The organism is Herbaspirillum aquaticum (assembly GCF_002213425.1).
GTDB lineage: Bacteria > Pseudomonadota > Gammaproteobacteria > Burkholderiales > Burkholderiaceae_D > Herbaspirillum > Herbaspirillum aquaticum.
The window spans coordinates 170,966-227,181 of record NZ_NJGV01000009.1 but is presented as its reverse complement, the minus strand read 5'-3'; the positions used below and the strand labels follow the sequence as shown (position 1 = coordinate 227,181).

Here is a 56,216-nt window from a genome sequence, read left to right as displayed (position 1 = left end):
TCCTGCATCTCGCGCAGCGCCCGTGCCAGCACCACCTTGGCCAGCGCCGTGCTGAGCCGGTTCTGCGCGGCCAGCGGCACGAAGATGTCCGGGCCGATCTCGGGCTCGTCGGCCGGGCGCCAGCGCGCCAGCGCTTCATAACCCTTCAGGCTCAAGTCGCGTACGCAAACGATGGGCTGGTACAGCAGCACGATCTCGTCATTGGCAATCCCCTCGCGCAGTTTTTCCAGCACGCCCTGGTTGCGGCGCAGGCGCAGGTACAGCAGGTAGGCCAGCGCACCCAGCAAGAAACTGCCCGCCATCAGCGCGAAGAAACTCAAGGGATGGGCCAGCGCAAACCAGTGCAGGTGTGCCGTGGCCTGCGCGCACAGCCCCATGTCGGGGCTGCATTCGGTGATGTCGATGGCCGGCAGCAGTTCGATGGCGCCCGAGGGGTTGTAGCGCAGGCCGGCGCGCTCGGCATAGGTGTGGGTGCCGCTGCCGTTGGTGATGCGCAGGGAGACATCCTGGTAGAAGCGATTGAGATCGAAGGTCGACGGCGAGGCAATGGCCAGGCTGTGATTGAGCGCGACCAGGTTGCTCTGGTAATGCGTCTGCAGGACTTCCTGGTGGCTCCACACGCTGAATCCTCCGCGCGGGCGGTAATGCGGTTCAGGCAGGCGGGTGACCCTGTCCAGCTTGCCCCACAGCGCCGTACAGCGCACCACGCCTTGCTCGATGCGGCCCAGGTCGGCGACATAGCTGTTGGCATAGGTGATGTTGCGCAGGATGGTGAGGTCACCCTCGGAGCACATCTCGAAGGGACTGGCTTCGGCCCGGCGCAGCGCATCGACGGTGGCGCGGCCGGCATCTTCCGCACGCTGCAGCGCCTGCATCGACGAGGCGTCGATATGACGAATCTCCGCCGCGTTCAGCGCAAGCTGTGCCAGGATGACTCCTCCAGCCATGCTGCTGCAGGCCCAGAGAAGAATTTTCCAGGAGGAAACGCGCCGGAAGACTTTGCGGTTCATTGCTCAGAAAGTAATTATTTCGCGCAAGCTTAATTTAAAACCGAGTCTCCTTATTCGGTTTTTTTCGTTGGCCATTGTTTTGCGTCGTGTTTTGCAGCGATTTCCCAGCGCGCGATAGAAGCACCCATCCCAAGTGATGCGCGCCATCCACGAATCTCGCCAGTCCTCGCTTCCCGGTGGATTGGCTCACGTCATGCGCCATCGCGCCGGACTCAGGAAGTCACCTTCACCGCGCGGCCGATGTAGAGGATGGGGCCGGTCGGGCGGCCTGTGGGCGAGCCGGTCCCCGGCTCCAGGGTGATCTCGAAGAGCTGGTCCGGCTGCAGCGGTGGCAGCTTGTCCAGCGGGACTTCCTGGGTCTTGCCGGGCTTGACGATGCCCAGCGACACCGGGCCGTTCCAGTTGGCACCCTTGGTCCAGAATTGCAGCGCCTTCTCCTGCGGCACGGTGGCCACGCCCAGCGGAATCAGGTTGAGGCGGCCGCTGCCACCGGTCTGTACCACCCAGCCGGGCGCCTTGTCCTGCGGCGCGACCAGCACCACCATGTAGGCCGGTGCACGGGCGGGTGGCTCGGCACGCAGCATGAGCACAGCCAGCAGCACCGAGCAGGCCAGCGCCGCGCCGGTACTCCAGCGCCAGAATTGCACGCTCTCCCACCATGCATGCCAGCCGCCACGCCGGCGTACCGGGGCCGGCATGGGCAGGCTGCGCTCGATGCGTTGCCACAGGCTGGCCGATGGCTGTACCGGCTCTGCCAGTGCGGTCAGGGGATGCAGCCTGGTTTCCCATTCATCGACGGCGGCACGCAGTGCGGCGTCCGTGGGCAGGCGCTGCTCCACCGCCTGGCGCTGTGCGTGCGGCAGCGTGCCCAGCACGTACTGGGCCGCCAGCCATTGCAGTTCATCGTGTGATGAATTCATCCGATACACTCCCGCAGCGCGGCCAGGCCGCGCTTGATCCATGCCTTCACCGATCCCAGCGGCGCTTGCAGGCGCTCGGCGATTTCGCCATGGGTGCAGCCGTCGACATAGGCGTAGACGATGCTGGCGCGCTTGGCATCGCTCAACTGGCCCAGGCACTCGTCCAGCCGGCCGAGGTCGGCTTGCCAGTCGGGCGCCTCGACGGCTGGGTCGGGGCGGTCGGCCAGTTCTTCCAGGTCGTCACCGGCGGAGACTTCGTGTTGCATGGCGCGGATGCGATTGAGGGCGGTATGGCGCACCACCGTATAGATCCATCCGCGTGCAGCACCGCGCGCCGGGTCGAAGCTGGCGGCGCGGTTCCAGAGGTTGAGGAAAGCGTCATGCAGGACGTCCTCGGCCAGCGCGCGATCACGCATGATGCGCAAGGCCACCCCCAGCAGATAGCGGCCCTCGTGTTCGTAAAGCGCCTGCAATGCACGGCGCTCGCCGCGCGCGCAGGCCAGCAGGGCGGCTTCATGATCGAAGGAGGCGGGGACGTCAGTCACTCGAAAGCAGGCTCCGGGCGCAGGTTGCCCGGCCGGAACGTCCGGCCGGGGTGACCTGGATTATAGCGAGGGATGCGCCGGCATCAGGAGGCTTTCCAGAAAATATAGTCGGCCTGGTAGCCCACCTTCTGCTTGGCACCCGCCGAACCCATGTCGCAGCGATCGGCCGGCGCCACGCCGCTCTTGGTGGCAACGCGCTGGATATAGGTGGTCTGCGTCATGGCGCCCATGCCGGTGGCCGGATTGGCCTTGACCAGCTGATGCGGGATGTTGCCGGTGCCAGCCGGTGCCACTGCCACCTGCGCACCGGTCACCTTGGAACCGTCGCTGCTCTCCCAGGTGGCCGGCGGGCCGTAGTAGCGGCCGACCTGCATGCCGCTGCGATCCTTGAGCACGGCATCGGGGCCGACGAAGGTCCATTCGAACTGGCCGGGCATGTCCTTCTTGGCGCGGCACTCGTAGAGGATCTCGCCCACGCCCACGGTCTGCAGTACCACCTTGTTGCCGGCCGGGACCTTGACGGCGTCCGGCAGGCTGTCCTGCGAATACATGGTCGACATGGGCGCGCAGGCCACCAGCGTGAGGGCCGCTGCCAGGGGCAGGGCGATACGGAGGGAACGGGAGGACAGGACGGCAGTTTGCATGATGGGCTCCTAGTTTCTTGAAATGGATGGTTGTCTCGTGCAGCCCGTGGCCGCATGCGCGACAACGGGGCTGACATGAGGTACTACCCGCGAGGAGCCGATCTGGATGCAGTGATTTGAAAATATTTTTTAAAAAAGATGGGCGGGAGAATTGGTGAGTATCTTTAACGGGAAATTCTACTTCTCCCGCCGCAGCGCGAACACCGCACCCGCCAGCACGATGAAGCCGCCGATGATGGCTTTCTGCCAGGTACTGGGCACGCCCGCCAGGATCAGCACGTTGTTGATCAGGGTCACCAGCAGCACGCCCAGGAGCGTACCCACCACGCTGCCATGGCCGCCCGTGATGCGCGCACCGCCCAGGACCACGGCGGCGATCACATCCAGCTCGCTGCCCACCAGGTCGAAGGGATTGGCCAGGCGCGTACTGGAGACGTGCACGATGCCCGCCAGTCCGGACAGGAAGCCGGCATAGCCGAACACGAACAGATGCACCGAACGCAATTTGTAGCCCAGGCGTTCGGCGATGGCCAGGCTGCCGCCCACGGCATAGACGGCGCGGCCCATCAGGGTCTTGTTGAGCAGCCACCAGGTCAGCGCACTGGCCAGTACCAGGACCAGCACCGTGGCAGGCAGCACGGCGTGCAGGCCGCTGGCCGTGTCATGCCGGGCCAGGGCCAGCTTGCCGAACTGGTCCATGGCATGCGGCACGTTCATGAAGAACACCGTCCCGACGAAGGTCAGCAGGATGCCGCGATAAAGATATTGCGTGCCGATGGTGACGATCAGCGAGGGTGCCTTGAGCCAGTCCACCAGCAGTCCGTTGAGCACACCCAGCGCGGTGCCGCCGGCCGCACCGGCCAGCAGGATGACGGCAATGTGCGTCTCGGGGAAATACGTCATCACCACCTTGGTGATGGAATACATGGTGAGCGCTGCGATGGCCGCGAAGGAGACGTCGATGCCGCCGGCGGCCAGCACGATCATCACGCCCAGCGCAAACAGGCCCAGGGTGGTGCAGGCGCGCACGATGTCGAACAGCACCGCCAGCTGGAAGAAGGCGGGATTGATGAGGGCCACCGTCACCACCACCAGCAGGATCAGGACGAAAGTAAACAGCGAAGGGTTTTTCTTGAGCAGCACGCCCAGGCTGGCTGCCGCACTGCGCGGGGGCAGGGCGGGGCTGGTGTCGGCGCTGGCGTTCTGGCGGGTCAAAGTGCTTGCATCCATGCTCGGTTCTCAATGTTCGTGGCTTTGTTCGGAGACCAGGTCGTGCGAGAGGTCGCTCTCGGACAAGCCCTCCACCTCGAAGCGGCGCACGATGCGTCCGCGCTTCATCAGCAGCAGGTTGTCGCAGTTCTGCAGCAGCTCGGGCAGGTCGTCGCTGATGAGGATGACGCCCATGCCCTGTTTTGCCAGGTCCTGGATGATGCGGTAGATGATGTCCTTGGAACCCACATCCACGCCCACCGTCGGCCCGTGCAGGATCAGCACGCGCGGATTGATGGCCAGCCAGCGGCCGATCAGCACGCGCTGCTGGTTGCCGCCGGAGAGCGACTGCACCGGACGATCCACGTCCGGAGTGGCGATCTGCAATTGCCTGACCGTGTCCACCGAGAAGCGCTGGCAGGCCGCCGCATCAAGTGCGCCGAACTTGCCGCGCATCTTGCGCAGGATGGTGGTGATGATGTTGTCGCGAATCGATTTGTCCAGGAACAGGCCTTCGCTGATGCGATCCTCGGGCACGTAGCCGATGCCGTGGGTGATGGCATCGCCGGGCGCGCGCAGCGATAGCGGCTGTCCGTCCAGCACAATCTGTCCGGCATGCGCCGGTTCCACCCCGGCCAGCGCCAGGGCCAGTTCATTGCGGCCCGAATCGAGCAGGCCGGTGATGCCCAGGATCTCGCCTTCATGCAGCGTGAAGCTGACGTCCTCGAAGGCAGCGCGGCGCGTGAGGGCCGTGACTTCCAGGCGGGTCTTCTGCAATTGGGCGTCGACGCGATAGCGTTCCTGGCTCAACTGCTTGCCCGTCATCAGCTGGCCCAGCTGGGCCTTGGTGAAGCCCTGGATCGGACCTTGCGCGACTTTTTCGCCATCGCGGAAAACGATGGCCTGGCCGCCGATGGCAAAGCATTCATCGAGCTTGTGGCTCACGAACAGCACCGCCACACCATTGGCGCGCAGGCCGTTGATGACCTTGACCAGCGCATCGACTTCTTTCTGGGTGAGCGAGGTGGTCGGTTCATCCATGATCACCATGCGCGCACTGGTGGCAATCGCGCGCGCGATGGCGATGAGCTGGCGGGTGGCGATGGGCAGCTCGTCCACGCGCGTATCGAGAAACTCCGCCGTGGCCGGCAGGTTGACCGCGCGCAGTGCGCGCGCCGCCGTGTCGTTGAGGGCGCGGCGATCGAACAGGCGTGCCAGCCGCCCCTGGTGGTGCACCAGCTGGGCGCTCAGGGCGACGTTTTCGGCCACGCTCATGTTGGGCAGCAGCGAGAGATCCTGATACACCGTCTCGATGCCCAACGACAGTGAGGCCAGTGGCGTGAGTCCGGCCACGCGTTCGCCCTGGATGAAGATCTCGCCTTCGCTGGGCGGCTGGGCCCCGGCGATGATCTTGATCATGGTGCTCTTGCCGCAGCCGTTCTCGCCCAGCAGGTGATAGATCTCGCCGGCATGGATGGTGAGATCGATGCCGCGCAGGGCGTGCACCCCGGCAAAGCGCTTGTGGATACCCTGCAGCCGCAGGAATTCCCGGGCTGGCGTTCCATGGGGGCTGGAAGTGTCTTGAGTGCTCATAGTCCAACGCGATGACGAAGGACATCCGCCGTGGCCGGGTTGATGACGCGGGCGCGCGGCGGATGTCCGGTGGGTCTGATCAGGCCGCGATCAGAACGCGTACTGCTTGTAGTTCTTCTTGTCCACTTCCACCCAGGCCTGGCCGGTGACGATCACGCCCACGCCCGGGCCCTTCTTGACGCTGACCTTGTTGTAGCCCGGAATGCCCAGGTCCATGCCGTCGGTGATCTTCTTGCCCTGCACCAGCATCATGGCCGCCTTGTTCATGGCCAGGCCGGCATCCTTCGGATCCCAGAAGGCGATACCGCCCACTGCGCCCGACTCCAGGAACTTGGCCGCTTCGCTGGGCAGGCCGGTGCCATAGACACAGACCTTGCCCTGCAGGCCGGCTTCTTCCACGGCGCGGCCGATACCCAGCACGTCCAGCGAGGACGAACCCTGGAAGCCCTTGATGTCGGGATGCTTGCGCAGGATTTCCTTGGCCTTGGCATAGGCCTTCTCGGCATCGTTGGCCGATTCGTTCTTGGCATCCACCAGGGTCATCTTGGGGTACTTCTTGGCGGCATTGGAGGCGCCGCCATCGGCCCATTGCACCTGCGACTGGCTGCCCAGCGAACCGACCAGCGACGACCACTTGCCGGTCTCGCCCATGCACGCTGCCAGGCGGTCATTGAGGCGGGCGCCATAAGCGGTGTTGTCGAAGGCTTCGATATCGACCAGGGTGTTCTTCTGGTTGTCGGCTTCATGGGTGACCACCTTGATGCCGCGATCGAGGGCGCGCTTCAAGACCGGCTCCAGGGTCGGCGGATCCATCGACACCACGGCGATGGCGTCGACCTTCTTGGCCACCAGGTCTTCCACCAGGCGTTGCTGCTGGGCGGCATCCGATTGGGCCGGGCCGATCTGGCGCGTGGTCACGCCGGGATTGGCGGCAGCGAATTCCTTGACGCCCACTTCCATGCGGTTGAACCAGCTGATGCCGGTGATCTTGACCACGGTGACGATATCGATGGGTTTGTTCTGCGCCTGCAGTGCGCTGGCAAAGCCGATGGCTGCCAGAGCCGAACCCAGTACGCAAGCCGATTTCTTGTTCATCATGTCTCCAGTTTCCCCACTATGTGGATGGATCTTGACAGGCGGGGTGCTGTTCAAGACTTGCGCAATTGCGCCTTTGAATTCGGGAAAAAATCACGCCAGCTGACCCGCGCCGAGGCCAGGAAGCACAGCAGCAGCAGGCCCCAGGCGCAGTCGCGGAAGAAGTTGGAAATCTCCAGCAGGTTGAAGGTCGAGGACAGCAACTGCAGCGCCAGCGCCGAGAAGAACAGGCAGACCATGCGGCCGTAGCCTCCCTGCGGACGGATGCCGGCCATCACCGCGATCAGGATGGCGATGAGCAGGTAGGAGTTGCCATAGTCCGCCTTCACGCTGGCAGTGCGGGCGGCGATGATGATGCCGGCCACCGCGGCCAGCACGCCGCTCAAGGTGTAGGTGGCAAAGCGCAGGCGGTTCTGCGAGATGCCCGCATAGCGTGCCGCGCGCGCGTTGGTGCCGAGCAGGTAGAGCTTGATGCCGAAGAGGCTGTAGCGCATCAGCCAGCCCACGCCCAGCAGCAGCGCGACGAAGATGATGAAGGGGATGGGCACGCCCAGCACCGATTCATTGCCGATGGCCGAGATCGGATCGACCACGCTGATGCGCAGGCTGGAGCCATTGGTCAGCACCACGGCCAGTCCGGTGAAGATCATCTGCGTGCCCAGCGTGCAGAGGATGGGCGTGAGGTTGCCGCGCGAGATCAGCCAGCCGTTGAGCGCACCGCCGACCAGGCCGGTGACCAGTGCCACCGCCACGAAGCCCAGCGTATAAGTCCACGGTGCCGCATCGGGCGCAGCGACCAGCAGCGGCATGGCAGCCGCAGCCACCACGCCGGACAGGTTGGCCAGGCCGATGCCGGAGAGATCGATGCCGCCATTGCCCGAGATCATCGCCAGCGCCACGCCGATCGCCAGCAGGCCCAGTTCAGGCAGCTGGCTGGCCATGGACTGGAAGTTGTAGACGTCCAGGAAGTCGCCGCGCGAGAACACGGTGGCCACCAGCAGGATGGCCAGGTTGATGACCAGCAGGAACAGCAGTTGCGGGTCGGAGATCTTCAGTTTCATGGTGGGGTTACCTCGCGGGGAATGTCATTGCGCCTGCGCCAGCGCACCGGCGTTGGCCTGCAGCAGCGCCAGCGCCTCCTGGCGGCTGGGCATGGACGGGGCGGTGCCGGCGCGGGTGACCGAAATGGCCGCCACCGCCGTGGCCAGCCGCGCGGCTTGTTCGGCGCTCATGCCCTCGGCCAGTCCGGCCGCGAAGGCGCCGTTGAAGGCGTCGCCGGCACCGGCGGTCTCCACGACGGTGCCCGCGCACAGGGCCGGCAAATGCAGCGATTGCGCGCGGCTGTGCAGCAGCGCACCCTGTGCGCCCAGCGTAATGAGGGCGCAGCCGACGCCGCGTTCCAGCAGCACGTCGGCAGCGCGGCGGGCATCGTCAACGGTATGGATTTCGATCCCGGTCAGCAGGGCCGCTTCGTGTTCATTGGGGGTGATGAAATCGCACAGGCCATAGATCTGCGGCGGGAAGTCCAGTGCCGGTGCCGGGTTGAAGACCGTGGTGGTGCCCGCCGCCCGGGCGATCTGCAAGCCGGTGAGGGCGGCTTCCGGAGGCTGCTCCAGCTGGGTCACGAAGACGCTGGCTGCTTCGATGGCCTGGTGTTCGCGTTCCACATCCTGGGTGGAAAGTTGCGAGGCGGCGCCCGGCACCACGATGATGGCGTTGTCACCGCTGGCGTCGTTGACGTAGATGAAGGCGGCACCCGTGGGCGCATCCTCGATCACGCGCACGTGGGGGGCGATGGTTTCCTGACGCCACAGCGAGAGCGCGAAGTCACCGAAGGAATCCTTGCCGATGGCCGAGATGAAGCGTACCGGCGCACCGACGCGCGCAGCGGCCACGGCCTGGTTGGAGCCCTTGCCGCCGGGACCCATGGCAAAGCCGGTGCCGGCGATGGTCTGGCCCAGGCCAGGCATGCCCGGTGCGCGGAAAGCGAGGTCGGCCACGTAGATGCCCAGCACGGCTACGCCGGTCTTGTGCGAGAGGGAAGTCATGCTCACGCCTCCGGTGGCAACACACCTTTTTTGAGCAGGAAGCAGCCGTAGAAGCGGCGCTCGCCGGTGGCGATCACGCAATACGCTTTCTTGGCCGCTTCATAGAAGGCGAAGCGCTCGATCGACCCGAGCGGGCGTTCGCGGCCTTCAGCCTGGTTCACTTCGTGTTGCAGTTCCTGCTGTACCGGCGGGATGGTGGCGGGTTCGCCCATGATCTCCATGCGGCGCACCGGTTGTTCCACCGCATTGTCCAGCGGCAGCACCGAGAGGATGGCGCGCGCAGCTTCGGTGGTGCCCACGCCGTCGATGCGCAGCACCTTGCCCAGTACCGTCTGGCGGGCCACCGAGTCGGCCGGGAAGTTGGCGTCGCACAAGACCAGTTCGTCACCGTGGCCCATCGCACGCAGGGCGTAGAGCACATCGGCGTTCAGTAAAGGATGCAGATTCTTAAGCATGTCGTCTCCTGTGGATTTTATAAGTATGCTTATAGGATAAATCTAAATCTTGTTGCTTGGGAGTCCTTGTTCAGCTTGATCGTTCGCCGTAAAAAACTAATATTTTCAATCTCAAGAATTTTCGATTTATTAGTCAGTATTCCGTCAGGACTTCGTCAGCCATTGTCAGCCATTGTCAGCCATTGTCAGTCATGTTCAGCCATGACCAGGAAAAGCGCGTTGCGCTCAAGCGCAGCATTTTCATTCGCCATAAGGAATCCAGATGTTCTTGACGTGCGTGGCCTGGCGCAGGTATTCGCCACCTTCGCCCTGCGCAGCATCGTGCCAGTCGGTGAGCTCGCCGTGATCCACGAAGCAGCGCTTGAGGTTGCCGACGGATAGCCGCTCGGCCGTCGCCGAGAACTCAGCCGGTCCGCGTACCCACAGGGCATCGACTTCGTCATGCTCGGCCAGTACGGTGAGCAGTTCGGCACTCTTGCCGGTGACGATGTTGATGACGCCGCCGGGCAGGTCCGAGGTGTCTAGCACCTGGTAGAGATCGGTCGCCACCAGCGCTGCCTGCTGGCCGGGGACGACCACTACGCGATTGCCCATGGCGACGAGCGGTGCCACCAGGCTGATGAAGGACAGCAGCGGTTGCTCTTCCGGACAGACCACGCCAACTACGCCAATGGCTTCCGGCATGGCCAGGGCCACGCCGCGCAGCGGCGGCTGGTGCACGGCACCGTCGTACTTGTCGGCCCAGGCGCCATAGCTGAAGAGGCGCTTGATCGCGGCATCCACTTCGGCCCGCGCGGCCTCGGCGGAGACGCCGGTGGTGAGGGCAATGCGGCGCGCGAATTCATCGGCGCGCGCTGACAGGTTTTCCGCGATGTAATACAGCCCCTGGGCGCGGCGATGGGCAGTCGCGTTGCTCCAGCCGCCTGCCTTGACTGCCGCGGCGACGGCGTTGCGGATATCCTTGCGGTTGCCCAGGCCCACATCTTCCAGCCGCTCGCCACTGGCCGCGTAGCAAGCCATGGACACTTCGCCATCCGGACGGACCTGCTTGCCGCCGATGTAGAGCTTTGCAGTGCGGTCGACCAGGCCGCCTTGCAGCGGAGAGTCCTTGTGTGCGCCGGCCGGCGTGGCCGATGCAGTATTGCGTTGCGCACGGTTCAGGCGATGGCGCGGCTTGAGGTATTCGTAGCAGCCTTCGCGTCCACCCTCGCGGCCATAGCCGGATTCGCGTACGCCGCCAAAGCCGACCGCCGCATCGAACTGGTTGGTGCTGTTGATCCACACCACGCCGGCCTTCAGCTGCGGGGCCACGCCCAGGGCCAGGCCGATGGTTTCGCTCCAGATGCTGGCGGCCAATCCGTAGCGGCTGTTGTTGGCCAGTTGCACGGCTTCGTCAGGGGTGCGGAAACTCATGGCGACCAGCACCGGGCCAAAGATTTCTTCGGTGGCCACGGTGGCAGCGGGATGTACGCCGGTCAGCAGCGTGGGCGGATAGAAGCAGCCGCCGGGCGGCGTATCGAGCGCCACCTGGTGGCACTGCGCACCTTCACGCACGCCCTGTTCGACCAGGCGCCGCACGCGCTCCAGCTGCACCGGGGAAACCAGCGCGCCCATGTCGCTGCACTTGTCCAGCGGTGCGCCGACCTTGAGCTTTTCCATGCGCTTTTTCAGCCGCGCGATGAAGAGATCGTGGATGCCCTCCTGTACCAGCAAGCGGCTGCCGGCGCAGCAGACCTGACCTTGGTTGAACCAGATCGCATCGACCACGCCTTCGATGGCGGCATCGATATCGGCATCATCGAAGACGATGAACGGCGACTTGCCGCCCAGCTCCAGGGTCAGCGACTTGCCGCTGCCGGCGGTTTGCGCCCGGATCAGGCGGCCCACTTCAGTGGAACCGGTGAAAGCGATTTTCTGGATGCCGGGATGCGCGACGATGGCCGCTCCCGTACTGCCGTCGCCGGTGACGATATTGAGCACGCCCGCTGGCAGGCCGGCCTGCTGTGCCAGTTCGGCAAAGAGCAGGGCGGTCAGCGAAGTGTCTTCGGCGGGCTTGAGGACGACCGTATTGCCCAGTGCCAGTGCCGGGGCGATCTTCCAGGCCAGCATCAGCAGCGGGAAATTCCACGGCACGATCTGGCCGACCACGCCCACCGGGACATGATCGGGGAATTCGCTTTCCTGCAGCTGCGCCCAGCCGGCGTAGTGATAGAAGTGGCGCGCTACCAGCGGGACATCCACGTCGCGCGACTCGCGCAGGGGCTTGCCGTTGTCCATGGTCTCCAGCACTGCCAGCAGGCGTGCGTGGCGTTGGACGGCGCGGGCCAGTGCATACAGGTGACGCGCACGGCCATGGCCGCCCAGCGCCTGCCAGCTGGCCAGCGCGGCCTGGGCGGCGTTGACGGCGGCATCCACGTCAGCTGCAGAGCCTTGCGTGAGATGCGCCAGCCGCTTGCCGCTGGCCGGATCGAGATCTTCCAGCTGGCCGCCGGGCTGGGTGAAACGTCCCGCGATGAAGTGGCCGAACGAGGCCTCGTGGCTGGCCAGCCAGGCGCGGGCATCCTTGTCACTCTCGGGGGCGGGGCCGTAATCCATGGTGTCGAAATAGGTGGAAATGCTCATTGTGCTTGTCCGTGCAGGGTGGCTTAGCCGATGGCATGCCGGTTGAAGGCGGAGTAACGGCCGGTGACGTGGTGTTCCAGCTGGCGCTCGATGTCGGCCAGCAGGCTGGAAGCCCCCACGCGGAACAGATCGGGTTGCAGCCAGTCGTCACCCAGTTCCTCCTTCATCAGCACCTGGTATTCGAGGACATCCTTGGCCGTGGCCACACCGCCTGCGGGCTTGTAGCCGACCTTGATGCCGGTCATCTCCTGGTACTGGCGGATCATGCGCAGCATCACCAGCGAGACCAGCGGCGTGGCGTTGACGCTTTCCTTGCCGGTGGAGGTCTTGATGAAATCCGCCCCGGCCATCATGCAGACCATCGACGCCTTGGCGACGTTGCGCAGGGTCTTCAGTTCGCCGGTGGCGAGGATGGCCTTGACGTGGGCTTCGCCACAGGCCTGGCGGAAGTCGCGCATCTCGCGATGGAGCGCCTCCCAGTTGCCGGTGAGCACGTGTTCGCGGGTGATGACGATGTCGATTTCGGCAGCACCGTCGCGCACCGAGGCTTCGATTTCCTTGAGCTTCAGTGCGTGCGGATTGAGACCTGCCGGAAATCCCGTCGATACCGCCGCCACCGGAATATTCTTTCCCTCCAGCGCTTCCACCGCCGTCTTCACGAAGCGGTGATAGACGCACACCGCACCCGTGGTCAGCCCGCGTGCCTGCATGCCCAGCGCTTCCAGCAGATCGGCGCGTACCGGATTGGCGGCCTTGGCGCACAGGCGGCGCACCCGTTGCGGGGTATCGTCGCCGGAGAGCGTGGTCAGATCGATGCAGGTGATGGCCTTGAGCAGCCAGGCAGCCTGCGCATCCTTCTTGACCGAGCGGCGGCCCTTCAAGGTGGTCACGCGCTTTTCAGCGGCGCTCAGGTTGATGCGCAAATGTTCGAAGGCGGCAGCGTCATAGGGCTGCACGCTGTTGCGCGGATGGCCGGCGCTCGCGCTATCCTCACGCACGATGTCGGCCTCGCCCTGCGCGCGGCGCAGGGAAGGGGTCTTGCTGGTCATGTTCATGGCTGCGTAACTTTTAGTTAATTACCGTTGGCTGGTGCCGACGGGCAGGTCTCTTCCATGTGCTGCTTGCGCTGGGTCAGGCTTGGCTCTTGCATGCATCGACGCCGTCCGCCGGCCTCGCTACAATGTGGCCCAACGCGCTAAATGTTTTGCAAATAACATTTAATGGCTGTAACGTTACATCCATAACTTTTAATGCGCAACCTTTTTTTATCTGCAACATTTCCCGATCAGGAAAACGCCTCATGGCTTCGATGACCCCGACTTCGCCCGGAAAGCCGGCCCCTCAACCCACGCTGGGCGAACGCGCACGTGCCCAGCGGCTCTCGCGCATGCAGGACATGATCCGTGAGCAGGGCCCGACGCCGCTGGCGCGCATTGCGGAGGTGCTGGGGGTGACGGTGATGACGGTGCGGCGCGACCTGGCCGCTGACGATTCGCCGCTGATCTGCCTTGGCGGCCACGTGCTGGAAAGCAGCCCCGGCGCTGGCGAGAACCGCTACTCGATCGACCGCGAAGCCGACCAGCACGCGCAGCGCAAGCGCCTGGCCTGCCAGCGCGCGGCGCAGCGGGTGCAGGAGGGGGACAGCATCTTCATCGACTGCGGCACCACCATGACGCATCTGGCGGAGGCCTTGCCGGTCGATATCGGCCTGAGCGTGATTTGTTATTCCCTGAACATTGCCAACATCGTCAGCCAGCGTCCCAATACGCAGGTGATCCTGCTGGGCGGGCTGTATCACCCGTCATCGGCCTCGTTTGCCTCCGAAGAGGGCGTGGCCTATCTGAGGCGGCTGGGCGTGAACAAGGCCTTCCTGTCGGCGGGCGGGGTGGACGCGCGGCGCGGCGTGAGCTGTTCCAACTTCCATGAAGTGCCGATCAAGCAGGCCGCCATCGCCAGCGCGGCGCAGTGCTACGTGGTGATCGACCAGAGCAAGCTGGGCCGGTTTCGTCCGGCCTTCTACAGCACGCTGGAAGTATTTTCGGGGATCGTGGTGGGGGGGACGCCGGAACAGGATCAGCTGGACCTGTTCTCGGACTTTCCCATCGAGGTGGTGGCAGGCTGAGAGCCGCCACCGGATTGATACGCAGGTCAGTTGCGGGTGGCGATGGAAGGATAGTCGCCGCAGCCTTCCGGCCAGGGCGTGAGGATTTCATAGCCCTTGGCGGTGACCACCACCATGTGTTCCCACTGGGCCGACAGCGAGCCGTCGGCAGTCAATACGGTCCAGCCGTCGTCGAGCTGGCGGGTGTGCCGCTTGCCGGCGTTCAACATCGGTTCGATGGTGAAGATCATGCCTTCCTTGAGCGGCAGGCCGCTGTTGCGCTGGCCGTAGTGCAGCACCTGCGGTTCATCGTGATAGATGGTGCCGATGCCGTGGCCGCAGTATTCGCGCACCACCGAGAAGCCGTCGCGCTGGGCCACGGTCTGGATGGCGTGGCCGACGTCGCCCAGGGTCGCACCCGGGCGCACCGCGCGGATGCCCGCGCACATGGCCTCATAGGTGGTGTTGACCAGCTTGCGCGCGGTGGCGTTGGGGGAGCCTACGAAGTACATGCGGCTGCAGTCGCCGTACCAGCCATCCTTGATGACGGCCACGTCGATGTTGATGATGTCGCCATCCTTGAGCACCTGGCCGCCGGGGATGCCGTGACAGATCACGTCGTTGACGGAACTGCAGATGGTCTTGGGGAAGCCGTGGTAGCCGATGTTGGCCGGGGTAGCCTGCTGCACCTTGACGATGTGGTCATGGCAGATGCGGTCCAGTTCGTCGGTGGTGACGCCGGCCTTGACGTGCTCGGCCACGACGTGCAGCACTTCGGCCGCCAGTTGCCCGGCCACGCGGGCCTGGGCGATTTCTGCGGCGTTGCGCAGCTTCACTTTTCTCATGCTTGTCTGTTCGGTGGGTGCCGCGCGGTGCGCGGCGGTCGTTCGGGCGACTATTTTAGCCGGGCTGGCAGACGGCTGCCGTATCGGTCCCCGGTAATGGCGATTTTTCGAGGAAGTACGCAGAGTTTTTTCCACAGCCGTGCTGGCGCGCACTTGTCAGTAAAATCGATGCCAACAGCCTGATTCATTCATGGCATCGATCAATCCAACGGCATCACCAACCCACACGGACCCCATGGAACTGAGGCAACTGCGCCAATTCATCGCACTGGCAGAAGAAAAAAGTTTTACCCGGGCGGCCACGCGCTGCCATGTGGTGCAGTCGGCGCTGTCCTCCTCGATCCGCTTGCTGGAAGAAGAGCTGGCGGCAGCGTTGTTCGTGCGCACCACGCGCCGGGTGGAGCTGACGGCGGCCGGCGAGGCTTTCCTGGAGAGCGCACGCCGTTCGCTGGCGGCGCTGGAGCAGGGCGCTACCGACGTGGCCGATGTCAATGCCATGCGGCGCGGCCGGCTTTCCATCGGCACGGTACAGAGCCTGCCGTCCTTCGTCGATCTGCCCGCGTTGCTGGCGCGTTTCCACCGTCGGCATCCGGCGGTGGAGGTGCGGCTGTGCCAGGGCGCGGCGGGCGAACTGAACGAGAAGATCGACGCCCGCCAGCTGGACCTGGCCATCCTCCCCATCGAAGAAAGCGGGGAGGGCTTGCAGCAACACATCATCGCCTGCGATGAGCTGGTACTGGCCTGCCATCCCAGCCATCGCCTGGGCAAGGCGCGTTCGGTGACATTGGAACAACTGGCCGGCGAGGGCTTCGTCGATTTCGAAACCGGGCTGGGCACGCGTGCCCTGGTCGATCGCGGCTTTGCCGAAGCAGGCCTGCGGCGTCGCGTGGCCTTCGAGGTCAGCGACCTGGTGACCTTGCTTGACCTGGTGGGCCACGGGCTGGGCGTGGCCCTGCTGCCGCGCGACCTGGTCCACGCGCGGCGCGGCAAGCTGGCCAGCGTCAAGCTGCGCGGGGTGGAGCTGTGCTGGGAGCTGGTGGTCACGCACAAGGCCGCCGCCCGCAATGGCATGCTGGTGCTGGATGCGGCACCGGCGGCGTTTCTGGAGTTGTTGATGGAGCAGGCGCGGGCGCAGGAATCGGCCTGAATCAGCGAGCGGGCAGGAGCGCCCGCTCGGCCTGTGCAACGATGTCATCAGCCGATGAACCGTCCCGCATTGAGCGGGCGATGCGCTGGCAGGTCTGCACCACTGCCGACGCCTGCAGCAGCGGCTTGAGCTTGTGCTGCAAGCGACTGGCCGACATGTGCCGGGCCGGCAGGACATCACCCGTTCCCAGCCGCTGTACCCGATAGCCGTTGTCAAACTGATCGTAGGCAAACGGTACCACCAGCTGCGGCACGCCTGCCCGCAAGGCAGCAGCAGTGGTGCCGATGCCGCCGTGATGGACGATGGCCGCCACCCCCGGCAACAGCGCATCGAAGCTCACGTAGGACTGCCACAGCACGCCCTCGGGCAAGACCGCCGGTACCTGTTCACGATGCCGTGTTACCAGCAGTGCGCGGTGGCCAAGAGCCTGCGCGGCCTCTACGGCGCTGGCGAAGAACTGCGCGGCATGCTGGTGGCCGGAGCCTGGCGTAAAGACGACGGGTGCCGGACCAGCGTCGAGAAACTGCCGCAGGGCCGGTGTCCAGTCCGATGGCGACGGCGCCGCAGGGGGCGGAAATTGTCCGCTCACGAAAGGCTGCGGCCAGTCCGGCTGGACCGCGCCGAACCAGTCCGGAAACAAGCCCAGCGATGCATCCGGTGCCTGCATCACGTGCGCAAAGAAATGCGCCACCGGCGCCAGTCCATGGTTGGCCCGTGCGGCATTGAGTGCCGGCAGGCTGGGCGGATCGATCATCCAGCGGTGCGCCAGTGACCACAAGGTCTTGCGCCAGGACAGCGGTACCCAGCCAGGAATGCGCAGCGATCCCATGGCCAGCAGGTCGTGGCTGCTGCACAGGTTGGAGGGCGCGAGACAGGTGGCCACGATGCGCAGCCCGGGGCGCACGGCACGCGCGATGTCCGCCGCCGGGACCAGCAAGGGATGGCTGAGGATGACGCACTGCTCCTCGGCAGGCAATTGCGTGACCAGCTGGTGCAGGCAATCGATATAGGGGGCGGCGGCGCGGCAGATGACCTGCCAGCCCTTGCGTTCATCCCACAGGTCCGGATTGGCCAGCACGGCCTGGAATTCTTCCACGCTGCCCAAGGGATGGCAGGATAGTCCCGCCTGCTCGAACAAGGCCGCATGAAATCGCGGCACCACCATCAGCACCCGATGTCCCCGCGCTTGCAGGCCGAGACCGAGCGAGAGGAAGGGCAGCATGTCACCGGTGGTGCCGGTGGTGGCGAGGATCAACAGGGGAGCACGGGGGACAGGTGCTGGCATGGGGTGGCTAGGGGGGCGAAATGAAGAAGGCTGCAGGTGCGCGCCACTGTAGCCGATTTCCGTCGCCCTCGCCGTCGTCAGATGAAGCGTTTGACCGCCCGTGGCCCGAACAGCGCCACCACCATCATCACCAGCGCCACCCCCACGAAGCTCACGCGCAGCCCCAGGTGCTCGGCCACGCCCCCGATGCATACCGGCCCCAGCAGCATGCCGACGTAGGCGAAGCGTGCCACGGCAGCGATGCTCTCGGCGGCCGGCATGCCCGGCACGCGCGCAGCGGCCAGGAAAAAGATCGGCATCAGGTTGGCAATGCCCAGCCCGGCCAGCAGCAGGCCGGCCATGGTCGCCAGGGGGGTGGGCAAGGCCGCCGCCAGGGCGATGCCGGCAGCACCCGCCACCCCGCTCCAGAGCAGCGTGCGCAGGCCACCGATGCGTGCACGGATGCGGTCGCCCGTCAGCCGTCCGGCCGCCATGCCGGTAGAAAACGCGGCGTAGCTGTAGCTGACCCAGGCCGCAGGCGATTGCGCGATGTCGCGCATGTACACGGCAGCCCAGTCATACATGCCGCCTTCGCACATGAGCGCCAGGAAGGAGATCACGCCCAGCACCAGCACCATGCGGCGGGCGGATTTGTCAGCCCCGGGTGTGCTTGCGGTTTCATCATGGGCATCGTCGGGCAAGGCGAAGGGGCCGATGGACAAGGCCACCGAGAGCGTCACCACCGCCACCAGCGCGGCGTGGGCCAGGGGCGACAGGCCGGGCAGGGCGCCCAGTGCCGAGCCGGCGATGCCGCCGATACTGAACATGGCATGCAGGGTCGACATGATGGGGCGGCTGCGGCCGTTTTCCACCAGCGCGGCCTGGACCGACATGGCCACGTCGAAGGCAGCCATGGCGCTGCCGAACACCAGCAGCAGCGCCACCAGCATCCAGAACTGCGGTGCCAGCGGGATCAGCAGCAGCGTGGCCGCATAAAGGATGCCGGCCTGGCGCAAGGCGCGCGCGCTGCCCACCCGCGCGATCCACTTGCCGGACTGGCCCATGGTCAGCAGGGCACCCCCAGCCACGGCCAGCATGGCCAGCGACAGCACGGCATCGGACAGGGCGAAGCGATCCTTCACCGAAGGAATCAGGATGCCCCAGGTGGCGAAGGTGGCCCCGTTGACGAAGAACTGCGCCATGGTGGCACGTGTGGCGTTGCGGATGCGGTGCGGGTGGAAAGCGGGTACTGATGAGCTGCCTGGATGCATGGGGAGGTCTGGCGAATGGCAAAGATCGTCACTGTGCCAGTTTTTGATTCATTCGTTAAATGGATTATTCAGATCAGCTTGATCGATTCCACAGATGAATTACGCTGGCCCTCTGATGCCGAGCGCTCTCAGCCAGGCATCGATCTGCCCATACGCATCTTGTTGCCATTGGTCAGGTGTGCGTTGGCCAAGGACCTGCGATTGCTCGACGAAGCGGCGCACACACGTAGGTCCGAAGCCGTCGACGCTGTCGAATTTGCGGTCAATGAAACCGTAACCGGCTGCCGCGCCGGGATGATGCAACAGGGCGCGGCATTCTTCGGCAAGCACATCCGCACCGCCCGGATAGTTGCGGACGCAATAGTAGATATCGTAGGCATCCTTCTGCTTGTAGCGTCCTTCGATGGCGTGCCCTTTCATGGCCAGCAGGGCGGGGATCGAGCACACTGCGATCTCGACCCGATTGGTCCCGCCCGCCGGCATGGGTCCGCTGATGGCAACCCATTGATAAAAACGCAGGGCAAGATCGGCACCATCGGCGCGCTGCACGGCGAAGTCGCTGATGAGCGGCGGGACGTTCTTGACGATCTCCGCATCGCGCGGCATGAGGAAGTCGACAATAATGTCGATGGGCGCGCCTTCGTCTTCGGTGGGGACCTGCCGTAGCAACTGGAAACGGCGCAGGTCCCGGCGCTGCTGATACCCATGTTCCTGCAAGGCTTCCACCAGGGTGGCGTATTGGCCGTCACCCAGCGCTTCGGCGTCAAGACTCAGGTCAACATCCACCGTACCCACGTGCGGCATATCGTCATTGCCCAGCAGCAGCCACGGAACCGCACCGCCGACGATGGCGAATTTGCCTTTGAAACTTCCCAGGATCTGACCGATTTCGATCAGGACTTTCTTGACTGCGCTACTTGTACGGTCATCGTAATCGGTGGCGGATTGCGGTTCGCCGGGCGTCAGCTTTTCCATGTGAGCAATGTCTTTCTGAGATGGTCTGCGGCCTCCCGTCCGCGTTCGCCTGCGTGGTACAGGTCTAGATAGGTTTGAATGGGACTGGTGCAGACCGCGCCGGGCGCGGGTTCCTGCGTGTCACGAAGAAGATCGGCGTCGTCAAGCAGGCTCAGCATGACGTTCTCGCCTTTGGCCGCAGAGGAGAGCTTCAGGGCGGACTGCAGTGCTTCCAGCCCGGCTTCGGTCGCCTGGAAATAATGGGTTCCGGTCCTGGCGTAGGGGGCCAGCCATTGCGCCGCCGAGAACGAGGAAAATGCGGCTGCGGGGAGTTCGTCCTCCTGATGGCGGCGCATGGCATGCCGTGCCGCCTGTTCAAAGGCGCTCCCGTGCAGGGGACTGTAGAAAGCCAGACGCTCGCCCGACGGCCGCTCGTAGACCTCCCGCCATTCATCCAGCAATGCATCCGGTTCTGACAGCAACAGGCCGCCCTCTGCCACCTGGGCCCACTCACGCTCCAGCAAGGCCGTTCGTACATTGCTGACGTGACCGAGGCTGACCGCCGCTGCTTGAGCCAATTCCGTGACGCGCCAGGCGCGCTGCGGGTCGCGCAGCAACACCCGCAACACTTGTGCTGATTTCGGTTTGAACAAGGAGCGCAGTGCCCGTCGATCGGCAACGGGTTTGCTGGCCACCTGCCGTTCGATGAAGATGCCGTCGAAGACCAGGCGGGCATTGCCTTCCAGATCCAGGAAACCGGCTTCATGTTCACGGCACAGCGCCTGGGCATCGGGAGACAGGTAAGGAGCGATCAGGACGGGTGTGGCGTCCTCTGCGTGGTGCGACATGTAGTCGCGCAGGGCCAGCAAGGCATGGCGCACATGGCGCGGTTGCCCCGAGGAATTGGCTTCGCACACCAATGCATGGCGTTTGCCTGCGACCTTCAGCCGCGCCGTGAAATCGACGCCTGAATCCGCCATGGCGGTCTCGCGCTCGATGTCCAGCAACTTGAGCGCAGGCACCTGCAGCAGCAACGAGCGCAGGGCATGGGCTGCTTGGGTCTCAAAAGATTTCATTGAATGGCGTGTTTTCAGCATATGCTGAAAATAGCACTAACGATGAAATTGTCAACCTATATTTTCACTAAAAAAGCATATTTCAACATTTGTTGAAATATGTGCTTAGGGTGAAATATCCGCTGCTTATGTCGGGGCAGGATGATTGTTGGGCGTCTCGCCACACGCAAAAAAACCCGGCCAGCTTGCGCCGGACCGGGTTGAGGGACTACCGAGGAGGAGGTTTCGGCTTATCGCTTTACCATTCGGCAAAGCTGCCATCCTTGTGGCGCCAGATCGGGTTGCGCCAGCGGTGGCCGACTTCGGCGCGCTGGCGGACATACTCTTCGTTGATCTCGATGCCCAGGCCAGGGCCTTGCGGGATCTTGACGTAGCCGTCCTCATACGCGAACACGTTCTTGTCGCGGATATAGTCCAGCAGGTCATTGCTTTCGTTGTAGTGAATGCCCAGGCTCTGCTCCTGGATGAAGGCGTTGTAGCTGCCGGCATCGACCTGCAGGCAGGAGGCCAGCGCGATCGGGCCCAGCGGGCAGTGCAGCGCCAGCGCCACGTCGTAGGCTTCGGCCATCATGGCGATCTTGCGGGTCTCGGTGATGCCGCCGGCGTGCGAGACGTCCGGCTGGATGATGTCCACATAGCCCTCGGAGAGGATGCGCTTGAAGTCCCAGCGCGAATACAGGCGCTCGCCCAGGGCGATCGGGGTCGAGGTCAGGTGGGCGATTTCCTTCAGGGCCTCCGAGTTTTCCGACAGCACCGGTTCTTCGATGAACATCAGCTTGTACGGCTCCAGTTCCTTGATCAGGACCTTGGCCATGGGCTTGTGCACGCGGCCGTGGAAGTCCACGCCGATGCCCACGTTCGGGCCCACGGCTTCACGCACGGCTTGCACGTTGGCCAGGGTCAGTTCGATCTTGTCGTGGCTGTCGATGAATTGCAGTTCTTCGGTGCCGTTCATCTTCACGGCGGTGAAACCACGGGCCACGGCATTCTTGGCCGCCGCTGCAGTATCGGCCGGGCGGTCGCCGCCGATCCAGGAATAGACGCGAATGGAGTTGCGCACCGCGCCACCGAGCAGCTGGTGCACCGGTACGCCCAGGGCCTTGCCCTTGATGTCCCACAGGGCCTGGTCGATGCCGGCCAGGGCGCTCATGTGGATGGCGCCGCCACGGTAGAAGCCGCCGCGATAGAGCACGGTCCAGTGGTCTTCGATGTTGCGCGGGTCCTTGCCGACCAGGTAGTCGGCCAGCTCGTCCACGGCCGCCGCCACGCTGTGGGCGCGGCCTTCCACGATGGGCTCACCCCAGCCGACGATGCCCTCGTCGGTCTCGATCTTGAGGAAGCACCAGCGCGGGGGCACGATGAAGGTGGAGATCTTGGTGATTTTCATTGTTCGGTCCGGTTATGCGTTTAATCTGTCTACTCTATTAATCTGCCTGGCAGATGAATGATCGCTGTGCGATCGGTTACAACGGCGAATCTCTGTTGACGGGAAATCAGCCCAGCGCCTTCCAGGCCGCCACGAAGGCGTCGGCACGCTGGCGCACCGCATCGGCGGACAGGCCCGGCGTGTACAGTGCCGACCCCAGGCCGAAGCCGGAGGCACCGGCCGCGCGGAATACGGCCATGCCTTCGGGCGTGATGCCGCCGACCGGCAGCAGGGCGATGTCGCGGGCGATCACGGCACGCCAGGCCTTGACCACCTGCGGTCCCAGCTGTTCGGCCGGGAACATCTTGAGGACGTCGGCACCGTTTTCCAGCGCCGCAAAGGCTTCGGTCACCGTGGCCACGCCCGGGGCGCTGTAGAGGCCCGCATCACGCGCGGCGCGAATCACGGCGCCATCGCTGTGGGGCATGACGATCAGTTCGCCACCGGCGTTCTTGACGTCCTGCACCAGGGCAGGCTTCAAGACCGTGCCTGCACCGACGATGCAATCGGCCGGCAGGCTCTTGCGCAGGATGCTGATGCTGGCCAGCGGTTCGGGCGAATTGAGGGGGACTTCGATGATGCGAAAGCCACTTTCATAGAGGGCCGCGCCGATGGCTTGGGCCTCGTCGTTGCGCACGCCGCGCAGGATGGCGATCATGCCGGTGCTGCGCAGGGCGTCGTGGAATCGTTGGGCTTGGGTGGTCATGGTGTTTTCCGTGGTGCTGGTGCGTAGTGCGTTGTTGGTCAGGCGGATCAGGCCAGCAGGCCGGCGTGTTGCGCCAGGTTCCACAGGCCCGCCTCGGTGGCGCCCTCGGCCTCGACGGCCGGGCCCAGTCCGTAAAGGTCCAGCGCCAGCCGGTAGCGGCGGCACAGCCCGGCGTCGCCGATGAGGACGATGGCGGGCGTGGTCGGATGGAGATTCTTCAGGGCGGCGATCTCGTGGCCGATCAGCAGGCCCGAGAGATAGTCCGGCTGGGCGTCGGCCGCCAGTTCGCCGGTCAGGCCCAGGGTGCGGCTGCTGAAGATGTTGGAGAGCACGCCGGCCTTGCCCTGCGCGCTCTTTGCCACGCCGGCGCCGCGCAGGAAGGCGGCGTCATCGGCCACCTCCGGTTTTTGCATGGTGCGGCCCAGGATGGTGTGGCCGCACAGGGCAGCATAGACTTCGCCGGTCATGAAGGTATCGAAATGTTCGATGCGCCCGTCGACCACGCGCACCCATTTGGAGTGCGTACCCGGCAGGCCGATCAGCAGTTCGCGCTCGGTGCGTGTCTGCAGGGCGCCGATGACCTGGGTCTCTTCGCCGCGCATGACGTTGGGCAACGCGCCGGGTTCCAGCAGGCCAGGCACGATCCACAGCGCACGGCCCAGGCCGGTATCGACTTCGGTCAGCTGGCTGCCGATCAGGGATGGTGCCAGCGGCACGTTCAGGTAGGCGGCTTCACGCCAGCCCTGCTTGCTGCCGACCATGCCGGCCGCGATCAGGGGCGCGGCGGGCGCGGCCTTGAGCCAGTCGCCGCACGCCGCTTCCAGCGCGGCACGGTAGGGCGCGTGGGCATCGTCGCCATGGCCCACGGCGGGCAGGTTCATGATGCCCCAGGGATGGGCGCGGCGCTCCACCACCTGGCCACGGCCATCAAAGCGATAGCAGCGCAGCGAGGAGGTCCCCCAGTCGAGGGCGATCAGGGCGCAGTCTTGATTCGTTTCTTGAGTCATCGTCATCGGTTGCCGGCGTCAGCGCGCCAGGCTTGTCTGTTGGGTGGTGGCCCGGACTGGCTCCTGGGCGATATCGCAGACCGTGAAGCGGGTCAGCAGCACCATGTCCTCGCCCGGCGCCAGCGCGATCAGGCCGGGCTGCTTGGGCTGGTGGAAGGCATCGATGGGATGCGTGACCGGCTCCAGGCAGAAAAACGGCAGGCCGTTGGGGCGGTACATCAGCACATAGCCGCTGCGGTCCGTGGTGTGCATCTGCAGCCGCAGGCCGCGCGTGGGATCTTCGATCATGGCCAGGCCATCCCAGCCCTCGAAGCAGTTGTCGATCAGGCCGCCCTGCAGCGGGGCTGCGCGGTTGTAATCCCAGCCGGCCGGCAGCTCGCGCGAGAAGCCGGTAGGGATGCGATCCGGTCCGGACAACCACACGCCGCGCGAGCGGAATTGCAGGCGGGTTTGCACGTCATGCAGGAAATACGGATGCAGGCCCAGGCCGTAGGGCAGGGTTTCTTCGCCCGTGTTGGTCACGCGCAGCTCGATCTCCAGTGCGTTCTCGCGCAGGGTCAGGACCTGCCGCGCACGATAGATGTAAGGGTTGCCGTCGCAGCGCACCGAGTCCAGTTCCAGCGTCATGCGGTCCTCGGCCTGGGACACGATGGTCCAGGCCTGGCGCCAGCTGTCGCCGTGGATGGGATAGGGCTCGCCGGCGCGGTTGGGGGCCAGCGGGTAATGCTTGCCATTGAAATCGAAGCCGCCGCCGGTGATGCGATTGGACCAGGGCAGCAGCGGGAAGCACGCGGTCGCGTACAGCTTGGCCGGGTCAGCACTCCACGGGCGCAGCAGCGGCAGCCACTTGCGTTCACGCTGCCATTCCCAGCCGGCCAGTGCGCCGCCCAGCGCCGGCAGCACGTGCAGACGCTGGCGCCCTGATTGCAGGGTATGGATTTCCGGCAGCCCCTGGGCGCCTGCGGATTGGGCATCGCTTGCTCGGGATGGCATGGTGTCTCGTGTCTTGTTATGGAGTGCTGCGTGCATCGTTGGCACAGGAACGCGTTGTCCATCGCGTCGTCCCCAATGGGGCTGTCTGAAGGCGTCGGCAGGAAGAAGGAGTTGGCTCACGTAGGGTCGCGCCCGGTCTTCATGCAGTGCGCTTCAAAAAAATCTGGCTGATCCTATCACCGCACTCCGATAGGGAATAATGAAAAAAACATCGCAAACGATATCAAAAATGCGCGCCGCATGCCGGCAAGCAAAACGACCGGCCTGCGTGCCCCGGTACGCCTCACGAAGAGACAGGTCGGTCCCAACGATGCGCGAAACGATATCGAAAAACATTAAAAATTCATTGGATGCGAATTGGTCGCTTGCCTAATATGGAGCGCGAATCAAGGACGATCAGGGCTGTCCGCGATTCCAACCGCACCGCGCCGCTTCCAACGCATACCTACAAGTCAAACTCACCCCGGCGCAGCGCACCCCACGCATAGAACAAAGGGAAGTCCACAATTCCCTGTCAACGGAGACTGACAATGAACTCGAAGAGAAGAGCGCTTCTGGGCGCAGCCATTTGCATGAGCCTGGGCAGCGCCGTGAGCTTCCCCGCCTTTGCCGCCGACAAACCACTGACCATGGGCTTCTCGCAGGTGGGTGCCGAAAGTGAATGGCGCACCGCCAATACCGTATCGATCAAGGATGCCGCCAAGCAGGCCGGCGTCAACCTGAAATTCGCCGACGCCCAGCAGAAGCAGGAAAACCAGGTCAAGGCGATCCGCTCCTTCATCGCGCAAAAGGTCGACGTGATCGCCTTCTCGCCGGTGGTGGAATCGGGCTGGGAAACCGTGCTGCGTGAAGCCAAGGCCGCCAAGATCCCGGTCATCCTGACCGACCGCGCCGTCAACGTGAGCGACAAGTCGCTCTACGTCACCTTCATCGGTTCGGACTTCGTGGAAGAAGGCCGCCGGGCCGGCCGCTGGCTGCTCGACAAGGCCAAGTCCATGCCTGCTGGCGACATCAACATCGTCGAACTGCAAGGCACCGTGGGCTCGGCGCCTGCCATCGACCGCAAGGCCGGTTTCGAGGAAGTCATCAAGAGCGAGCCGCGCCTGAAGATCATCCGCTCGCAGACCGGCGACTTCACCCGTGCCAAGGGCAAGGAAGTGATGGAGGCCTTCCTCAAGGCCGAGGGCAAAAAGATCAACGTGCTCTACGCGCACAATGACGACATGGCCATCGGCGCCATCCAGGCCATCGAAGAAGCGGGCCTCAAGCCGGGCAAGGACATCACCATCATCTCCATCGACGGCGTCAAGGGTGCCTTCGAAGCCATGATGGCCGGCAAGCTCAATGTCACCGTCGAATGCAGCCCGCTGCTGGGCCCGCAACTGATGCAGATCGCCAAGGACATCAAGGCAGGCAAGGAAGTCCCCAAGCGCATCACCACCGAGGAAGGCATCTTCCCGGCGGAAGTGGCGGCCAAGGAATTCCCGAACCGCAAGTATTGATGCCGGCATGACGGCAGCGCGCGCGCACTGGATTGTCCAGGGCGCGCGCGTCGCTGGGTTGGCCTGATGGGCGCGCCGGCGGTCGCTTGCGCATGCCCCCCAGGATTCCGATGCTTCTGATGGAGTTGCGATGACGATGTCTGTCGGGACGCAGGCGCGTCCCATGCTGGAATTGAGCGGTATCCACAAGGCATTCGCGGGCGTGAAGGCGCTCACCGATGTCGGCCTGCGGCTGTTCCCGGGGGAAGTGCATACCCTGATGGGACAGAATGGCGCAGGCAAGTCCACGCTGATCAAGGTCTTGACCGGCGTGCATGAACCCGATGCAGGCAAGATCGAACTGGATGGCCGCGCCATTGCGCCGGCCTCTACCCTGGAGGCGCAGTCGCTGGGCATCAGCACGGTCTACCAGGAGGTCAACCTGTGTCCCAATCTCTCCGTGGCCGAGAACATCTTCGTCGGCCGCTATCCTCGCCGCTTCGGCCGCATCGACTGGAAGAGCGTGCACGCGCAGTCCAGGCAACTGCTGCAGCAGCTGCAGATCGATATCGATGTCGGCGCGCTGCTGTCGTCCTATCCGCTGGCGATCCAGCAAATGGTGGCGATCTCGCGTGCGCTCTCGGTGTCGGCCAAGGTGCTCATTCTCGACGAGCCGACCTCCAGCCTGGATGAAGCCGAGGTCCAGCAACTCTTCAAGGTGCTGCGCCGCTTGCGCGAGCAGGGCATGGCGATTCTCTTCGTCACCCACTTCCTGGACCAGACTTACGACATCTCGGATCGCATCACCGTGCTGCGCAATGGCGTGCGCGAAGGCGAATACCTGGTCGGTGACCTGTCGCGCCTGGACCTGGTCAACAAGATGGTCGGTGTGACTGCGGTGGATCATCGCAAGGTCGAGGCCGGTGCCGACGCACTGGCCGCCGGATTGTCGGCCGATGAATCCGGCGCGGGCGAGGTCTTCCTGCAGGCTGATGGCTTTGGCCAGCGCGGTGTGCTGTCCCCGCAGGACCTGGAATTGTGCCGCGGTGAAGTCTTCGGTTTGTGCGGTTTGCTCGGTTCCGGTCGGACCGAGATGGCGCGCCTGCTGTTCGGTGCCGACCGCGCCGATTGCGGACAATTGCGCATCGAAGGCCGCAGCGTGAAGCTCGATAATCCGCGTGATGCGATTGCGGCCGGTATCGGTTTCTGTTCGGAGGATCGAAAGAAGGAAGGCGCCATCCTCGAATTGTCCGTGCGCGAGAACATCATCCTGGCGCTGCAGGCGCGCCAGGGATTGTTCCGAGTGCTGCCGCGCAAGCGCCAGAACCAGATCGCTGCCGATTACGTCAAGTGGCTCGGCATCAAGACCGCCGACCTGGAAACGCCGATCGGCCTGCTCTCCGGAGGCAACCAGCAGAAGGCCTTGCTGGCGCGCTGGCTGGCCACCGATCCGGGCATGCTGATCCTGGATGAACCCACACGCGGCATCGACGTGCGGGCCAAGCAGGAGATCATGGATTTCGTCATCGCCATGTGCCGCAAGGGCATGTCGATTCTTTTCATTTCCTCGGAGATTCCCGAGGTCCTGCGCTGCAGCGACCGCATGCTGGTGCTGCGCGACCGGCGCGCCTGCGGCGAGTACCGTCGCGGCGAGCTCGATGAGCAATCGGTCTTGCAGGTGATCGCGGGAGAGGCCGCATGAGTGCATCCATGGATTCCAAACTGATTCCCGACAGTGCCGCCACTGGCGGCGCGCCGGCGTTGACAGCGCTGCTGCATCATCCGCTGGTGCGTCCGCTGGCAGCGCTGGCCTTGCTGCTGCTGATCGATTTCCTGCTGGTGCCGGGCTTCTTCAAGCTGGAGATCAAGGACGGCCACTTGTATGGCGCGCTGATCGACATCATCAACCGTGCCGCACCGCTCATGCTGGCAGCACTCGGCATGACGCTGGTCATCGCCACGCGCGGTGTGGACATCTCGGTCGGCGCGGTGGTGGCCATCTCGGGTGCCGTCGCGTCCATCTTGATCGGCGGCAAGATGGTGGTGGTCGATGGCGTCTCGCAATACGTCAGCAATGTGCCGATGGTGTGGGCACTGTGCGCGGCGATGGGCGCGGCACTCCTGTGCGGTGCCTGGAACGGCTTGCTGGTGGCCGGTCTCGGGCTGCAGCCCATCATCGCCACGCTGATCCTGATGGTAGCCGGACGCGGGCTGGCGCAGCTGCTGACCGATGGACAGATCGTGACGGTGTATTACAAGCCCTTCTTCTTCCTGGGGGGCGGCTACCTGTTCGGATTGCCGTTCTCGCTCTACATCGCCGGGGGCATGTTCCTGCTGCTGGCGCTGTTGATGAGGAAGACCGCGCTGGGCTTGTTCATCCAGTCGGTCGGCATCAATCCGGTGGCGTCCCGCCTGGCCGGCATCCGTACGGCCGCGCTGATCTTTTTCGTCTACATGTTCTGCAGCGCCTGCGCTGGTCTGGCGGGACTGATGATCGCTTCCAACATCAAGAGTGCCGACGCCAACAATGCCGGCCTGTTGCTGGAGCTGGACGCGATCCTGGCCGTGACCCTGGGCGGCACCTCGCTGGCCGGGGGCAAGTTCAGCCTGGTAGGCAGCGTCATCGGTGCGCTCATCATCCAGACGCTGACCTATACGATCTATTCGCTGGGCGTGCCGCCTGAAGTCAATATGGTGGTCAAGTCCATCGTGGTGTTCCTGGTCTGCCTGTCGCAGTCGCCGGAATTCCGCCGCATGTTGAGGATGTCCAAATCATGATGCTTGCTTCTTCCTTGCGGCGCGCTTCGCACGCGCCGTGGTTCACGTCCATGGTCACGGTGGCGCTGCTGGTGCTGATGCTGGTCATTGGTGCGTTTGGTTACGATGGCTTCCTCTCGCCCCAGGTGATGCTGAACCTGCTGATCGACAATGCCTTCCTGCTGGTGGTGGCCGTCGGCATGACCTTCGTCATCCTCTCCGGCGGCATCGACCTCTCGGTCGGTTCGGTGCTGGCGCTGACCACCATGGTGGCGGCCTTCCTGCTGCAGAACTGGCACTGGCCGCCGCTGCTGGTGATCGCCACCGTGCTGCTGATGGGCGCAGGCTTCGGTGCGGCGATGGGCGCGATGATCCATTACTTCAAGCTGCAGGCCTTCATCGTCACGCTGGCCGGGATGTTCTTGGCGCGCGGGCTGTGCTACCTCATCAGCATCAATTCCATCACCATTGATGAGCCGCTGTTCGTGGAACTGTCGCAGTCGCGGCTGGAGTTCGGCGGACTGTTCATCTCGCCCAGCGTGGTCATCGCCCTGATCGTGCTGGCGGTGGCGATCTGGATGGCGCATGGCACGCGCTTCGGACGGGCCGTCTACGCCATCGGTGGCAGCGAGAGTTCGGCGCTGCTGATGGGCTTGCCGGTGGGACGGACCAAAGTCCTGGTGTATGCCTTCAGCGGTTTCTGTGCATCGGTGGGCGGCGTGCTGTTTTCCTTTTATATGCTCTCGGGGTATGGACTGCATGCGCAGGGCGTGGAGCTGGACGCGATTGCGGCCGTGGTCATCGGCGGCACCTTGCTCACCGGCGGCTATGGTTACGTGGCCGGAACACTGACCGGCGTGCTCATCCTTGGCGTGATCCAGACCCTCATTGCCTTCGATGGCAGCCTCAGTTCCTGGTGGACCAAGATCTTCATTGGGGCGCTGCTGTTCGTCTTTTGCGTGGCGCAGCGAGTGATTTCTTTGGGAGCCCTGCGCGGCAAAACGGCCGGATCGGCGAAAGCCGCGCCAGCCGTGGCTTAGGCGGGATTTTTTAAGCTTAATTAAGATAACTTTACATAGAGGGAGTTATACCGAAAAACATATCCATTACGCTCAAAAAATCATTAGAAATGTATTGGTAAAGCAATTAATATAGAGCCCGCAAAACAGTTGCTCTGCATGACATTCATCAGAACTAGAGGCGCTGTTTTAGAAATAACTACAACACGCCATTCCATAAATAGAGACTGGAGACTCGAAGCATGAAAATCAAATCCGTATTGAGCGGTATTGCCCTCGGCCTGGGCGTCACCCTGATGTCCATCAGCGCCCAAGTGAGCGCGCAGAGCAAGCAGCTGGTCGGCGTGGCCATGCCCACCAAGTCCTCGGCCCGCTGGATCGCCGACGGCAACAACATGGTCAAGGTCCTCAAGGAAAAGGGTTACCAGACCGACCTGCAATACGCGGAAGACGACATCCCCAACCAGCTGTCCCAGATCGAGAACATGCTGACCAAGGGCGCCAAGGTGCTGGTGATCGCCGCCATCGACGGCACCACCCTGACCGACGTGCTGCAGAAGGCCGCCGACAAGGGCGTCAAGGTCATCGCCTATGACCGCCTGATCCGTGGTTCCAAGAACGTCGACTACTACGCCACCTTCGACAACTTCCAGGTCGGCGTGCTGCAGGCACAATCGCTGGAAAAGGCGCTGGGCCTGAAGGAAGGCAAGGGTCCGTTCAACATCGAACTGTTCGGCGGCTCCTCGGACGACAACAACGCCTTCTTCTTCTACAACGGCGCCATGTCGGTGCTGAAGCCCTACATCGACAGCGGCAAGCTGGTGGTGCGTTCCAAGCAGATGGGCATGGACAAGGTCGCGACCCTGCGCTGGGATCCGGCTACCGCCCAAGCCCGTATGGACAACCTGCTGTCGGCCTTCTACACCAACGCCAAGGTCAACGCCGTGCTGTCCCCGTATGACGGCCTGTCCATCGGTATCCTGTCCTCGCTGCGCGGCGTCGGCTACGGCACCCCGCAACAGCCGTTCCCGTATGTCTCGGGCCAGGATGCGGAAGTGCCTTCGGTCAAGTCCATCATCCGTGGCGAGCAGTACTCCACCATCTTCAAGGACACCCGCGAACTGGCAAAGGTTACCGTCGGCATGGTTGACGCCGTCTTGGGTGGCAAGCAGCCCCAGATCAACGACACCAAGACCTACAACAACGGCGTGAAGGTCGTGCCGTCCTACCTGTTGAAGCCGGTCGTGGTCGACAAGTCGAACTGGAAGGAAGTCCTGGTTGGCAGCGGCTACTACACCGAAGCTCAACTGAAGTAAGCATCATCGTGTAATACGCAGGCGGCCGGCATCCTCGATGTCGGCGCCGCCTGCGGCAGTACCGCAAGACCCAACAAGAACAAAAATCACCGTAAGCAGAACAGCATGGTCCCGCTCTGTGCGGGACTAATTCTTTCAGCAGGTTGCGCTTGCCCCAATGCAACGCGCAAGAGACAAATAAGTCCGGCTACGTCATCCACGCAAGACCGGCAAAAGAGAGGTCAGCATCATGAGCAACATTCTGGAAATGCGCGGCATCGAGAAGAGCTTCCCGGGTGTGAAGGCGTTGAACAACGTCAACCTGGCAGTGCGCGAAGGCGAGATCCACGCGATCGTCGGCGAAAACGGCGCCGGCAAATCCACGCTGATGAAGGTGCTCTCGGGCGTCTATCCGCACGGCAGCTATTCCGGCGACATCGTCTACAAGGGTGAGGTCCGTGCCTTCAAGGATATCCGCGACAGCGAACACCTGGGCATCATCATCATCCACCAGGAACTGGCCCTGGTGCCGCTGCTGTCCGTGATGGAAAACCTCTTCCTGGGCAACGAGCAAGCTCGTGGCGGCGTGATCGACTGGGAACAATCCTACGTGCGCGCCAAGGAACTGCTGGCCAAGGTCGGACTGAAGGAATCCCCGCTGACCAAGGTCGGTGACCTCGGTGTAGGCAAGCAGCAGCTGATCGAGATCGCCAAGGCGCTCTCCAAGGAAGTCAAGCTGCTGATCCTCGATGAACCGACCGCCAGCCTCAATGAAAGCGACTCCGATGCGCTGCTGGAACTGCTGCTCGAACTGAAGCGCCAGGGCATCGCCTCGATCCTGATCTCGCACAAGCTCAACGAAATTTCCAAGGTGGCCGATTCCATCACCGTGCTGCGCGACGGCACCACGGTCGATACCTTCGACTGCCGCGCTGAACCGATCAGCGAAGACCGCATCATCCAGCACATGGTGGGCCGCGAAATGGCCGACCGCTATCCGCAGCGCGATCCGCAGATTGGCGACGTGATCTTCGAAGTGCGCGACTGGCGTGTACACCACCCGCTGCACTCGGACCGCCTGGCCATCAAGGACGTCAACATGACGGTGCGCGCCGGCGAGATCGTCGGCATCGCCGGCCTCATGGGCGCGGGCCGTACCGAGCTGGCCAAGAGCATCTTCGGCCGCGCCTACGGCAAGAAGATCACCGGCCAGGCTTTCCTGCACGGCAAGGAAGTGGACCTTTCCACCATCGAGAAAGCGATCGACAAGGGCATCGCCTACGTCACCGAAGACCGCAAGGGCGATGGCCTGGTGCTGGAAGAAGACATCAAGAAGAACATCTCGCTGGCCAACCTGGGCGGCGTCTCCGAGCGTACCGTCATCGATGAGGCGCGCGAGTACAAGATCGCTGCAGATTTCAAGCAGCAGATGCGCATCCGCTGTTCCAGCGTGCTGCAGAAGGTGGTCAACCTCTCCGGCGGCAATCAGCAGAAAGTGGTGCTGTCGAAGTGGCTGTTCTCCCAGCCGGAAGTGCTGATCCTGGATGAACCCACGCGCGGCATCGACGTCGGCGCCAAGTTCGAGATCTACAACATCATCAGCAAGCTGGCCGCCGAGGGCAAGTGCATCATCATGATCTCCTCGGAAATGCCGGAGCTGCTGGGCATGTGCGACCGCATCTACGTGATGAACGAAGGCCAGTTCGTGGGCCACCTGCCCAAGGCCGAAGCGACCCAGGAAAGCATCATGCGCGCCATCATGCGCAACAAGCGCATCAATGACCCGGGCCTGTCGCAGGCTGCCTGAGACCCATTACCAAGCCGGAGCCAAACCGGCAGCATCACCCATAAAGTCCATCAAGACCAGAGAGCACCCGAGGAGCAAGACAATGGAGAGCATTGACATGAGCAAGAAACCGGCTGCGGCCGCCGCCAGCGGCGCCGTCGAGAAGAAGGACTACGGCAGCTTCCTGAAGAACAACATGCGCGAATACGGCATGCTGATGTCGCTGGTGGCCATCATGGCCTTCTTCCAGATCATGACCGACGGTACGCTGATGCGTCCGCTGAACCTGACCAACCTGGTCCTGCAGAACAGCTACATCGTCATCATGGCGCTGGGCATGCTGATGGTGATCGTGGCCGGCCACATCGACCTGTCGGTGGGCTCGGTGGTGGGCCTCATCGGCGCGCTGGCCGCGGTGCTGATGGTGGACTATGGCTGGGGCTTCGTGCCGGCCTCCATCGTCTGCCTGATCGCCGGTGCCTTGATCGGCGCGGCGCAGGGCTACTGGATCGCCTACTTCAAGATCCCGTCCTTCATCGTCACCCTGGCCGGCATGCTGGTCTTCAAGGGCATGGCGCTGGCGCTGCTGCAAGGCCAGTCCCTGGGCCCCTTCCCGCAGACTTTCCAGATGCTGTCCTCGGGCTTCATCCCCGAACTGACCGACAACATCACCTTCCGCACCACCTCGCTGATCGTGGGCATCATCGCGGCCGTCGTGCTGATCCTGGTCAAGCTGCACGGTCTTCGCAAGCAGACCAAGCACGGCATGGAAGATGAACCGGCCATGTTCTTCCTGCTCAAGAACGGCGTCTTCGCCATCGCCATCATCGCCTTCAGCTACCTGCTGTCGACCTATCGCGGCATGCCCAACGTGCTCATCATCATGTTTGCGCTGATGGTGCTCTACACCTTCATCACCAGCCGTACCACCCTGGGCCGTCGCGTCTACGCCGTGGGCGGCAATGAAAAGGCGGCCAAGCTGTCGGGCATCAAGACCGAGCGCGTGTCCTTCTTCACCTTCGTCAACATGGGCGTGCTGGCGGCACTGGCTGGCCTGATCTTCGCGGCCCGCCTGAACACCGCCACCCCCAAGGCTGGCCTGGGCTTCGAGCTTGACGTGATCGCAGCCTGCTTCATCGGCGGCGCATCGGCTTCGGGCGGCGTGGGCAAGGTCATGGGTGCGGTCATCGGCGCCTTCATCATGGGCGTGATGAACAACGGCATGTCCATCATGGGCATCGGCATCGACTACCAGCAGATGATCAAGGGCCTGGTCCTGCTGATGGCTGTCTGCTTCGACGTCTACAACAAGAACAAGTAATCCGGATCAAGCAAGGCGGGCCTGGCGCCCGCCTTTTGCATTCGGGTGCAAGCGTTTTTCGAGATCCTTCGTTTTCTGTCATTCGGGAATTCAACAATGAGTAGCGACAAAAAAGACAAGAGCCGCACCCTGCGCTCGGCCGGCTGGTTCGGTACCGCCGACAAGAACGGTTTCATGTACCGCAGCTGGATGAAGAACCAGGGCATCCCCGACCACGAGTTCCAGGGCAAGCCGGTCATCGGCATCTGCAACACCTGGTCGGAACTGACGCCCTGCAATGCCCACTTCCGCAAGATCGCCGAACACGTGCGTCGCGGCATCATCGAAGCCGGTGGCTTCCCGGTGGAGTTCCCGGTGTTCTCCAACGGCGAGTCCAACCTGCGCCCGACCGCCATGCTGACCCGCAACCTGGCCAGCATGGACGTGGAAGAATCGATCCGCGGCAATCCGATCGATGGCGTGGTGCTCTTGACCGGCTGCGACAAGACCACCCCGGCCCTGCTGATGGGCGCGGCCAGCTGCGACGTGCCGGCCATCGTCGTGACCGGCGGTCCGATGTTGAACGGCAAGCACCAGGGCCGCGATATCGGTTCCGGTACCGTGGTGTGGCAATTGTCCGAACAGGTCAAGGCCGGTGAAATCACCATCCACGACTTCATGGCGGCCGAAGCCGGCATGTCGCGTTCGGCCGGTACCTGCAACACCATGGGCACCGCTTCCACCATGGCCTGCATGGCCGAGTCGCTGGGCGTGTCGCTGCCGCACAATGCAGCCATTCCCGCCGTGGATGCGCGCCGCTATGTTCTCGCGCACTTGTCCGGCATGCGTATCGTCGACATGGTCTGGGAAGGCCTGACCCTGTCCAAGATCCTGACCCGCAAGGCCTTCGAGAATGCCATCCGCACCAATGCCGCCATCGGTGGTTCCACCAATGCCGTGATCCACCTGAAGGCCATCGCCGGCCGCATCGGCGTGGACCTGGAACTGGAAGACTGGACCCGCATCGGCCGTGGCACCCCGACCATCGTCGACCTGCAGCCCTCGGGCCGCTACCTGATGGAAGAGTTCTACTACGCCGGTGGCCTGCCGGCCGTACTGCGCCGCCTGGGCGAAGCAGACCTGCTGCCGCACAAGGATGCGCTGACCGTCAACGGCCAGACCATGTGGGACAACGTCAAGGATGCGCCGATCTACAATGATGAAGTGGTGCGCCCGCTGGCCAAGCCGCTGATCGAAGATGGCGGCATCTGCATCCTGCGTGGCAACCTGGCGCCGCGCGGTGCGGTCCTGAAGCCCTCGGCCGCTACTCCCGAGCTGATGAAGCATCGCGGCCGCGCCGTGGTCTTCGAAGACTTCAACCACTACAAGGAACGTATCAACGATCCTGACCTGGATGTCGATGCCAGCTGCGTGCTGGTGATGAAGAATGTCGGCCCCAAGGGTTATCCGGGCATGGCCGAAGTGGGCAATATGGGCTTGCCGCCCAAGGTGCTGGCGACCGGTGTGAAGGACATGGTCCGCATTTCGGATGCGCGCATGAGCGGTACCGCCTACGGCACCGTGATCCTGCACGTGGCTCCGGAAGCCGCTGCTGGCGGTCCGCTGGGCATCGTCCAGGATGGCGACTTCATCGAGCTTGACGCCTATGCCGGCAAGCTGCAGCTGGATATCAGCGAAGAAGAGATGCAACGCCGCCTGGCCGAACGCGCCAAGGTGCTGGCCGAGCGCAAGCCGGAGATGGCCGGCGGCTACCAGTCCCTGTATGTGGACCGCGTGCTGCAGGCTGACGAAGGCTGCGACTTCGACTTCCTGGTCGGCTGCCGTGGCGCGGCCGTGCCCAAGCACTCGCACTGATCTTCTTCCCGTCATCATGATGCCGGTGCCGCGCCTGGCGCGCGCACCGGCCTGCAAGGAAACCCCATGAGCAATACCCCCCAGAACGTGCAACTGGCGAACTTCCCCAGCCTCAAGGGCAAGCGCGTCTTCATCACCGGCGGCGGCACCGGCATCGGTGCGGCCATTGTCGAAGCCTTTGCGCAACAGGGCGCGCATGTCGCTTTCGTCGATATCGCCACCGAGGCCAGCGAGGCGCTGTGCAATGAAGTGGCCGCTGCCGGCTACCCCAAGCCGCTGTTCCGCCATTGCGACCTGCGCGACATCCCCGCTTTCCAGGCCACCATCGCCGAGCTGCAAGCGCAGCTGGGCGACTTCGACGTGCTGGTCAACAATGCCGCCAACGACCAGCGCCACAAGCTCGAAGAAGTGACGCTGGACTACTGGAACGACCGCATCGCCATCAACCAGCGTCCGTCCTTCTTCGCCGTGCAGTCGGTGGTGGAAGGCATGAAGCGCCGTGGCGGCGGTTCCATCATCAACTTCAGTTCGATCAGCTGGCACCAGTCCGGTGGCGGCTTCCCGGTCTACACCACAGCCAAGGCCTCGACCCTGGGCCTCACGCGTGGCCTGGCGCGCGACCTCGGTCCGCACAAGATCCGCGTCAATACCGTGACACCGGGCTGGGTCATGACCGAACGCCAGATCCAGCTGTGGCTGGACGAAGAAGGCAAGAAGTCGATCGCCCGCAACCAGTGCCTGCAGGGCGACCTGCTGCCCTGGCACCTGGCGCGCATGGTGCTGTTCCTGGCCGCAGACGATAGCGCGATGTGCACCGCGCAGGAATTCATCGTCGACGCTGGCTGGGTGTGACAGTCTTTACGGCGCGCACTTGCGCAACGGAGCAGAAAGAGTCGCCAAATGGCGACTCTTTTTTTGCGCAAATTTTGCGCAAACGCCAAAAGGGCTTGGAGACGGGAAGGGAAATGCGGCAGTTTTAGAAAAAAGCTGTATGACAGCTTGGAAAAACTTAGATTTTTACGCGTTTGAAGTGTTGTTTTTTAGCCGCGTTTTTTTAAAGTTTCGGGGTGCGTGATTTCTGTTTTGATGCCGCGTCGGAAGGCGATTTCAGAGTGTCTTACGTTACCTTACATTTCTTAATAAAACTCGGCGCAGCAAACCGACCCCGGCATGGTCCTGGCCGGGCTGCCGGGGTGGATCAGTAGATCATTTTGGCCACTTCACGGATGGCTTGCAGTACCAGGTTGGCCCCTGGCGAGAGCAGGTTGTCCTGGCGCGTGATGATGCCAAAGCCGGCCATGCGGCAGGGCAGCTCGATGGGCAGGATGTCCATCAGGCGGGCCTGGGTGTAATAGCGCGCCACCTCGGTGGGCATGGCGTAGATGAAATCGGTCTGCTGCAACAGGCTGGTGATGAACAGGATGGCGGTCGTGTCGACCACGTTGGAGGGCGGTGCCAGGCCTTGCTCACGGAACATCTGGTCGCAGCGTGCGCGCAGGATGCTGCCCTTGGGGGCCATGATCCAGGCCTCGCTGGCCAGGTCGGCCAGGCTCAGGTCGGTACGGGTGTGGAAGGGGTGGCCCACGCGCGCCACGGCGCACACCGGCTCGTCAGCCAGCTCCTCATAGAGCAGTCCGCCGCGGGCTTCCTCGTCCAGGATGCGGCCGATGATGAAGTCCAGCTCGCCGTGCAGCAGGCGTGAGAGCAGGATGTTGCTGCTTTCCATCTCCACGCCGATGCGCAGCATCGGGGCCTGTTCCTTGACCCGCGCGATGGCTGGCGGCAACAGGGCCATGCCGGGCGAGAGGATCACGCCCACATCGACCTGGCCGGACAGGCCGGACTTCAGGGCCACGATGTCCTCATGGGCCTTGGACAGGCTGGTCAGGGCCATGCGCGCATGGCGGATCATGGCCTCGCCATAGATGGTGGGCCGCATGCCGCGCGGCAGGCGCTCGAACAGCGACACGCCCAGCATGTCTTCGAGGTCCTTGAGTTGCTTGGAAGCAGCCGGCTGCGTCATGTTCAGCTCGCTGGCAGCGCGGTGGATGTTGCGGGTGTCGTCGAGAGCGATCAGCAGAAGGAGTTGGCGGGTCTTCAATCGCGCCCGCAGAAACCAGTTCGGGTCACTGTTTTTCATAAGTCTCCGGGGACGGTTTTTAGAACCCATTTCGTAAATAGGCACTCACACCTATTTACGAAATGGATTCTAAATTTTTTCAATCGTTTTTTTATTAGGAATTGATGATATCAAATCGCATATCGGAATTGCTAAAGATTTCATTGGAAAGACATGAACTGAATACTTAGTATCTAGCCACATTCCGGGCTGTACAGGAGACAACCAGCGCAGCAGCGGGATGAAAGAAGAGAAGGTCGGGCAGCATCAAAAACAACAAGTTGGGAGACTGTCAGGAGTCCGTCAGGATCCAGGGGTCTGAAGTGCAACGCTGCACGGCCAAGCCCACCGACGAAAAAAATTTTAAACGGCAATATCCACGGAGACTATTCATGAAGCAAGTGAAGCCATCCTTTATTGGAGCAAAGACCCTGTGCGCGCTCGCGCTGATGGGTGCGTTCTCGGCACAGGCGCAGGCGCAAAGCAGTGTCACCATCTACGGCCGCGTGGTCGCCGGTGTGGACATCATGACCAACGTTCCCAAGAATGACGGCTCCGGTACCACTGGTACTCGCGTTCGTTCGGCCAGCAACCAGTGGGGCACCAGCATGATCGGCTTCAAGGGTACGGAAGATCTGGGCGGCGGTACCAATGCCTTCTTCCTGCTGGAGTCCGGTTTTGGCTCCACCACCGGCGGCCTGAACGGTACCGACATCAACGGTACCTCACTGTTCAACCGTCGTTCCTACGTCGGTCTGTCGTCGGCTAACGCCGGTACCCTGAAGCTGGGTAAGAACCTGTTCATCAACAATGACGTCTGGTTCCTCGATCCGACCGGCCAGCAATGGATCGGCACCGCCAACCTGGTGCGCGGTCGTAACTGGCCCGGCGCCAGCAACGTGATCGAGTACACCACCCCGACTTTCGGTGGTTTCGGCGCTACCCTGCAGACCAGCCTGGGTGAAGCAGCGGGCTCGTTCAGCAAGGGTGGTACCAGCACCAAGTACGGTCGCAAGGACGGTCTGTCCCTGGTCTACCAGAACAATGGCCTGGAGCTGCGCGGTATCTATGACGTGGTGCGTGACCCCAACGGTCGCTACACCGACGTGTATGACACCTCCAAAGAGTTGATCCTGGGCGGTACCTACAAGATCGACAAGCTCAAGCTGTTCCTGGGCTATGAGAACCTGCGTGCGCCCGATGTCAACGTCGCCAGCGGCGCACCGGATCGCGTTAACCATTACTGGCTGGGTGCGAACTACGACGTGACCTCGCAACTGCAACTGGTCGGCTCGGTGTTCCACGTCAATGCGAACAATGGTAACGGTAGCGCCAACCTGTTCATGGCCGGCGTGAACTACTTCCTGTCCAAGCGCACCCTGCTGTACGTGGGCGCTGGCACCATGCGCAATGGCAACAACGCCAACTATTCGCTGGAAGCAGACAGCTCCACCGGCGGTGGCAAGGGCACCAATCAGACCGGCGGTTACTTCGGTATCGCCCACTCGTTCTGATGCAACGAACAGCAGTAATGTAATCCTTCCTGAGGTGGTCTTGATGTAGTTGAGGGTGGGCGCAAGCCCACCCTTTTTTGTCGTTGTGACGGACGTTTCATGGCGTCCTTCAAACAATTTATATCGTTTGTTTCATTGACTTGATTGGTAGGCGGAATCCCGATGAATGCGCAATTGCTGGTCGACGGACATCATGAACTGGGCGAAGGCGTGCTGTGGTGCGAGCGCTCGCAGACGGTCTTCTGGACCGATATCCATGCTTCCCGCCTGTGGAACCATGATCCCGCCAGCGGTGCCACCCGCAGCTGGGCCATGCCGGAACGCCTGTGCTGCTTTGCCTTCACGGCCGATCCGCAGCGCCTGCTGATCGGACTGGCCTCGCGCCTGGCCTTCTTCGAGCTGGATAGCGGGAAAATCAGCCCGATCTGCCGCATCGAAGATGACCTGCCGAGCACGCGCCTGAACGATGGTCGCTGCGATCGCCAGGGCCGCTTCGTCTTCGGTACGCTCAATGAAGATGCGGGCCGCGCCCCCATCGCCAGCTTCTATCGCCTCAATGCCGACCTGAGCCTGGAGCGCCTGGCGCTGCCGGGCATCGCCATTTCCAACAGCATCTGCTTCAGCCTCGATGGCAAGCTGATGTATCACTGCGACTCCATGGCCGGCAAGATCATGGTGTGTGATTACGACACCGCCAGCGGTGCGGTGGGCCATCAGCGCCTCTTCGCCGACCTGGCGCAGCAGCCGGGCGGCCCCGATGGGTCGACCGTCGATGCGGACGGCTACCTGTGGAATGCCCAGTGGGGTGGTGCGCGCGTGGTGCGTTTCGCGCCGGATGGCCGCATTGACCGCATCATCGACATGCCCACGGCGCAGCCTTCCTGCGTGGCTTTCGGCGGTGCGGCCTTGGATACCTTGTTCGTGACCACCGCCTACGAGGGCATGAGCGCCGAACAGCGCGCCGAGGATGCGCTCGCCGGAGGCCTCTTCAGCGTGCCGGGACTGGATGTGCGCGGCTTGCCCGAAGTGCGCTTCGCCGGCTGAGGCCGCCACGCGCGTGCGGCCTCCCCGCACGCAACTCTTCCACCGGGTCCGGATTCAGGACCCGAAACTCGAATCCCCCATCAGCCGCGACAGCCGCGCCGAGACTTCCTGGACGATGCCTTGCACCTCATCCAGGCTGGGGTTGACCTTCTTGTCGATGCGTTCGATGTAGGGCACGTTCAAAGCCGCCAGCATGCGGTTGTTGGCCCCCATCACCGGGTAGGACAGGTTGATGACGCCGCGGATCTGCCGGCTTTCCATGCGCGAGTGGCCGCGTTTGCGCGTGTCCTCGATCTGGCGCATCAGTTGCGCCGTCTCGATTTCCTGTTCGCCATCCATGCGCACGTGCGCAGCCAGCATGCCGGCGCGTTCGGCCTCGTCGCGGAAGGCCAGCAGCACGTGGCCCGAGGCCGTATCGGTCAGGCTCACCAGCGCACCGACCTTCAGTCCGAAGGCCCAGCGTTCGGGGCTGTCGACTTGCGCCACCACGATCACCCGTCCCGCCTCATAGACCGTCAGGTGCGTGGACTGCATGGCGCGGTTGGCCAGCTCGCGCATGTGGGGCAGGGCGGTGCTGACCAGTGAGCGGATCGGCTGGTGATGGTGCGCCAGTTCGAACAGCTTCAGCGACAGGCGGTAATGATCGTTGTCGGCCACCAGGTAGCCGCGCTGTTCGAGCGTGACCACCATGCGAAAGATTTCAGTGACGCTGCGCCCCAGCTGTCGCGAGATCTGGTTCAGGGTCAGCATCTGTTCCGAGCGGCTCAACAACTCCAGGATATCCAGTCCCTTGTCCAGCGCCGGCGCGGCATAGCGGGTCTTGCCGCTGGCGCTTTCCTCTTCATGGTCGGCGGCCGTCTGTATGGCAGGGGCCTCGGCAGGATTGATTTTGCGGGTTCTGGGCATGGCGTTTCGGGGCGCAATAGGGAGCGGGATCGCAAAAACGGTGCGTTTCTGGGGCCGGATTGTAGGTGATTTTGATGAAAAATCCATTTTATTCATGAAATATTTTTTCATGAATGATTCCATCGCCCCAGCTCGTCATTCCGAAAATGATATCAATCAGAGCGGAAACTTCATCGGGCTGGCGCTGCAGTGGGAGGATAATCGAGGTTATGCTCTGCAACTCACAGATGAAATGATATTTTATTTGTGAGTAAATACAAAAGAGGGGCCCCGCCCCGGAGACGATCATCCCGGCTTTCCGTGACGGAGGGCCCCGCCGGCCGCGGCTCGCCACCGCAGCGGCATCCACGCTAGAGACCGATGACCAAGATTACTGCCCTGCGCGTGCTGGACGTACGCTTCCCCACTTCGCAATCGCTGGATGGTTCGGACGCCATGAATCCGGACCCGGATTATTCCGCCGCCTACGTCATCCTCGATACCGACAATGAGCAACTGAAGGGCCACGGCCTGACCTTCACCATCGGCCGTGGCAACGAGATCTGCTGTGCCGCCATCCGCGCCATGGAGCACCTGGTGGTGGGCCTGGAGCTGGACTGGATTGCCGCCGACATGGGCCGCTTCTGGCGCCACGTCACCTCCGACAGCCAGCTGCGCTGGATCGGCCCGGACAAGGGCGCCATCCACCTGGCCACCGGCGCGGTGGTCAATGCCGCCTGGGACCTGTGGGCCAAGGCTGCGGGCAAGCCGGTGTGGAAACTGGTGGCCGAGATGTCGCCCGAGGAACTGGTGCGTACCATCGACTTCCGCTACATCACCGATTGCATCACCCCGGACGAAGCGCTGGCCCTGCTGCGCGAAAAGGAGGCCGGCAAGGCCGAACGCCTGCGGATCCTGGAGCAGGAAGGCTATCCCTGCTACACCACCTCGGCCGGCTGGCTGGGCTATGACGATGCCAAGCTGCGCCGCCTGTGCCAGGAAGCCATCGACCAGGGCTTCAACTACGTCAAGCTCAAGGTCGGCCGCGACCTCGAAGACGACAAGCGCCGCGTGCGCATCGCCCGCGAAGTGCTGGGCCCTGGCCGCAACCTGATGATCGATGCCAACCAGGTATGGGAAGTGGACCAGGCCATCGACTGGGTCAACGAGCTGGCCTTCGCGCAACCCTGGTTCATTGAGGAGCCGACCAGTCCGGATGACGTGGAAGGCCACCGCAAGATCCGCGCAGGCATCGGCGCGGTCAAGGTCGCCACCGGCGAGATGTGCCAGAACCGCGTGCTGTTCAAGCAGTTCATTATGCGCGATGCCATCGACGTGGTGCAGATCGATTCCTGCCGCCTCGGTGGCGTCAATGAGATCCTGGCCGTCATGCTGATGGCCGCCAAATACGGCAAGGTGGTCTGCCCGCATGCCGGTGGCGTGGGCCTGTGCGAGTATGTGCAGCACCTGTCGATGATCGACTACCTGTGCATTTCCGGCAGCAAGGAAGGGCGCGTGACCGAATACGTGGATCACCTGCACGAACACTTCGTGGATCCCTGCGTGATCCGCAATGCCGCCTACATGCCGCCTGCCTTGCCGGGATTTTCGATCGAAATGAAGCCCGCTTCCCTGGAGCAGTACCGCTTCCGGGGCTGAGGCCGGCTCCCCCATCACAAGATGAACGAAAACGGAGACTGATGTGGATTTGAACCTGCAAGACAAGGTCGTCATCGTGACCGGCGGCGCCTCCGGCATCGGTGGCGCGATCAGCCTGCAACTGGCTGCCGAAGGCGCGATACCGGTGGTGTTTGCGCGCAGCGAACCGGACCCGCAGTTCTGGGCCCGCCTGACCGGCGTGCAGCCGCGCGCCGCCCTGTTCCAGCTGGAATTGCAGGACGAAGCGCGCTGTGGCGAGGCGGTCGCCGAGACGGTGCGCCGCTTCGGGCGGCTCGATGGCCTGGTCAACAATGCCGGCGTCAATGACAGCGTGGGCCTGGAGGCCGGCCGCAATGAATTCGTGGCGTCGCTGGAGCGCAATCTCATCCATTACTACGTGATGGCGCATTACTGCGTGCCGCACCTGAAGGCCACGCGCGGTTCCATCCTCAATGTCTCTTCCAAGACCGCCCTGACCGGCCAGGGCAATACCAGCGGCTATTGCGCCTCCAAGGGGGCGCAACTGTCGCTCACGCGCGAATGGGCTGCGGCCTTGCGCGAGGATGGCGTGCGCGTCAACGCCCTGATTCCCGCCGAAGTGATGACCCCGCTCTACGAGAAATGGATCGCCACCTTCGAGAATCCGCAGGAGAAGCTCGATGCCATCACCAGCAAGATCCCGCTGGGCAAGCGCTTCACCACCTCCGAAGAAATGGCGGACATGGCGGTATTCCTGCTCTCGGGCCGCTCCTCCCATACCACCGGGCAATGGGTCTTCGTCGATGGCGGCTATACCCATCTCGACCGCGCGCTGACCTGAGGCCGCCATGCGTACCGTACTGGCCCTCGACCTCAAGGATGATCCGGCCCTCATCGCCGAGTATGAGCGGCATCACCAGCGCATCTGGCCCGAGATTGCGGATCACCTGCGCCGCCAGGGCGTGACCGGCATGGAGATCTACCGCCTGGGCACGCGCATGATGATGGTGATGGAAACCGATGACAGCGTCTTCGACGCCGCTGCCATGGCGGCCGCAAGCGAAAGCGACCCCAAGGTGCGGGCGTGGGAAGAGCTGATGTGGCGCTTCCAGGCGCCCACGCCGTGGACCCCGGCCGGACAGAAGTGGGTGCCGATGACGCGCATCTTCGATCTGGGCGCGCAGGAAGATTAAGTTTTCAGTGTCGCAAAGTTTAGACTTTGCAAATCGCTTTCTAAGTTTTTCGCAAGGCGGTACAGTAGGAAGCAGGCAGTCAACGCAGTCCCCCAACAGCAGCGAACGAAGAGTCGCGCAGACGATGGCCATGGTCCCGCCCAGGCCGGCAATGCATCCGCATCCGAGGTGAGCATGCAACAAGAACACGAGACAACAGCCCGCGCAGGAGCGACGGCAGCGGCTACACCGCTGATTCTCCTGCGCAATGTCAGCAAGCGCTTTCCCGGCGTGCTGGCGCTGGACAATTGCCAGTTCGAACTGGTGGCCGGTGAAGTCCACGCCCTGATGGGCGAGAACGGCGCCGGCAAATCCACGCTGATGAAGATCCTCTCCGGCGTCTACCAGCGCGACAGCGGCGACATCCTGCTCGACGGCAAGCCGGTGGAAATCGCCGAGCCGCGCCAGGCGCAGGCGCTGGGCATCGGCATCATCCATCAGGAATTGAACCTGATGAACCACCTGTCAGCGGCGCAGAACATCTTCATCGGCCGCGAGCCGCGCAAGGGCTTCGGCCTCATCATCGACGAAGAACAACTGAATCGCCAGGCTGCGGCCATCTTCGCGCGCATGCGGCTGGACATGGATCCGCGCACGCCGGTGGGCGAGCTCACCGTGGCGCGCCAGCAGATGGTGGAGATCGCCAAGGCGCTCTCCTTCGATTCGCGCGTACTGATCATGGATGAGCCGACCGCGGCCCTGAACAACGCCGAAATCGCCGAGCTGTTCCGCATCATCCGCGACCTGCAGGCCGAGGGCGTGGGCATCGTCTACATCTCCCACAAGATGGACGAGCTGCGCCAGATCGCCGATCGCGTCAGCGTCATGCGCGATGGCAAGTACATCGCTACCGTCCCCATGCAGGGCACCTCCATGGACACCATCATCTCCATGATGGTGGGCCGCGCGCTCGATGGCGAGCAACGCATGCCGCCCGATACATCCGGCAACGAGGTCGTGCTGGAGGTGCGCGGGCTCAATCGCGGCCGCGCCATCCGTGACGTCAGCTTCCAATTGCGGCGGGGCGAAATCCTCGGTTTTGCCGGCCTCATGGGCGCGGGTCGCACCGAGGTGGCGCGCGCCATCTTCGGTGCCGATCCGCTGGAGTCGGGCGAGATCATCATCCACGGCGGCAAGGCCGTGATCCGCCAGCCGGCCGATGCAGTGGCGCATGGCATCGGCTACCTGTCGGAAGACCGCAAGCATTTCGGGTTGGCCGTGGGCATGGACGTGCAGGCCAACATCGCGCTCTCCAGCATGGGCCGCTTCACCAAGGCCGGCTTCATGGACCAGCGCGCCATCCGCGAAGTGGCACAGGGCTACGTGCGCCAGCTGGCCATCAAGACCCCCTCGGTGGAGCAGCAGGCGCGCCTGCTCTCGGGCGGCAACCAGCAGAAGATCGTGATTGCCAAGTGGCTGCTGCGCGACTGCGACATCCTGTTCTTCGATGAGCCCACGCGCGGCATCGACATCGGTGCCAAGAGCGAGATCTACAAGCTGCTCGATGCCCTGGCCGAACAGGGCAAGGCCATCGTGATGATTTCCTCCGAGCTGCCCGAGGTGCTGCGCATGAGCCACCGCATCCTGGTCATGTGCGAGGGCCGCGTCACGGGTGAACTGGCACGTGCCGACGCCACCCAGGAAAACATCATGCAACTGGCCACGCAGCGCGAATCGGCCGTGGCGCAATAAGCCGCAAGCCACAGGCCACAAGTCACAAGCAACACCGGGCCCCAAGACCTGACAAGAGAGACACACCGATCATGGCAAACCAAATCCACTCCGCCCCTTCCGCATCCACCATGGCCAATACCGCTTCCCCCTCGGGCCTACGCGCCCGCTTCTTCAATCCGGCGGCGCGCCAGAAGCTGCTGGCCTTTGCCAGCCTGCTGCTGATGATCCTGTTCTTCAGCTTCGCCTCGCCCAACTTCATGGAGGTGGACAACCTGGTCAGCATCCTGCAGTCCACCGCCGTCAACGGCGTGCTGGCCATTGCCTGCACCTACGTCATCATCACGTCCGGCATCGACCTGTCGGTGGGCACCATGATGACCTTCTGTGCCGTCATGGCCGGTGTGGTGCTGACCAACTGGGGCATGCCGCTGCCGCTGGGCATTGCGGCGGCGATCTTCTTCGGCGCGCTCTCAGGCTGGATCTCCGGCATGGTGATCGCCAAGCTGAAGGTGCCGCCCTTCATTGCCACGCTGGGCATGATGATGCTGTTGAAGGGCCTGTCGCTGGTGATCTCCGGTACGCGCCCGATCTACTTCAACGATACCGAGGGCTTCTCGGCCATCGCCCAGGATTCGTTGATCGGCGAGCTCATTCCCTCGCTGCCCATTCCCAATGCGGTGCTGATCCTGTTCATCGTCGCCATCGCGGCCTCGGTCATCCTCAACAAGACGGTGTTCGGACGCTATACCTTTGCCCTGGGCAGCAACGAGGAAGCGCTGCGCCTGTCGGGCGTGAAGGTGGATTTCTGGAAGGTCGCGGTCTATACCTTCTCGGGCGCCATCTGCGGCATCGCCGGTCTCATCATCGCCTCCCGCCTCAATTCGGCCCAGCCCGCGCTGGGGCAGGGCTACGAGCTCGATGCGATTGCCGCCGTAGTGATCGGCGGGACCTCGCTCTCGGGCGGCACCGGCACCATCCTGGGGACCATCATCGGTGCTTTCATCATGAGCGTGCTGGTCAATGGCCTGCGCATCATGTCGGTGGCGCAGGAGTGGCAGACGGTGGTGACCGGCGTCATCATCATCCTGGCCGTGTACCTGGACATCCTGCGCCGCCGCCGCCGTGCATGACATGATTTCCCTGTAGTAATGCAAGCCCCGCCGGAAGCGCCATTTCCGGCACTCCATCATCGATAACAAAAGGAGACGTACCGTGTTCAAGAACAAGTTACTGGCCGCTGCCCTGGGCCTGGCCTTCGCTGTCGGCACTTCGGCTGCGCACGCGCAGGAAGTGTATGTGCCGCTCATTTCCAAGGGCTTCCAGCACCAGTTCTGGCAGGCAGTCAAAGCCGGTGCCGACCAGGCCGGCCGCGATCTGAAGGTGAAGGTCACCTTCGAAGGTCCGGAAACCGAGGCCATGGTCGACAAGCAGATCGACATGCTCTCTGCCGCCCTGGCCAAGAAGCCGCAAGCCATCGGTTTTGCCGCCCTGGACAGCAAGGCCGCCATCCCCCTGCTGAAGAAGGCGCAAGCCGCCAAGATTCCGGTGGTCGCTTTTGACTCGGGCGTGGACAGCGACATCCCCGTGACCACCGCCACGACCGACAACCGTGCCGCTGCGGCGCTGGCCGCCGACAAGATGGCCGAACTGATCGGCAAGGAAGGCGAAGTGGCCGTGGTGGCCCACGACCAGACCAGCCGTACCGGTGTGGATCGCCGCGATGGCTTCCTGGAGCGCATCAAGGCCAACTATCCCAAGATCAAGGTGGTCAGCGTGCAATATGGCGCGGGTGACCAGTTGAAGTCGACCGAAGTCACCAAGTCCATCCTGCAGGCCTATCCCAAGATCAAGGGTGTCTTCGGCACCAACGAAGGTTCGGCCATCGGTGTGGTCAATGGCGTCAAGGAGATGAAGCGCAAGATCATCATCATCGGCTATGACTCCGGCAAGCAGCAGAAGGATGCCATCCGTGAAGGCGTGATGGCGGGTGCCATCACCCAGAACCCGGTGGGCATCGGCTACAAGACCGTGGAAGCGGCGGTCAAGGCGATCAAGGGCGAGAAGTTGCCCAAGGTCATCGATACCGGCTTCTACTGGTACGACAAGAGCAACATCGACGATCCCAAGATCAAGGAAGTGCTGTACGACTGATCCCGTCTGGCATCCTGCGGTTTCCCCGGCACGGTCCGGGGAAATCCTTAAGTTTTTCGTTTCCCGTTTCTAAGTTTTCGTCCAGAAAAAACTAAGGGATGCGGAAACGCTTCATTCTCCTCCTCCCTCCCGAGACTGCGCCATGAAACCCCTCCGTATCGACGCCCATCAGCACTTTTGGCGCTATCGCGCCGACGACTATCCCTGGATCGGAAAGGGCATGGAATTGCTGGCCTGTGATCGCCTGCCGGGACAGCTGCATCCGGTGCTCGATGCTGAAGGGCTGCATGCGTCGATCGCCGTGCAGGCCCGCGCCGGGCGCGAGGAGACCGGTTTCCTGCTGGACCTGGCCCGGGCCGATCGCCGCATTGCCGGGGTGGTGGGCTGGGAAGACCTGTCCTCGCCGCACCTGGCGGCCAATGTGGCCCAATGGGGACGCGACAAGCTGGTGGGCTTTCGCCACCAGGTCCAGGACGAAGCCGACGTCACCGCCTTCCTGGAGGCGCCGGCCTTCAATGCCGGCATCAAGTGGCTGCAGCAGCAGGGGCTGGTCTATGACGTGCTGGTCCATGCCAGGCAGATGGCCGAGGTGCAGGCCTTCTGTGCCCGCCATGACGCCCACTGGCTGGTGCTGGATCACCTGGGCAAGCCGGCCCTGGCTGACTTCGGGCGCAGTGAAGCTTCTTTCAATGAATGGAAACGCCAGTTGCGCGCCTTGGCCGCCATGCCGCATGTGGCCTGCAAGCTGTCGGGACTGGTCACCGAGGCGGACTGGTTGCGCGGATTGCGGCAGAAGGATTACGACAATATCGCCCTGTGCCTGGACACGGCGCTGGAAGCCTTCGGCCCGCAACGCCTGATGTTTGGATCGGACTGGCCGGTATGCCTGCTGGCCGCTTCCTATGCCAAGGTGGCGGGCGTGGTCCGCGAGTGGGCGGCCACGCGGCTGTCGGCGGCCGAGCAGGAGCAGCTGTGGGGGACGACTGCGGTGCGCTGCTACGGTCTGTAAGTCATGCGGGGCAGGCGCCGCCGTTGAGCGGGCGGCACCCTGCCTTACTTCGTGAAGCCGTTGAAGGCCACGTGCAACATGTGTTTCACGATTTCTTCATTGTTCATCTTGCTGAACTTCTGCAGGTAATCCACCGCCGGGTCACAGGTGCGTGCGTAGTAGCTGTACAACACCACATCACTGGGCAGGGCGGCATCGAGCTCGCCATTCTTCTGCGCCTCCTTCACCAGCTTTTCCAGTTGCCCGTTGAGCTTGAGCACACGCATGACGTATTTCACGTTGCGCATGAGCATCTCGCGCACATGCGCGCTGGTGGAGGGCAGGAAGGGCAGACCTCCTTCCAGGCGCACCCGCAGCGCCCATTCCAGCATCGCTTCGAGCTTGCCGCGCGGGCTGGCGATGTCCTCCAGCTGCGCCAGCTGGTCAATGGCGCCATCGATGAGACGCAGCATGGTCTCGCCAACCAGCTCTTCCTTGGACTTGAAATGCTTGTACAGGCTGGGTTTGGAGATGCCCACTGCACCGGCCACGTCGTCCATGGTCATCAGGTCATAGCCCTTGCTGCCCAGGACGGTCGTGGCGGCATCCAGGATGGCGTTCTCCCGTAATTTGAAGGCTTGGTCCTTGAAGCTCAGTTTGCCGAAAATACTCATTGGTAGTTTAAGTTACTAATTAGTAGATTTTATTTTTATTTGGTAGTAATCTTAGCACCTAAATCAAGGATGAGAAGCAAATAAGCGGCGCCGGTGGCCAAAAAGCCCCACAGCAAGCGCCGCCCCGGGTCACCAAACGCAGCACGGGCCAGCAGGGCGGGAGAACATTCCCAAGGACTGGCAACGGCAGAACTTCAATAACAAAGACAGAGGCGGGCAAGTTTTCATGAATCCAAACGCAGCAGCCAACGGGCAGGGCAGCCAACAGCGCATCGCCGTCATCGGCGCCGGCATTTCCGGGCTGGCCAGCGCCTACCTGCTGGCACGCAAGCACCAGGTGGTGCTGTTCGAGTCTGCGCCCACGCTGGGCGGCCATGCCAATACGGTGGACATCGCGCCGGAGGGCGTGCCGTTTCCGGTCGATACCGGTTTCCTGGTCTTCAACGACTGGACCTATCCCAACCTGATTGCGCTGTTCGAGGAACTGAAGGTCGATACCTACGATACCGACATGTCTTTCGGGGTGTCGATGGATGAAGGCAGCTTCGAATGGGCCGGCACCAACCTCGATACCGTTTTCGCCCAGCGCAAGCGCTTGCTGCAACCCGCCTTCCTGGGGATGCTGCGCGACATCCTGCGTTTCAACCGTGCGGCCCATGCCAACCTGGCGGCCTGTGAGGGGCGCCCGATCAGCTTGCGCCATTTGCTGGAGGAGGGCGGCTATGGCGTCCTCTTCGGGGATGCCTACCTGATCCCGATGGCGGCGGCGATCTGGTCCAGTTCGCCCTCGGACATCCTCGATTTCCCGGCAGCGACCTTCCTGCGCTTCTGCATCAACCACGGCCTGCTGCAGGTCAACAACCGGCCGCGCTGGCGCACGGTGCGCGGCGGTTCGCGTGAGTACGTGCGCCGCATCGCCGCCACCCTCGACGATGTCCGCCTGGGCAGCCGCCTCACCAGTGTCACCCGCAACGAGCAGGGAGTGCTGGTGCGCAGCGGCGGCGCCGAGCCGCGCGAAGAACAGTTCGATGCCGTGGTCTTCGCCACCCACGCACCGCAGACCCTGGCCCTGCTGCAAGACGCCACCATCGAAGAACATCAGGTGCTCTCGGCCGTGCGTTACCAGGCCAATACCGCCTGGCTGCACAGCGATGTTTCGCTCATGCCGCACCTGGACAAGGTCTGGTCGGCCTGGAATTACCTCGGTTCGCGCCACAGCGACGGCAGCCGCGCCGTGTGCGTGAGCTATTGGCTCAACCGCCTGCAGGACTTGCCCTGCAAGACCGACATCGTCCTCACCTTGAATCCGCCGCAGTCGCCCAATCCGGCTACCGTGATGGGACGTTTCGACTACGAGCATCCGGTGTTTGACCAGCCCGCCATCGACGCCCAGCGCCGCCTGCCGGAGATCCAGGGCAAGCACCGTGCATGGTTCGCCGGTGCGTGGACCGGTTACGGTTTCCATGAAGATGGCCTGAAGTCGGCCTTGCGTGTCATCCAGGACTTCGGCGTGACGCCGCATTGGGCCGCGCTATGAACACGTCGCCGACCGCCCGCACCGACGCGCCCGCGCTGTTGTTGAGCGGGCAGGTGATGCACCAGCGCCTGCGTCCGGTGCTGCACAAGTTCGTCTATCCGGTGTTCTGCGTGCGCCTCGATCTTGCGCGCCTCCATCAAGCCGGCAACGCCTGGTTCGGGGTGGATCGCCGCCGCCTGATGTGCGTGCGTACACGCGACTATGGTCCGCGCGATGGCAGCGACCTGGCTGCCTGGGTACGTGGCCACCTGCAACAGGCGGGCCTGCCGCATGACGGTGCCATCTGGCTGCAGACCTTTCCGCGCCTGTTCGGCTTCGTCTTCAATCCGGTCAGTTTCTTCCTGTGCCATGACGGCGCGGGCCAGCTGCGTGCGGTACTGGCGGAGGTCAACAACACCTTTGGCGAGACCCAGCACTATTTGCTCTCGGCGCCGGATGAGGGCGCCATCGACGAGCACACGCGGCTGGTGTGCAACAAGCTGATGCACGTCTCGCCCTTCTGCGAAGTACGCGGTTTCTATCGTTTCCGCTTCCGCGACCAGGCACGGCGTGCGGAGGCTGGCGGCAACACCGCCTTCGTCGGCATCGATTATTACGACCACGGCCACCCGTCGGAAGTCGCGCAGGGCTTGCAACCCCTGATGCGCACCTCGGTGGGCGGCCACCTGCATCCCCTGACCGCGGCCACGGCCTTCGGCGCGCTGTGTGCCCAGCCGCTGCTGACCCTGGGTGTGGTCGCCCGTATCCACTGGCAGGCCTTGCTGTTGTGGCGCAAGCGCGTGCCCTGGTTCAGCAAGCCCGAGCGCGTCGCCGCCACAGGACCTTCTTCTGGAAAGGAAACCCTATCGTGAACAACAGCCCCGCACTGCAGACTACCGGCCGCCGTGCCGGCCCGATTTCGGCCCGCCTGTTCCTGGCGATGCTGGAACGCCTCAATCACGGCCATCTTGAACTGATCACGCCGCATGGCACCACGCTGACCTTCGGCGACCTGCGCCAGCCGCCCAGCGCGCAACTGCGCATCCTCGACTGGCGTGCCTGCGGTGCCATCCTGCGTGCCGGCGACATCGGCTTCGGTGAAGCCTACGGCAATGGCTGGGTGGAGACGCCCGACCTGGCCGCGCTGCTGCGCCTGGCCATGCGCAACCGCGCGATGCTCTCCAGCGCGGTCGAAGGCGGACGCCTGGCCTCGCTGTGGTATCGCCTGCGCCACCTGCTGCGCTCCAACACGCGCAGCGGCAGCCGCCGCAATATCCATGCGCACTACGACCTGGGCAACGATTTCTATCGCCTGTGGCTGGACCCGACGATGACCTATTCGTCGGCCATTTTCACCGAACCCTGCCAGAGCCTGGCCTCGGCACAGGCCGCCAAGTACCAGCGCATCGTCGACCAGCTCGGCCTGCGTGCCGGCGACCGCGTGCTGGAAATCGGCTGCGGCTGGGGCGGCTTTGCCGAACATGCGGCGCGCCTGGGCATCCGCGTGCATGGCGTGACGATCTCGCCGGCGCAACTGGCCTTCGGCCAGGAGCGCATGCGCCACCAGCAGCTCGATCATCTGGCCCATCTGGAACTGTGCGACTACCGCGATCTGGACGGGCAATACGATGCCATCGTGTCCATCGAGATGTTCGAAGCCGTCGGCGAGCGCTTCTGGCAAACGTATTTCGATACGGTCTCGGCGCGCCTGAAACCCGGTGGCCACGCCCTGATCCAGTCGATCACCATCGATGAAGCCGTGTTCGAACGCTATCGCGACAGTGCCGACTTCATTCGTGAATTCATTTTCCCCGGCGGCATGCTGCCCAGCCATGAGCGCTTCTCGCGCTGCGCCCAGCGTGCCGGGCTGGCCACGCGCGACCGTTTCCATTTCGGCCGTGATTACGCCGAAACCCTGCGCCGCTGGAATGACGCTTTCCTGGCCCAGCGCGAGACCATCGCCGCGCAAGGTTTCGATGAGCGCTTCCGCCGCCTGTGGCAGCTGTATTACGTGTTCTGCGAAGTGGGCTTCGATGAAGGCCAGACCGATGTCGTGCAATTCCTCTTGCACAAGGAGTGAGTCATGGATGCCAAACTGATGCGTACGGGCCTGCCCGCGCGCCTGTGGAAGGGAATCGTGCTGGCGCTGCTGGCGCTGGCACTGGGCGGCTGTGCCTCGCAGAAATTGTCGGACTACGCCAGCAAGACGCCGGTGTTCGATCCGGCGGTGTTCTTCAAGGGGCGCACCGAAGCCTGGGGCATGTTCCAGAAGCGCGGTGGCGAAGTGGCACGACGCTTCCATGTGGTCGTGACCGGTACCGTGGAGGGCAATACGCTGACCCTGGACGAACGATTCCGCTATGACGATGGCGAAACCCAGACACGCGTCTGGACCCTGGTACGCCAGGGCGACAACAGCTGGCGCGGCCGTGCCGGCGATGTCATCGGCGAGGCCATCGGCCAGACCGCCGGCAATGCGCTGCACTGGAATTACACGCTGCTGCTGCCGGTCAATGACAAGCAATACGAAGTCCAGATGGATGACTGGATGTACCAGATGGATGAACGTACCCTCATCAACCGCACCAGCATGAGCAAGTTCGGTGTGGAAGTGGGCCAGGTCACGCTGTTCTTCCGCAAGGAGGGCGTATGAATACCCAGTCCAAGCCCCTGGCCAAGGAGGCCGCCGGCACCGCCGACGAGCGCGTCCCGATTTCTCGCCCGGCCGTGTTGTTTGGTCCGATGAACCAACCGGTCAGTGACCTGCGTGGCCTGCGCATCTGGCTGGTCGGTGCCTCCAGCGGCATCGGTGCCGAGCTGGCGCGCCAGGCGCTGCAGGCGGGTGCCCGCGTGGCCTTGTCGGCGCGCCGTGCCGACGTGCTGCAAGAGGTGGCGGCGGCCCACAAGAATGCCTTCATCGCACCACTGGATGTGCTCTGCCACGATGCCTGGCGCGACCAGCATGCCCGCATCGTGGAAGCCTTCGGCGGCATCGACCTGCTGGTGTTCTGTGCGGCCAAGTATCGCCCCGAGCGCACCTGGGAAGTCCAGGAAGACGAAGCCGAACATACCTTGCGCACCAACGTCGCCAGCGTCTATTCGGCACTCGGTGCGGCGCTGCCCGACATGCTGGCGCGTGGCAGCGGCGGCATTGCGCTGGTGGCCAGCGTGGCCGGTTATGTGGGGCTGCCGGGGGCGACCGTGTATGGTCCCGGCAAGGCGGCATTGATCAATCTTGCGGAAATTCTTTATAGCGATTTGCGGCCCAAGGGATTGAACGTGTACCTGATCAATCCGGGCTTCGTGAAGACCGACCTGACCGACAAGAACGACTTTCCCATGCCGGCCATCCAGACGCCGCAGCAGGCGGCCACCGCGATCTGGCGCGGGATCTCCGAAGGCCGCTTCGAGATCCACTTCCCGCGGCGCTTCACGGCTTGGTTGAAGATCCTGCGGCTGCTGCCGTTCCGGCTACGCTTCATGCTGTTCCAGCGCTTCATGCTGAGCTGACCATGCAGCATCTTGACCGCTTGCTGGACTGGTATGGCGCGCTGGACCCTGGCAGCCTGGAACGGATTGGTGAATTTTATTCACAAGAGGCCCTGTTCAAGGATCCCTTCAACGACATCAAGGGCCTGCGTTCCATCCGCGCCATCTTTGCGCACATGTTCGAGACCACCGAAGATCCGCGCTTCGTGATCCTGGAGCGCATGGGGCAGGGGCAGCAGGCCTTCGCTACCTGGCGTTTCGAGTTTCGTCTCAAGGGACGTTTCTACACCGTGCTCGGGGCCACGCATTTCCGCTTCGATGCAGCGGGGCTGGTCACCGAGCATCGCGATTACTGGGATGCGGCTGAAGAGCTGTGGCAGAAGTTGCCGGTCATTGGTGCGCCGGTGAAGTGGTTGCGGGGGAAGTTCAGGGCCACCCCCTACTGATCCGGTCGGACATCAATCAATCATCAATCGGTCGTGCTCGGCGTCCAGAATGCCTGCTTCACCGCCGGCAAGGCCAGCAAGCGTTCCACCAGGGCATCGAGTTCATCGCCATCCACGGAGGTCGCCGCCAGGGTGGCTTCCATCTCGACTTCATCTTCCGTAAAGGGCCGCACGTTCAGTCCATGCGTAGGATGGCGGCTCTGCTCCAGCATGTCGGTGACGGCGGTCAGCACGCGCTTCTGGTGTGCACTCTCCACGATCAGGTGGATGGTGTTGGTCACTTCCACCGAAGGCACATCCAGCGGCTTGCGGTTGATGGTGTTGACCACCGGGCGCAGCAGGGTGTTGGCGGCCAGCACGAAGAGGGTGGCCAGGATCGCTTCCAGGATCAGGTCCGCCCCC

General features: G+C 63.4%; 54 protein-coding genes (2 of these 54 running past the window's edge). 28 read left to right on the top strand and 26 right to left on the bottom strand.

Features of this window, described 5'->3' with window-relative positions:
- The 12 genes from CEJ45_RS12220 to deoC all read right to left on the bottom strand — a co-directional run.
- A protein-coding gene (locus CEJ45_RS12220; RefSeq protein WP_088755375.1) for an EAL domain-containing protein crosses the window boundary here: on the bottom strand, positions 1-947 show its 5' portion. The gene continues 547 nt to the left of window position 1, outside the view; 947 of the gene's 1,494 nt are visible here — the first part of the coding sequence; the start codon lies at positions 945-947; its stop codon lies off the left edge, out of view.
- Positions 948-1,222: 275 nt separating this feature from the next.
- On the bottom strand, positions 1,223-1,930 hold the full coding sequence (locus tag CEJ45_RS12210; RefSeq protein ID WP_088755373.1) for an anti-sigma factor: 708 nt from the start codon (positions 1,928-1,930) through the stop codon (positions 1,223-1,225).
- Complete coding sequence (locus tag CEJ45_RS12205; RefSeq protein WP_088755372.1) at positions 1,927-2,475, bottom strand: sigma-70 family RNA polymerase sigma factor; 549 nt, start codon at positions 2,473-2,475, stop codon at positions 1,927-1,929. Before CEJ45_RS12205 ends, CEJ45_RS12210 begins: the two co-directional genes overlap by 4 nt.
- 83 nt (positions 2,476-2,558) lie before the next feature.
- Positions 2,559-3,119 (bottom strand): DUF3455 domain-containing protein, encoded by a 561-nt coding sequence (locus CEJ45_RS12200; RefSeq protein WP_088755371.1) that lies wholly within the window; start codon positions 3,117-3,119, stop codon positions 2,559-2,561.
- Between the two features lie 177 nt (positions 3,120-3,296).
- Positions 3,297-4,349, bottom strand: a complete 1,053-nt coding sequence (locus tag CEJ45_RS12195; protein ID WP_088755370.1) for an ABC transporter permease — start codon at positions 4,347-4,349, stop codon at positions 3,297-3,299.
- A 9-nt stretch (positions 4,350-4,358) separates the two neighbouring features.
- Entirely contained in the window at positions 4,359-5,921 is a 1,563-nt protein-coding gene (locus CEJ45_RS12190) for a sugar ABC transporter ATP-binding protein (RefSeq protein ID WP_187697670.1), read from the bottom strand.
- Positions 5,922-6,011: 90 nt separating this feature from the next.
- Positions 6,012-7,019 (bottom strand): substrate-binding domain-containing protein, encoded by a 1,008-nt coding sequence (locus CEJ45_RS12185; protein WP_034331985.1) that lies wholly within the window; start codon positions 7,017-7,019, stop codon positions 6,012-6,014.
- Between the two features lie 50 nt (positions 7,020-7,069).
- Entirely contained in the window at positions 7,070-8,077 is a 1,008-nt protein-coding gene (locus tag CEJ45_RS12180) for an ABC transporter permease (RefSeq protein ID WP_088755369.1), read from the bottom strand.
- A gap of 24 nt (positions 8,078-8,101) precedes the next feature.
- Positions 8,102-9,064, bottom strand: coding sequence for a ribokinase (rbsK, locus tag CEJ45_RS12175; protein ID WP_088755368.1), 963 nt, complete (start codon positions 9,062-9,064; stop codon positions 8,102-8,104).
- A gap of 2 nt (positions 9,065-9,066) precedes the next feature.
- Entirely contained in the window at positions 9,067-9,519 is a 453-nt protein-coding gene (locus CEJ45_RS12170; RefSeq protein WP_088755367.1) for an RbsD/FucU family protein, read from the bottom strand.
- 240 nt (positions 9,520-9,759) lie between these two features.
- Positions 9,760-12,141, bottom strand: a complete 2,382-nt coding sequence (locus CEJ45_RS12165) for an aldehyde dehydrogenase family protein (protein ID WP_088755366.1) — start codon at positions 12,139-12,141, stop codon at positions 9,760-9,762.
- 23 nt (positions 12,142-12,164) lie between these two features.
- The gene (gene deoC, locus CEJ45_RS12160) at positions 12,165-13,196 is read right to left on the bottom strand and encodes a deoxyribose-phosphate aldolase (RefSeq protein ID WP_088755365.1); all 1,032 of its coding nucleotides are present in this window, start codon (positions 13,194-13,196) and stop codon (positions 12,165-12,167) included.
- Positions 13,197-13,441: 245 nt separating this feature from the next.
- Between deoC and CEJ45_RS12155 the strand changes: the two genes are divergently transcribed.
- Positions 13,442-14,263, top strand: a complete 822-nt coding sequence (locus tag CEJ45_RS12155; RefSeq protein ID WP_187697669.1) for a DeoR/GlpR family DNA-binding transcription regulator — start codon at positions 13,442-13,444, stop codon at positions 14,261-14,263.
- A gap of 26 nt (positions 14,264-14,289) precedes the next feature.
- Here the strand turns inward: CEJ45_RS12155 and map are convergent, their stop codons facing one another.
- Positions 14,290-15,087, bottom strand: coding sequence for a type I methionyl aminopeptidase (gene map, locus CEJ45_RS12150; protein WP_088755364.1), 798 nt, complete (start codon positions 15,085-15,087; stop codon positions 14,290-14,292).
- Between the two features lie 235 nt (positions 15,088-15,322).
- Here map and CEJ45_RS12145 point away from each other — a divergent pair, with 235 nt between their 5' ends.
- Positions 15,323-16,234 (top strand): LysR substrate-binding domain-containing protein, encoded by a 912-nt coding sequence (locus CEJ45_RS12145; RefSeq protein WP_088755363.1) that lies wholly within the window; start codon positions 15,323-15,325, stop codon positions 16,232-16,234.
- Between the two features lies 1 nt (position 16,235).
- Here CEJ45_RS12145 and CEJ45_RS12140 read toward each other — a convergent pair whose 3' ends face one another.
- The 9 genes from CEJ45_RS12140 to CEJ45_RS12100 all read right to left on the bottom strand — a co-directional run bounded on the left by CEJ45_RS12140 (position 16,236) and on the right by CEJ45_RS12100 (position 25,267).
- Positions 16,236-17,519, bottom strand: a complete 1,284-nt coding sequence (locus CEJ45_RS12140; RefSeq protein ID WP_088755362.1) for a glycosyltransferase — start codon at positions 17,517-17,519, stop codon at positions 16,236-16,238.
- 77 nt (positions 17,520-17,596) lie between these two features.
- Positions 17,597-18,769 carry an MFS transporter gene (locus CEJ45_RS12135; protein WP_088755361.1) on the bottom strand — a complete coding sequence of 391 codons (1,173 nt, stop codon included), beginning with the start codon at positions 18,767-18,769 and terminating at the stop codon, positions 17,597-17,599.
- A gap of 99 nt (positions 18,770-18,868) precedes the next feature.
- Positions 18,869-19,744 (bottom strand): nucleotidyl transferase AbiEii/AbiGii toxin family protein, encoded by an 876-nt coding sequence (locus CEJ45_RS12130; protein ID WP_088755360.1) that lies wholly within the window; start codon positions 19,742-19,744, stop codon positions 18,869-18,871.
- Positions 19,732-20,820, bottom strand: a complete 1,089-nt coding sequence (locus CEJ45_RS12125; RefSeq protein WP_088755359.1) for a type IV toxin-antitoxin system AbiEi family antitoxin — start codon at positions 20,818-20,820, stop codon at positions 19,732-19,734. Before CEJ45_RS12125 ends, CEJ45_RS12130 begins: the two co-directional genes overlap by 13 nt.
- A gap of 217 nt (positions 20,821-21,037) precedes the next feature.
- Positions 21,038-22,186, bottom strand: coding sequence for a galactonate dehydratase (gene dgoD, locus CEJ45_RS12120; RefSeq protein WP_088755358.1), 1,149 nt, complete (start codon positions 22,184-22,186; stop codon positions 21,038-21,040).
- Positions 22,187-22,292: 106 nt separating this feature from the next.
- Positions 22,293-22,931, bottom strand: coding sequence for a 2-dehydro-3-deoxy-6-phosphogalactonate aldolase (locus CEJ45_RS12115; protein ID WP_088755357.1), 639 nt, complete (start codon positions 22,929-22,931; stop codon positions 22,293-22,295).
- 47 nt (positions 22,932-22,978) lie between these two features.
- Positions 22,979-23,938: a 2-dehydro-3-deoxygalactonokinase gene (locus CEJ45_RS12110; RefSeq protein ID WP_088755397.1), complete on the bottom strand. Its 960-nt coding sequence runs from the start codon at positions 23,936-23,938 to the stop codon at positions 22,979-22,981.
- A gap of 18 nt (positions 23,939-23,956) precedes the next feature.
- Entirely contained in the window at positions 23,957-24,931 is a 975-nt protein-coding gene (locus CEJ45_RS12105) for an aldose 1-epimerase (protein WP_088755356.1), read from the bottom strand.
- A 153-nt stretch (positions 24,932-25,084) separates the two neighbouring features.
- Positions 25,085-25,267 carry a hypothetical protein gene (locus tag CEJ45_RS12100; protein WP_088755355.1) on the bottom strand — a complete coding sequence of 61 codons (183 nt, stop codon included), beginning with the start codon at positions 25,265-25,267 and terminating at the stop codon, positions 25,085-25,087.
- 194 nt (positions 25,268-25,461) lie between these two features.
- Between CEJ45_RS12100 and CEJ45_RS12095 the strand changes: the two genes are divergently transcribed.
- The 10 genes from CEJ45_RS12095 to CEJ45_RS24550 all read left to right on the top strand — a co-directional run bounded on the left by CEJ45_RS12095 (position 25,462) and on the right by CEJ45_RS24550 (position 37,519).
- Complete coding sequence (locus CEJ45_RS12095) at positions 25,462-26,433, top strand: ABC transporter substrate-binding protein (RefSeq protein ID WP_039789112.1); 972 nt, start codon at positions 25,462-25,464, stop codon at positions 26,431-26,433.
- A gap of 130 nt (positions 26,434-26,563) precedes the next feature.
- Positions 26,564-28,114, top strand: a complete 1,551-nt coding sequence (locus CEJ45_RS12090; protein ID WP_088755354.1) for a sugar ABC transporter ATP-binding protein — start codon at positions 26,564-26,566, stop codon at positions 28,112-28,114.
- The gene (locus CEJ45_RS12085; RefSeq protein WP_088755353.1) at positions 28,111-29,190 is read left to right on the top strand and encodes an ABC transporter permease; all 1,080 of its coding nucleotides are present in this window, start codon (positions 28,111-28,113) and stop codon (positions 29,188-29,190) included. Before CEJ45_RS12090 ends, CEJ45_RS12085 begins: the two co-directional genes overlap by 4 nt.
- Positions 29,187-30,209 (top strand): galactofuranose ABC transporter, permease protein YjfF, encoded by a 1,023-nt coding sequence (gene yjfF, locus CEJ45_RS12080; RefSeq protein WP_088755352.1) that lies wholly within the window; start codon positions 29,187-29,189, stop codon positions 30,207-30,209. The genes CEJ45_RS12085 and yjfF overlap by 4 nt, the downstream gene beginning before the upstream one ends.
- A 221-nt stretch (positions 30,210-30,430) precedes the next feature.
- On the top strand, positions 30,431-31,504 hold the full coding sequence (chvE, locus tag CEJ45_RS12075) for a multiple monosaccharide ABC transporter substrate-binding protein (protein WP_088755351.1): 1,074 nt from the start codon (positions 30,431-30,433) through the stop codon (positions 31,502-31,504).
- 229 nt (positions 31,505-31,733) lie between these two features.
- On the top strand, positions 31,734-33,290 hold the full coding sequence (mmsA, locus tag CEJ45_RS12070; RefSeq protein WP_088755350.1) for a multiple monosaccharide ABC transporter ATP-binding protein: 1,557 nt from the start codon (positions 31,734-31,736) through the stop codon (positions 33,288-33,290).
- Between the two features lie 82 nt (positions 33,291-33,372).
- Positions 33,373-34,590: a multiple monosaccharide ABC transporter permease gene (gene mmsB / locus CEJ45_RS12065; protein ID WP_088755349.1), complete on the top strand. Its 1,218-nt coding sequence runs from the start codon at positions 33,373-33,375 to the stop codon at positions 34,588-34,590.
- Between the two features lie 96 nt (positions 34,591-34,686).
- A complete protein-coding gene (locus CEJ45_RS12060; RefSeq protein WP_088755348.1) occupies positions 34,687-36,444 on the top strand; it encodes an IlvD/Edd family dehydratase in 1,758 nt (585 codons plus the stop codon).
- A 66-nt stretch (positions 36,445-36,510) separates the two neighbouring features.
- Positions 36,511-37,296 (top strand): SDR family NAD(P)-dependent oxidoreductase, encoded by a 786-nt coding sequence (locus CEJ45_RS12055; protein WP_088755347.1) that lies wholly within the window; start codon positions 36,511-36,513, stop codon positions 37,294-37,296.
- 19 nt (positions 37,297-37,315) lie between these two features.
- On the top strand, positions 37,316-37,519 hold the full coding sequence (locus CEJ45_RS24550; protein ID WP_141106997.1) for a hypothetical protein: 204 nt from the start codon (positions 37,316-37,318) through the stop codon (positions 37,517-37,519).
- 123 nt (positions 37,520-37,642) lie between these two features.
- Here CEJ45_RS24550 and CEJ45_RS12050 read toward each other — a convergent pair whose 3' ends face one another.
- Positions 37,643-38,584, bottom strand: coding sequence for a LysR family transcriptional regulator (locus tag CEJ45_RS12050; RefSeq protein ID WP_088755346.1), 942 nt, complete (start codon positions 38,582-38,584; stop codon positions 37,643-37,645).
- A 371-nt stretch (positions 38,585-38,955) separates the two neighbouring features.
- Here CEJ45_RS12050 and CEJ45_RS12045 point away from each other — a divergent pair, with 371 nt between their 5' ends.
- Positions 38,956-40,077: a porin gene (locus tag CEJ45_RS12045; protein WP_088755345.1), complete on the top strand. Its 1,122-nt coding sequence runs from the start codon at positions 38,956-38,958 to the stop codon at positions 40,075-40,077.
- A 162-nt stretch (positions 40,078-40,239) separates the two neighbouring features.
- The gene (locus tag CEJ45_RS12040) at positions 40,240-41,121 is read left to right on the top strand and encodes an SMP-30/gluconolactonase/LRE family protein (RefSeq protein ID WP_088755344.1); all 882 of its coding nucleotides are present in this window, start codon (positions 40,240-40,242) and stop codon (positions 41,119-41,121) included.
- Between the two features lie 54 nt (positions 41,122-41,175).
- Here CEJ45_RS12040 and CEJ45_RS12035 read toward each other — a convergent pair whose 3' ends face one another.
- Entirely contained in the window at positions 41,176-42,027 is an 852-nt protein-coding gene (locus CEJ45_RS12035; protein WP_088755343.1) for an IclR family transcriptional regulator, read from the bottom strand.
- Between CEJ45_RS12035 and CEJ45_RS24545 the strand changes: the two genes are divergently transcribed.
- From CEJ45_RS24545 to CEJ45_RS11995, 8 genes are all read left to right on the top strand, one after another.
- Positions 42,011-42,277 carry a hypothetical protein gene (locus CEJ45_RS24545; protein WP_141106996.1) on the top strand — a complete coding sequence of 89 codons (267 nt, stop codon included), beginning with the start codon at positions 42,011-42,013 and terminating at the stop codon, positions 42,275-42,277. The two genes, CEJ45_RS12035 and CEJ45_RS24545, sit on opposite strands and share 17 nt — an antisense overlap.
- 110 nt (positions 42,278-42,387) lie before the next feature.
- Positions 42,388-43,665: an L-fuconate dehydratase gene (locus tag CEJ45_RS12025; protein WP_088755341.1), complete on the top strand. Its 1,278-nt coding sequence runs from the start codon at positions 42,388-42,390 to the stop codon at positions 43,663-43,665.
- A gap of 43 nt (positions 43,666-43,708) precedes the next feature.
- On the top strand, positions 43,709-44,485 hold the full coding sequence (locus tag CEJ45_RS12020; protein WP_088755340.1) for an SDR family oxidoreductase: 777 nt from the start codon (positions 43,709-43,711) through the stop codon (positions 44,483-44,485).
- 7 nt (positions 44,486-44,492) lie between these two features.
- A complete protein-coding gene (locus tag CEJ45_RS12015) occupies positions 44,493-44,837 on the top strand; it encodes an L-rhamnose mutarotase (protein WP_088755339.1) in 345 nt (114 codons plus the stop codon).
- A gap of 174 nt (positions 44,838-45,011) precedes the next feature.
- The gene (locus CEJ45_RS12010; RefSeq protein ID WP_088755338.1) at positions 45,012-46,568 is read left to right on the top strand and encodes a sugar ABC transporter ATP-binding protein; all 1,557 of its coding nucleotides are present in this window, start codon (positions 45,012-45,014) and stop codon (positions 46,566-46,568) included.
- A 71-nt stretch (positions 46,569-46,639) separates the two neighbouring features.
- The gene (locus CEJ45_RS12005) at positions 46,640-47,680 is read left to right on the top strand and encodes an ABC transporter permease (RefSeq protein WP_088755337.1); all 1,041 of its coding nucleotides are present in this window, start codon (positions 46,640-46,642) and stop codon (positions 47,678-47,680) included.
- Positions 47,681-47,762: 82 nt separating this feature from the next.
- On the top strand, positions 47,763-48,701 hold the full coding sequence (locus CEJ45_RS12000) for an ABC transporter substrate-binding protein (RefSeq protein WP_088755336.1): 939 nt from the start codon (positions 47,763-47,765) through the stop codon (positions 48,699-48,701).
- Between the two features lie 142 nt (positions 48,702-48,843).
- The gene (locus tag CEJ45_RS11995) at positions 48,844-49,710 is read left to right on the top strand and encodes an L-fucono-1,5-lactonase (protein WP_088755335.1); all 867 of its coding nucleotides are present in this window, start codon (positions 48,844-48,846) and stop codon (positions 49,708-49,710) included.
- A 44-nt stretch (positions 49,711-49,754) separates the two neighbouring features.
- Here CEJ45_RS11995 and CEJ45_RS11990 read toward each other — a convergent pair whose 3' ends face one another.
- On the bottom strand, positions 49,755-50,363 hold the full coding sequence (locus CEJ45_RS11990; RefSeq protein ID WP_088755334.1) for a TetR/AcrR family transcriptional regulator: 609 nt from the start codon (positions 50,361-50,363) through the stop codon (positions 49,755-49,757).
- Between the two features lie 226 nt (positions 50,364-50,589).
- Between CEJ45_RS11990 and CEJ45_RS11985 the strand changes: the two genes are divergently transcribed.
- The 6 genes from CEJ45_RS11985 to CEJ45_RS11960 are packed head-to-tail and all read left to right on the top strand — an operon-like array spanning position 50,590 to position 55,814.
- Positions 50,590-51,900, top strand: coding sequence for an NAD(P)/FAD-dependent oxidoreductase (locus CEJ45_RS11985; protein WP_088755333.1), 1,311 nt, complete (start codon positions 50,590-50,592; stop codon positions 51,898-51,900).
- Positions 51,897-52,751, top strand: coding sequence for a DUF1365 domain-containing protein (locus CEJ45_RS11980; RefSeq protein WP_088755332.1), 855 nt, complete (start codon positions 51,897-51,899; stop codon positions 52,749-52,751). Before CEJ45_RS11985 ends, CEJ45_RS11980 begins: the two co-directional genes overlap by 4 nt.
- Positions 52,748-53,959, top strand: coding sequence for an SAM-dependent methyltransferase (locus CEJ45_RS11975; protein ID WP_088755331.1), 1,212 nt, complete (start codon positions 52,748-52,750; stop codon positions 53,957-53,959). Before CEJ45_RS11980 ends, CEJ45_RS11975 begins: the two co-directional genes overlap by 4 nt.
- 3 nt (positions 53,960-53,962) lie before the next feature.
- Positions 53,963-54,532, top strand: a complete 570-nt coding sequence (locus tag CEJ45_RS11970) for a DUF3833 domain-containing protein (RefSeq protein ID WP_088755330.1) — start codon at positions 53,963-53,965, stop codon at positions 54,530-54,532.
- On the top strand, positions 54,529-55,389 hold the full coding sequence (locus tag CEJ45_RS11965; RefSeq protein WP_088755329.1) for an SDR family NAD(P)-dependent oxidoreductase: 861 nt from the start codon (positions 54,529-54,531) through the stop codon (positions 55,387-55,389). The genes CEJ45_RS11970 and CEJ45_RS11965 overlap by 4 nt, the downstream gene beginning before the upstream one ends.
- A 2-nt stretch (positions 55,390-55,391) precedes the next feature.
- A complete protein-coding gene (locus tag CEJ45_RS11960; RefSeq protein ID WP_088755328.1) occupies positions 55,392-55,814 on the top strand; it encodes a nuclear transport factor 2 family protein in 423 nt (140 codons plus the stop codon).
- A gap of 23 nt (positions 55,815-55,837) precedes the next feature.
- Here CEJ45_RS11960 and CEJ45_RS11955 read toward each other — a convergent pair whose 3' ends face one another.
- Positions 55,838-56,216, bottom strand: partial view of an MgtC/SapB family protein gene (locus tag CEJ45_RS11955; protein WP_088755327.1) — the 3' portion only. The gene runs 338 nt beyond the window's last position; 379 of the gene's 717 nt are visible here — the last part of the coding sequence; its start codon lies beyond the right edge, outside the window — the gene reads right to left on this strand; its stop codon occupies positions 55,838-55,840.

What these genes read in the sequence shown, in the direction of transcription:
- CEJ45_RS12040 (WP_088755344.1), top strand. Translation starts at nt 40,240, where the DNA reads ATGAATGCGCAATTGCTGGTCGACGGACATCATGAACTGGGCGAAGGC.
- dgoD (WP_088755358.1), bottom strand. Translation starts at nt 22,186, where the DNA reads ATGAAAATCACCAAGATCTCCACCTTCATCGTGCCCCCGCGCTGGTGC.
- yjfF (WP_088755352.1), top strand. Translation starts at nt 29,187, where the DNA reads ATGATGCTTGCTTCTTCCTTGCGGCGCGCTTCGCACGCGCCGTGGTTC.
- CEJ45_RS12025 (WP_088755341.1), top strand. Translation starts at nt 42,388, where the DNA reads ATGACCAAGATTACTGCCCTGCGCGTGCTGGACGTACGCTTCCCCACT.
- deoC (WP_088755365.1), bottom strand. Translation starts at nt 13,196, where the DNA reads ATGAACATGACCAGCAAGACCCCTTCCCTGCGCCGCGCGCAGGGCGAG.
- CEJ45_RS12165 (WP_088755366.1), bottom strand. Translation starts at nt 12,141, where the DNA reads ATGAGCATTTCCACCTATTTCGACACCATGGATTACGGCCCCGCCCCC.
- mmsB (WP_088755349.1), top strand. Translation starts at nt 33,373, where the DNA reads ATGGAGAGCATTGACATGAGCAAGAAACCGGCTGCGGCCGCCGCCAGC.
- CEJ45_RS12155 (WP_187697669.1), top strand. Translation starts at nt 13,442, where the DNA reads ATGGCTTCGATGACCCCGACTTCGCCCGGAAAGCCGGCCCCTCAACCC.
- CEJ45_RS12100 (WP_088755355.1), bottom strand. Translation starts at nt 25,267, where the DNA reads ATGTTTTTCGATATCGTTTCGCGCATCGTTGGGACCGACCTGTCTCTT.
- CEJ45_RS11965 (WP_088755329.1), top strand. Translation starts at nt 54,529, where the DNA reads ATGAATACCCAGTCCAAGCCCCTGGCCAAGGAGGCCGCCGGCACCGCC.
- CEJ45_RS12180 (WP_088755369.1), bottom strand. Translation starts at nt 8,077, where the DNA reads ATGAAACTGAAGATCTCCGACCCGCAACTGCTGTTCCTGCTGGTCATC.
- CEJ45_RS12050 (WP_088755346.1), bottom strand. Translation starts at nt 38,584, where the DNA reads ATGAAAAACAGTGACCCGAACTGGTTTCTGCGGGCGCGATTGAAGACC.
- rbsK (WP_088755368.1), bottom strand. Translation starts at nt 9,064, where the DNA reads ATGACTTCCCTCTCGCACAAGACCGGCGTAGCCGTGCTGGGCATCTAC.
- CEJ45_RS12130 (WP_088755360.1), bottom strand. Translation starts at nt 19,744, where the DNA reads ATGGAAAAGCTGACGCCCGGCGAACCGCAATCCGCCACCGATTACGAT.
- CEJ45_RS12005 (WP_088755337.1), top strand. Translation starts at nt 46,640, where the DNA reads ATGGCAAACCAAATCCACTCCGCCCCTTCCGCATCCACCATGGCCAAT.
- CEJ45_RS12085 (WP_088755353.1), top strand. Translation starts at nt 28,111, where the DNA reads ATGAGTGCATCCATGGATTCCAAACTGATTCCCGACAGTGCCGCCACT.
- CEJ45_RS11990 (WP_088755334.1), bottom strand. Translation starts at nt 50,363, where the DNA reads ATGAGTATTTTCGGCAAACTGAGCTTCAAGGACCAAGCCTTCAAATTA.
- CEJ45_RS12110 (WP_088755397.1), bottom strand. Translation starts at nt 23,938, where the DNA reads ATGACTCAAGAAACGAATCAAGACTGCGCCCTGATCGCCCTCGACTGG.
- CEJ45_RS12170 (WP_088755367.1), bottom strand. Translation starts at nt 9,519, where the DNA reads ATGCTTAAGAATCTGCATCCTTTACTGAACGCCGATGTGCTCTACGCC.
- CEJ45_RS11960 (WP_088755328.1), top strand. Translation starts at nt 55,392, where the DNA reads ATGCAGCATCTTGACCGCTTGCTGGACTGGTATGGCGCGCTGGACCCT.
- CEJ45_RS12190 (WP_187697670.1), bottom strand. Translation starts at nt 5,921, where the DNA reads ATGAGCACTCAAGACACTTCCAGCCCCCATGGAACGCCAGCCCGGGAA.
- CEJ45_RS11985 (WP_088755333.1), top strand. Translation starts at nt 50,590, where the DNA reads ATGAATCCAAACGCAGCAGCCAACGGGCAGGGCAGCCAACAGCGCATC.
- CEJ45_RS12115 (WP_088755357.1), bottom strand. Translation starts at nt 22,931, where the DNA reads ATGACCACCCAAGCCCAACGATTCCACGACGCCCTGCGCAGCACCGGC.
- CEJ45_RS12045 (WP_088755345.1), top strand. Translation starts at nt 38,956, where the DNA reads ATGAAGCAAGTGAAGCCATCCTTTATTGGAGCAAAGACCCTGTGCGCG.
- mmsA (WP_088755350.1), top strand. Translation starts at nt 31,734, where the DNA reads ATGAGCAACATTCTGGAAATGCGCGGCATCGAGAAGAGCTTCCCGGGT.
- CEJ45_RS12010 (WP_088755338.1), top strand. Translation starts at nt 45,012, where the DNA reads ATGCAACAAGAACACGAGACAACAGCCCGCGCAGGAGCGACGGCAGCG.
- CEJ45_RS12015 (WP_088755339.1), top strand. Translation starts at nt 44,493, where the DNA reads ATGCGTACCGTACTGGCCCTCGACCTCAAGGATGATCCGGCCCTCATC.
- CEJ45_RS11980 (WP_088755332.1), top strand. Translation starts at nt 51,897, where the DNA reads ATGAACACGTCGCCGACCGCCCGCACCGACGCGCCCGCGCTGTTGTTG.
- CEJ45_RS12105 (WP_088755356.1), bottom strand. Translation starts at nt 24,931, where the DNA reads ATGCCATCCCGAGCAAGCGATGCCCAATCCGCAGGCGCCCAGGGGCTG.
- CEJ45_RS12200 (WP_088755371.1), bottom strand. Translation starts at nt 3,119, where the DNA reads ATGCAAACTGCCGTCCTGTCCTCCCGTTCCCTCCGTATCGCCCTGCCC.
- map (WP_088755364.1), bottom strand. Translation starts at nt 15,087, where the DNA reads ATGAGAAAAGTGAAGCTGCGCAACGCCGCAGAAATCGCCCAGGCCCGC.
- CEJ45_RS12125 (WP_088755359.1), bottom strand. Translation starts at nt 20,820, where the DNA reads ATGCTGAAAACACGCCATTCAATGAAATCTTTTGAGACCCAAGCAGCC.
- CEJ45_RS11970 (WP_088755330.1), top strand. Translation starts at nt 53,963, where the DNA reads ATGGATGCCAAACTGATGCGTACGGGCCTGCCCGCGCGCCTGTGGAAG.
- CEJ45_RS12135 (WP_088755361.1), bottom strand. Translation starts at nt 18,769, where the DNA reads ATGCATCCAGGCAGCTCATCAGTACCCGCTTTCCACCCGCACCGCATC.
- CEJ45_RS12035 (WP_088755343.1), bottom strand. Translation starts at nt 42,027, where the DNA reads ATGCCCAGAACCCGCAAAATCAATCCTGCCGAGGCCCCTGCCATACAG.
- CEJ45_RS12055 (WP_088755347.1), top strand. Translation starts at nt 36,511, where the DNA reads ATGAGCAATACCCCCCAGAACGTGCAACTGGCGAACTTCCCCAGCCTC.
- CEJ45_RS12095 (WP_039789112.1), top strand. Translation starts at nt 25,462, where the DNA reads ATGAACTCGAAGAGAAGAGCGCTTCTGGGCGCAGCCATTTGCATGAGC.
- CEJ45_RS12210 (WP_088755373.1), bottom strand. Translation starts at nt 1,930, where the DNA reads ATGAATTCATCACACGATGAACTGCAATGGCTGGCGGCCCAGTACGTG.
- chvE (WP_088755351.1), top strand. Translation starts at nt 30,431, where the DNA reads ATGAAAATCAAATCCGTATTGAGCGGTATTGCCCTCGGCCTGGGCGTC.
- CEJ45_RS12090 (WP_088755354.1), top strand. Translation starts at nt 26,564, where the DNA reads ATGACGATGTCTGTCGGGACGCAGGCGCGTCCCATGCTGGAATTGAGC.
- CEJ45_RS12145 (WP_088755363.1), top strand. Translation starts at nt 15,323, where the DNA reads ATGGAACTGAGGCAACTGCGCCAATTCATCGCACTGGCAGAAGAAAAA.
- CEJ45_RS12060 (WP_088755348.1), top strand. Translation starts at nt 34,687, where the DNA reads ATGAGTAGCGACAAAAAAGACAAGAGCCGCACCCTGCGCTCGGCCGGC.
- CEJ45_RS12140 (WP_088755362.1), bottom strand. Translation starts at nt 17,519, where the DNA reads ATGCCAGCACCTGTCCCCCGTGCTCCCCTGTTGATCCTCGCCACCACC.
- CEJ45_RS12185 (WP_034331985.1), bottom strand. Translation starts at nt 7,019, where the DNA reads ATGATGAACAAGAAATCGGCTTGCGTACTGGGTTCGGCTCTGGCAGCC.
- CEJ45_RS12195 (WP_088755370.1), bottom strand. Translation starts at nt 4,349, where the DNA reads ATGGATGCAAGCACTTTGACCCGCCAGAACGCCAGCGCCGACACCAGC.
- CEJ45_RS11995 (WP_088755335.1), top strand. Translation starts at nt 48,844, where the DNA reads ATGAAACCCCTCCGTATCGACGCCCATCAGCACTTTTGGCGCTATCGC.